The organism is Sphingopyxis sp. GW821-FHT12C06, assembly GCF_058807415.1.
In genome coordinates this window covers 92,038-149,708 of the sequence record NZ_JBXAQR010000007.1, presented here as the reverse complement: position 1 = coordinate 149,708, position 57,671 = coordinate 92,038, and the positions used below count along the sequence as shown (strand labels likewise).

The following is a 57,671-nucleotide window of genomic DNA, read 5'->3' as shown; positions in this document are numbered from 1 at the left end:
CTCAACGACATCAGCATATGCACAGGCACAGCCTTCAGCTCACACGAGCGCGGCGCGCTACGACGCTATGGGCCGGGTGACAGGAACAATCGCGCCCGACCCGGACGGCGCGGGGCCTCTCGCCTACGCAGCGACCCGGACGACCTATGATGCAGCTGGCCGACCAGTCAAGATCGAGACCGGCGAACTCGCGAGCTGGCAGCCGGAAGATGTCAAGCCAGCGAACTGGATCGGCTTCACACGGCTTTCGTCGGTAGAGACGAGCCTGGACGCGAAGGGCCGGAAGGCGAGCGAGGTTGCGAAGGGCTCGGACGATCTGCCGGTGTCCCTCCTTCAATACAGCTACGATCTTGCCGGGCGGAACGAGTGCACGGCGCAGCGGATGAACCCCGCCGCCTATGGCAGCCTCCCTGCAAGCGCTTGCACGCCAGGCGCTGAGGGGGGCTTCGGCCCCGATCGGATTACGCGCAATGTTTACGACGCCGTGGGCCAGCTGCTCAAGGTTCAGAAGGCCTATGCGACGCCGCTGCAGGAGGACTATGCGACCTACGTCTACAGCCCGAACGGCAAGCGGACCAGCCTGACCGACGCGCGCGGCTACACCGCATCGATGAGTTATGATGGATTTGACCGCCAAGTGAGATGGAACCTTCCGTCGCCGGCCACGCCGGGAATGGTGTCCATCATCGACTATGAAGAATATGGCTATGACGCCAATGGCAACCGCACGAGCCTGCGCAAACGCGACGGCAGCGTCATCACCTATCAATATGATGCGCTAAACCGCAACACGGTCAAGATCGTCCCCGAGCGGTCGGGGCTCGCGGCAACGCACACGCGCGACGTCTATTATGGATATAACCTCAAGGGGCTCCAAACCTACGCCCGGTTCGATAGTCCGTCGGGCGAAGGCCTGACTACTGATTACGATGGATTTGGGCGCCCGATCTCGTCGGCGCTGACGATGGACGGTTTGACGCGGACTCTTTCCTTTACCTGGGACAAGAACGGCAACCGCACCGGGCTGATCTGGCCCGACGGGAGGCAGGCCGGCTACGCCTATGACGGACTTGACCGGATGTCGGCGCTCTATGACGGAGCGGTTGCGTTGAATGTCAACCTTCTAGCCTATGGTTACAACCGCCGCGGACTGCGCGACCGGCAAAATGGGCGATACAGCCAGTATACGACGTTCAGTTACGATCCCGCCGGTCGCTTGAGCGGCTTGGGCCATGACTTCCCCGGCACCGCAAGCGATGCCGCGTTCACTTACGGCTATACGCCGGGAGCACAGATGGCGCAGCAGTCCCGCAACAATGACATCTATGCGTGGACCGGACACTATAATGTCGACCGCAACTATGCGGCGAACGGGCTCAATCAATATACCGCCGCGGGCGCGGCGTCGTTCGGCTATGACGCTAACGGCAATCTGACCTCGGACGGGTCGACGACCTATGTCTATGATGTCGAGAACCGGCTGGTGAATGCCAGCGGGGCAAAGAATGCCACGCTGCGCTACGATCCGCTCGGCCGACTCTACGAGACCGTCGGCGGCGGGGCGACCACCCGCCTCCTCCATGATGGTGACGAACTGGTTGCCGAATATGATGGCGCGGGCACTCTCCTGCGACGTTATGTGCACGGCAAGAATGTCGACGACCCGGTGGTCTGGTACGAAGGCAGCGGCCAGACGAACCCGCATTGGCTGCACACCGACCATCAGGGCAGCGTCATCGCGGTGACCACTCCCAGCGGGGCGGCAGCGATCAACAGCTATGACGAATATGGCATCCCGAACCCGGGCAACCTCGGGCGGTTCCAGTACACCGGTCAGGCGTGGCTCCCCGAACTCGGCATCTATTACTACAAGGCCCGCATCTACTCGCCGACGCTCGGGCGCTTCCTCCAGGCCGACCCCATCGGATATAAGGATCAAGTCAACCTCTACGCATATGCCGGGACGGATCCGGTAAACGGGCGGGATCCCTCCGGGCTCTTTGGCGAACAGACTACCCAAAACACTTGTTCGCGTGTTGGCAGCGTGTCTTGCTCCGGCTCATATGGCGGCGACGGCATTTCGCCTAGGGCCGAGGTTGCACTGGGCGCGGGTGATGCATCAGGGTACTGGGAGGCCTCACCCAACAATCCGCTCCAAGAGATTGGGGAGCAAATGGATCTGGATGTGGAATCGACCGGGATAAACGTCGTGGCGAAGAGTCGCCTCCTTGGCGCGCTCATGAAGAAACATGGAGTTGTCCCTGGTTACAATGAACACGGTGTAAATATACCGCCAAAAGGAGACATGGAACGCGTGTACCGGGAGTATCAAGAGGTCAGACTTGCGATAGCGAAAGCCGATGCTGCTGCTGTCCGCGCCGATCGCATCGGAACTCCACACCTCCTGTCCGTGCGGCAGATAACATATTATCATTGGCGTGTTTTTGAGAAATTCGGACTCCCAAATACTGTTTTCGGTGGAACTCCAATTTTTGGTAGCGTTATTGAGGCAAATTCGCTGAATTCAATAACGGGATGGTGCGGAGGATGTGACAGTGTTCCATAGTAAATATCGAATATTATCGATATCCATATCCGGGATTGGGATTCTACTTTCCCTGATTTCTGGTCTATATATTTCTTTGTCTATATTGTCCGGTTTTGCGAATTTTTCATATCCCAATATATATATCAGCATTGTTGTAGTTTCTATTGCGATATATGTAAATTTGTATATCTTGGTCAGGGGAAGCGACTTGTCCGGACGATTACTGTTCCGGCTCCTCATTTTGTCACTCGCATCTTCTGCAGCAATTTTGGCACCCGTTCTATATTCTGCAGCCATCTCCGGTGGCTAGGGTCAGGACTCATTGATCAGAGCCAGAAGATGACGGTTGCGGCGAGGGCTACGGCGGAGAAGAAGGTGTTCGGGCACCGATCATAGCGTGTTGCGACGCGACGCCAGTCTTTCGGCCGACCGAACATGATCTCGATGCGGTTGCGGCGTTTGTAGCGGCGTTTGTAGCGGCGCTTGTCGTATTTGACGGCCCTGTTCCGTATTTTCCGGCCAGGGATGCACGGCGTGATCCCCTTCTCCTGCAAGGCGTCGCGGAACCAGTCGGCGTCATAGCCTCGGTCGGCAAGCATCCATTGCGCTTTGGGCAGACTGTCGAGCAATGCGGCCGGCGCCCGTGTAATCGCTGACCTGCCCGGCGGTCATGAAGAAGCTGATCGGGCGACCATTCGCATCGGTCACGGCATGCAGCTTGGTGTTCATGCCGCCTTTCGTGCGTCCGATCAGACGTCCCGGACCCCCTTTTTTACCCCAAGACTAGACGCCGTGCGGTGGGCTTTCAGATAGGTAGCGTCGATCATGATCGTTTTGCGCTCTGGCGCTTGCGGTGTGGCCAAGCCTTCCATCATGGGGATGAAGATGCCTTTGTCACTCCGCCGCTTCCAGCGATTATAGAGCGTCTTTGCCGGGCCATATTCCCTCGGCGCATCCCGCCATCTTAGCCCATTGCGGTTCACGAAGATGATCCCACTCAAAACCCGCCGGTCGTCAACGCGATCGCGGCCGTGGCTCTTCGGAAAATAGGGCCGAAGACGCGCCATCTGCTCGTCCGTCAGCCAGAATAAATCGCTCAAATTCAGGCCCTTCGTAGCCGCCTGAATCACAGCCATCCCCGCAAATCAATGGGTCCTGACCCTAGTTAATATTTTTGAGCGCAACTTCATCCGGCGCGATGCTGAAAAGGCTGTGCAATACTCTGGAAACCGCGCCACGCGGTTGACTGAGTGCGCCAATCTAGCCGCGTCACGGGCAGATCAGCTTCATCGCCCGCTTCGACAGCGGGAGGCGCGCGCATCATCAGACAGAGAGGCAAGCCGACGAACGTGCATAGGCTCATCTGGGGAGTGCGTGATTGCCGCCTCTGAAAACTGAAGGGGAAGCTGGGGGCGCCTGATAGGTGAGGCGCATGTATATCCAAATTGGCCGCTCGATGCGAAGTATCCTGCCTTACAACGATGCGGTTTTGACGCAGCCCTCCCTCCCCGACGAGCCCCTGCATGCCACGCATGGCGCGGCGCAGAGCTTAAATGGCGGCTTCCCAGTGAGTGATAACATCGATGCCCCCGCGAAGGCGGGGCATCGCAATTGGTAGCGACATAAACGGCATCCCCGGGTTCCCGGGAATGACGTAATTGACCTACTGCTACTTTCACGGTCCGATGGGGAGCCATCTTCCCAATCTCGCGGTCAAGGCGAAGCCGATTTTGCGAGGGGCGCCGTCGGGCATTGTGTTTCAACGTACAAAAGTCACTGCTGGCCGCATATCCCAAGTTAGCTCAAATTTGCTCTCTGAAGCTCACGAAAATGATCATGAATTGGCGGGTAAACGCTGCGGATCATGAAATTTAGTCATTATAAATCATGTGCATAAGTTGAGGTGTAAACACCTGCCGCCCCAGCCAGCCGGTGCAGGAATCACAGCCGATCTGGGCTTGGGCCATGATATTCCTGACCAATGATTCATCGGTCGGCGAGGCGTCTGTTCATTGTACATCGGAGTGTGCCAGCGCGCTGATCTGAAAGATCTCGCTGGTCTACCTTCCCGCACATCTTCCGTCGCGGTCATATTTTCTGGCGGCGCCGGATTCACCAACTCTCCGATGCTCAGGCTCTTGATCTCGGGTTGTCCTTGAGACTTTATGAGCAATCGCAAGCGAATGGGACGCAATTGCGCTCGCGTCGATGCGATCGTCGCCGATCCGGCCGCCGCAGCCCTCTTATGACCAGATGTGCAAGCAGCCGTGCTCCGGCGACGGCTATCTGGAAACCTTCAATCGTTCCAATGTGCCGCTGATCGCTCCGCGTTGGGTGCCGTGTCCCGATCCTTGATGACGGTCGATTGCGCAGATGAGAATGCCCCCGAGGAAGAGCGTAGCTTCTCCGAGGGCATTAGTGTCGATTCGGTGAGAGGCTTTCACCCGACAGGAGGCGCGCCCCTTTAGGGTTGACCCTTGCAGCTCAAATAATCGAATCCGATCCGCGCCGATTTCACGGCATCGGACGGAAAATCGAATTCATACACATAGTAGGCGACCTGCGGCCCTGCAGCTTCGACCACGCGCCGCCAGTCGGTGGTGCCAGCGCCCATGTCGGTGACCGCGCCGTTCGGGGCGAGGTCCTTCATGTGCAGCAGGGCGATGCGGCTGCGGTATTTTTTCAGGAAATCGAGCAGTTCCTCCACCTGGTCGGGCTTGAAGGCGAGGCGCGCCCAGAAAATATCGACCTCGAACTGGACGAAACGGGGGTCGGTGTTGGCGGCGACGATTTCCCACGCGCTCGTCATCACCGGCTTGCCGTCGCCGCTGTCATAAAGATAGCGGGCGTCGAACTCGCCGGTGTGGTTGTGGACGTAAAGGGTCAGCCCCTCGGCCGCCGCGGCCTTGCCCAGCTCGTTCAGGTTGCGCGCGGTTTCCAGTGTCTGGTCAAGGGTAGCCAGACCCGGCTGGCCAAAGCCGCCCGAACCGATGAAGCGCTGACCGAGCGCCTTGGCCTCGGCCAGCTGCGCCGGCCATTTGCTCTTGTCGAGCGAGACGTGGCTGGCGACCGATTGCAGGCCCGCATCCTTCAGCAGGCCGGCATAAGCCTCGGGGCTGCCGCCCGAAATCAGGCTCATGCTTTCGACATTGCGATAGCCCATTGCCGAAATTTCCTTCAGCACCGCCGCCAGTTTCGCGGGGTCGGGCTTCGCCCCGGCGAGCTTCATGAAGGACGGCTTCAGCCGTTCGAATTTTTCCGCGACGGGCAGCGTGTCCCATTCGGCCGGGATCGGAATATCAGCCAGGGTGCTGGCAAAGACATAGGTCTGGATGGCAATTTTATCGACCGGCAGGCCTAGGCATTGCGTCGGAGCGCTCGCGGGCTTGGGCGTGTGGTCGTGCGCCGCGGTGGCACCGGCGCACATGGCCGATGACAGCAGCAAAAGCGAAGCGATGTGGCGACCCGTCATATTCAATATCCTCTCGGCACGTCGCGCCCTCTTGGGGGCGGTCATTGGGTGGGGTTTCGGGGGTGGGCTTTGGCGACCTGTCAGCGCAGGCTTTGCATATAATCGATGATGGCGGCGCGCTTCGCCGGGTCGGTGACGCCGGGATAGGTCATCCGGTTTCCGGGTACGACGACCTTGGGCCTGGCGATGAACGCATCGAGCGTCTTGCGGTCCCAGCGCAGCTTCGCCTTGGCCAGCGCCGGCGAATAGTTAAAGCCATGCACCTGCGCGGCGGGTTTGCCGAAAACGCCGGCGAGGCTCGGGCCGATCCGCTTCACGCCGGGCTTGTCCGAATGGCACGCCGCGCAGGCCTGGAACGCCGTCCGTCCCTTGGCCAGGTCGGGCGTCCCCGTCTGGGCGGTGGCCGCATAGGACAAGGCAAGCACGAGCAAGGCCGCTGCCCCCGAAACAGGCGTGATTATTTTTGGCATAGCATCCTCTTCAGTCGCATCCTCTGGCGAGGCGATGGCCGGTCGTTGCGGTGCGGTTTCTCTCCGCACTCGGTTCGGGCCATCGACTCGTGTAATTGATTGCATAGCCTGGACTATGATTTGCCGGTTTGGCAATGAATCCCGGCGATTTTATGCCCTTGCACCGGCATTTGAAATCGATTACTTTTCGAAGAATAACATAAAGACGGGAGAGGTCAATGGCATCTGATCGGTCCGCTATGGACGGCACAAGCCGCAGGAATCTGCTTAAACTGGGGGCCTTTCTGGGCGTGGCGCTGGTTGCGCCGACCGCTCGTGCGGTTGCGGCCATATCCGCGCCCTGGGACGCTGCCAACCGGGCGCTGGTCGCCGAGGTGGCCGAAATCATCCTTCCGGCGACCGATACCGGCGGGGCCAAGGCCGCCGGGGTTCCGGCTTTCGTGGAAATGATGGTGTCGGACTGGTTCGACGCCGGCGAGCGGGCCCACTTCATGGATGGGATTGCGGCGTTCGCCGGCCGTGCGCAGGCGCGTTACGCCAAGCCCTTCGTCGCGCTGGGCGACGCCGAAAAAATCGCCTTTTACGGCGAGGAATTGAACGCCGCTGCGGCCGCTGCGCCGTCGGCGGGTGGCCGGCCGCGGACCCCGTTTGCGGTGCTGATGAAGCGCCTGACGATCTACGGCTATTATACCAGCGAGCTTGGCGCGACGGTCGAACTGTCGTCCAACATGGTCCCGAACGAATATCTTCCCGACGCGCCGTTCAGGCCGGGCGACCGGGCCGATTCTTTCATCCTCTACTCGCTGTCGCCTTTCAGCGCCTTCTGACCGGGAGCATCACCATGTCAAATCAGGATTTCGATGCGATCGTCGTCGGCTCGGGCATTTCGGGCGGCTGGGCGGCGAAAGAGCTGACCGAAAAGGGGTTGAAAGTCCTGCTCATCGAGCGCGGGCGATCGATCACGCCCGAGGACTATGTCGGCGAGCACAAGGCTGACTGGGAATTCCCCTTCCACAATCTGGGCGACCGGCATCGCTACGAGCGCGACTATCCGATTCAGCGCAGCTGCTACGCCTTTGGCGAGGCGACCGATCAGTTCTTCGTCAAGGACAGCGCGCATCCCTATGGTCAGGACGCCGAGTATCCGTTCAACTGGATTCGCGGCTATCATCTCGGCGGTCGCTCGCTCACCTGGGGCCGTGTGACGCCGCGGCTGGGCCCGATTAACTTCACCGAAAATGCCGAGGACGGCCATGGCGTCGACTGGCCGATCCGCTACGAGGATATCCGGCCCTGGTACGATTATGTCGAACGCTTCATAGGCGTGTCGGGCCAGTCCGAATATGACGCGCCCACCGCGCCGGTGGGCCGCTTTCAGCCGGGGATGCCGCTCAACCGCTGCGAGGCGCATGTCGCCGAGGGGATTGCGAAAACCTATGCCGACCGGCGGCTGATGATCGCGCCGTCGGCGATTCTTACGCAGGATCTGGGCGACCGCGCGGCGTGCCACTATTGCGGGCCGTGCCAGCGCGGTTGTTCGACCGGATCCTATTTCAGCTCGATCAGTTCGACGCTCCCTGCCGCCGAGGCGACCGGCAATCTGACCATCGTCACCGACGCGATCGTCGAGGGGCTCGATCACGATCCGAAGACGGGCAAGGTGTCGGGCGTCCGTGTCATCGACTCCGCCAAGGGTTCGCGCACCACCTATCGCGGGCGGATCGTCTTCCTCAACGCCTCGACGCTCGGGTCCACCCAAATCCTCCTCAATTCGACGAGCGAACAATATCCGGCCGGCATCGGCAACACGAGCGGGGTGCTCGGCCATTATCTGATGGATCATCTGATGACTGGCGGTGCCTTCGGCATCGTGCCGGGAATGCTCGACAGTCAGCCGATCGGCAATCGTCCCGCCGGCCTTTACATGCCGCGCTTCCGTAACGTCGGGAAAAAGGATGCGCCCTTCCTGCGCGGCTATGGCCTGCAGGGTGCCGCCGCGCGCTCCAACTGGACGCGCGGAGCGATGGCGCCGGGTTTCGGGGCGCCCTTGAAGCAGTCGCTGCGTGAGCCCGGGCCGTGGTTCATCTACATCGCCGGCTTCGGTGAATGCCTGCCCTATTATGACAACCGGCTGAGCCTTGACGCGCAAAAGAAGGACAAGTGGGGCATTCCCATTCTCAACGCGCGGTTCGAGTGGGGCGCGAACGAGAAATTGATGGCCGAGGATATTTCGAAGGAAGCGGTGGCGATGCTCACCGCGGGAGGGGCGGTCGGGGTTCAGTCGATCCGGACGGCGATCCCGCCCGGCGGCCTCGCGATCCACGAAATGGGCACGGCGCGCATGGGGCGTGATCCGAAAACCTCGTACCTCAACGGCTTCAACCAGTCGCATGAGGTTTCCAACCTGTTCGTCACCGACGGCGCGTGCATGACCTCGACCGCGGCGCAAAACCCGTCGCTCACCTATATGGCGCTGACGGCGCGTGCGGCCAATCATGCGGTCGAGCGCATGAAGGCCAATCAGCTCTGATGCCGGCTCTTGCCGCGCGGGGTCATCCGGCCTTGCGCGGCGGAGCAGTGCTTTCGCGAACGATCAGTTCGTGCGGCAGCGTGACCGAATCGACGCCGCCGGCCTTTTTGCTCAATATCGCCAGCAGCATTTCGACCGCCTTGCGCCCGATCGCTTCCTTGGGTTGCGAAACGGTCGTGAGTGCGGGGTGAAAAGCGCGCGCATAGCGAATGTCGTCGAAGCCGATGACCGACACGTCGCCGGGGCAATCGAGCCCGCGCTGGCGAAGCGCCGCCATCGCACCGATCGCCATCTCGTCGCTGAAGCAGAAAATCGCGGTGGGTGGATTGTCCCCGGCGAGCAGCGCATGGGTTTGCTCTTCGCCTGCGTCGACCGAAAAATCTCCGGTCCGCACGATCACCTCATCCCACAATCGCTGGCCGGCGGCGGCGCCCTGGACGCCGCTCAACCGGTCGCGGCTCAGCGGGCTGAGGAGCGGGCCGGTGATGACGCCGATGCGGCGATGGCCAAGGTCATAAAGGTGCTGCATCGCCTCGGCCGCCGCGACCGCATTCGCGATATGGACGCTCGAGACGTTGAGGCCGGGTTCGAATTCGCAGCCGTTCACGATCGGTGCGTCGGCCCCTTGATTGGCGATCATCGCCACTGCGGTGGGGGCGAGGCGATGGCCCAGAAAGATCATGCCGTCGGCTTCGCGCCGGGTCAGCATCGCGGCGTAATATTCCTCGCGCTCGCTGTCATGATGGGTATCGCCGATCAGCAGCGAATAGCGCGCGGCGAGCGCGGCTTCCTCGGCGCCGCGGATTACTGCGGAGAAGAAGGGGTTGGAAATATCGGGCACGGTCAGGATGATGCGCTGCGACCGGGTCGTGCGCAGGCTCTGTGCCGCATAATTCGGGGTATAGCCGAGAACTTTCGCCGCGCGGAGGACATGGCTGCGCTTTGGTTCGTTGACCGATTCGGGGTTGCTGAGTGCGCGGGACACCGTTGCTGTCGAAACGCCCGCTGCCCGTGCCACATCCGCAATCGTCGTCATCCGGTAATCGTTCTCTCATTCTGAGGTTTCGTGCGAAGGCTTATATTATTCCCCTTGCGATTCAACCAGCCTGTTCATAATGTAATCCATTACATAAAAATAGGGAGGGTCGATATGGACGGGTCCGTTGCGCCGCGAGGGCAGCTTTTCAGAATTTCCTTTGCCGCGATCACCGCGACCTCCTTCTGCTTTGTCCTGCGCGCGATGGTCATCGACGACTGGGGCGTCGCCTTCGGCTTGTCCGAAACGCAAAAGGGCGAATTGCTGGGTGTCGGGCTTTGGCCTTTCGCGATCACCATCGTCCTGCTCAGCCTGGTGATCGACCGGATCGGCTTTCGCCGCACCTTCGGCTTCGCCGCCGCCTGCCACATTATCGGGCTGGCGATATTGGTGACCGCCAATGGCTATTGGTCGCTCTATATCGGCACCCTCATCATGGCGCTGGGCAATGGCGCGGTCGAGGCCGCGGCCAACCCGCTGGTCGCGACGCTGTACAATGACGACAAGCCGCGATGGCTCAACCGGCTGCACGCGGCGTGGCCACTTGGGCTGATGCTGGGCGGTGCGCTGGCCATCGCGCTCGACGGTCTGGTCGACTGGCGCATCAAGGCCGCGATGATGGCGGTCCCCGTGCTGATCTATGCGCTCGCGCTTCTGCGGCTGAAGTTCCCGGTCAGCGAGCGCGTCGCTGCGGGCATTTCCTATCGCGAGATGCTGGCGGAGGCGGGCTATATTAGCGCGTTCGTGATCCTTTCGCTGATGTGCCTCGAGATCGGCCGCGTCGCCGACCTGCCGGGTATCGTCACGGTCGCGGCGGTCGCGACGCTAACCGCAGCCTACGCCTTTTACGCGCGGTCGGCGGGGCATCCGCTTTATATTATCCTCGTGCTCGTGATGATCCCGCTGGCGATCACCGAATTGAGCACCGACAGCTGGATCGTCTCGCTGATGGAGCCCGAACTGGCGCGTTGGGGGATCGAGGCGGGCTGGGTGCTCGTTTACACCTCGGCGATCGTGTTCGTCGTTCGGCTTTTCGCCGGTTCGATCGTGCGCGTCGCGACGCCCTTTGGCACGCTTGCCGCGGCGTCGGCGATGGCGGCGGTCGGTCTGTTCTGGATGGCCGGGGCCACGGGCACCGCGCTACTCGCGGCTGCGACGCTTTACGGGATCGGCAAAAGCTTCTTCTGGGGCACCAGCCTCGCCGTGGCATCGGAGCGCTTCCCCAAGGGCGGCGCAGTGACGGTGAACGTCATGGCGGGTGCCGGGATGCTCGCGGCCGGCATTGTGGGTGCCAGTCTGCTCGGGACGATCCAGGATCGCTCGACCGCCGACGGGCTCGCGCGCTACGACCGGACCAACGGGACCGAACTGGTCGCGGCCTATGTGGCGGCACCGAAGCAGGGCGCGTTCGGTTCCTATCGGGCGCTCGATTCTGCCGCGCTGGCGCAGGCGCCCGCGGCCGAACGCCGCGCGGTCGATCAGGTGGTCGTCGAGGCCAAAAAGGGTGCGCTGCGCGATATCGCGCTGCTTCCGGCTTTGATGCTGGTCATCTATCTCACGCTGGTCTTTTTCTTCCGGTCGCGGGGCGGATACAGGCCTGTCACGCTTGCCGCCGCGCGGGCGGAGGCATGACCGGCATGCGTGTCCCGCCGCTTGGCATGGGGATGGCGGGCGGCGGCCCCGGGTCGTTCATTGGCCCGATCCACCGCATGGCAGCCGAACTCGACGGCCGCGCGCGGCTCGTTGCGGGGGTGTTCAGCCGCGATCATGCGCGCTCGCTGGAGACGGGGGTAGGCTTCGGCATTGCGCCCGACCGTATCTATCCCGATGTCGAGGCGATGTTCGCGGCCGAGCGGCGGCGTTCCGACGGCATTTCGTTCGTCACCGTCGCGACCCCCAATGACACCCATCTGCCGATCGCCGCCGCGGCGCTCGCCGCGGGCATCCATGTCATCAGCGACAAGCCGGCGACTGCTACGTTAGACGAAGCGCTGGCGCTGCGTGGGCATGTCGATGCGTCGGCGGCGCTCTATGCGATCACTTACACCTACACCGGTTATTCACTGATCCGCGAGGCGCGCGCGCGCGTTGCGCGCGGCGATCTGGGCAGTTTGCGCCGCATCCATGTCGAATATCCGCAAGGCTGGCTTGCCGATCCGGTCGAGCGGTCGGCGAACAAGCAGGCCGCCTGGCGCACCGCGCCCGCGGCGGCGGGCGTCGGGGGCTGCATTTCCGATATTGGCGTCCATGCGCTGAACCTCGCCGAATATGTCGCGGGGGATCATATTGTCGAACTCCTTGCCGATCTCGCCAGCGTCGTCCCCGGCCGCAGCCTCGATGACGATGCGACCTTGCTCGTCCGCTTCGCCAGCGGTGCGCGCGGGCTGGTCGCCGCGACGCAGGTTGCGGCGGGTGCGCGCAACGACCTGCGCCTGCGTCTCTGGGGCGATCGCGGCGGGCTCGAATGGTCGCATGAAGACAGTCAGCATCTCTATCTGCGCTGGCCCGACCGGCCCGACGAGATTTTGAGCGCCGGTGCGCCCTATCTCGGCGCTGCTGCGACCGCTGCGACCCGGCTGCCCGCCGGCCATCCCGAAGGTTTCATCGAGGCTTTCGCCAATATCTACCGCGATTTCGTCGACGCGATCCTGTTTGAAACGCCCATTTCCGATACGCCTTTGTGCGGCATCGAGGATGGCGTTCGGGGATTGCGCTTCGTTGACGCCGCGCTCCGCTCATCCGTTCAGGGCGCAACCTGGCAGCCGGTCGAAGACACCGGCGCCCGCGCCTGACACTTCTCCCCCGAAAGGATTTTCATGCGAACGATCAAGGGCCCTGCCATTTTCCTGGCGCAGTTTGAAGGCGCCGAACCGCCGTTCGACACGCTCGCCGGAATGGCGCGCTGGGCGGCGGGGCTGGGCTATAAGGGGTTGCAGATCCCGACCGGCGAAAGGCTGATCGATCTCAAGCTCGCGGCCGAAAGCACGACCTATTGCGACGAGCTCGTCGGCATGCTGGCCGACCAGGGGCTCAGCATCACCGAGCTGTCGACGCATTTGCAGGGGCAACTGATCGCCGTCGATCCGGCGCAGGACAGGCTGTTCGACGCCTTTGCTCCCGTGCATCTTCGCGGCAATCCCGAGGCGCGCCGGCTTTGGGCGCATGATCAGTTGCTGCTGGCGGCAAAGGCCAGCCGCAACCTGGGCCTCGACACGCATGTCACTTTCTCGGGCGCGCTGGCCTGGGCGAATTTTTACCCGTGGCCGCAGCGCCCCGCGGGAATGATCGACGACGCCTTTGCCGAACTGGCGCGGCGCTGGCGCCCGATCCTCGACGCGTTTGACGAGGTCGGTGTGGATCTGGCCTATGAAATCCATCCGGGAGAGGATTTGCACGACGGCGCGACCTTCGAGCGTTTTCTCGATACCGTCGATCATCATCCGCGCGCGACCATCCTTTATGACCCGAGTCATCTGCTGCTGCAGCAGCTCGACTATCTGGCGTTCATCGACATTTATCATCCGCGCATCCGCGCCTTCCATGTGAAGGATGCCGAATTCCGGCCCAACGGCCGGTCGGGGGTCTACGGGGGCTATCAGGACTGGATCGACCGCCCCGGTCGCTTCCGCTCGCTCGGCGACGGGCAGATCGATTTCCGCGCCATTTTTTCCAAATTTGCCCAATATGATTTCGCCGGATGGGCGGTGCTCGAATGGGAATGTTGCCTCAAGCATCCGGTCGACGGCGCCCGCGAAGGCGCGCAGTTCATCGCTGATCGCATCATCCGGGTCACCGACCGCGCCTTTGACGATTTTGCTGGATCGAGCGGGGCGGACTGAGCTTTCTCGCGCTCGCGCCCAACAGCGTTGGTGTAAACGATATTCTGCCGAAAATTGGCTCGAAAAGTCGAAGGTTGGTTAGTTTAACGAGCACTGTCGTCCAAAAGACCAATTTGAAATGTAATCGATTACTTGACTCCAAAAATGGGCAGGGATACGTTCGAGAATGAGAGCTGTAGTCGAGCTCAAAACAGAAAAAACAGGGAGAGGGATCATCATGCGTCATTTGCGAGTATATCTGTGCGCCACGGCCACGCTGATCGCGTCGCCGGCCTTTGCTCAGGACCAGGCTGCGGCCTCTGACGGTGACATCGTCGTGACGGCGACGCGCACCGAATCGCTGGCCTCGAAAACCCCGATTGCGCTGACGGCGATCGGATCGGAAGGGCTTCGCGACGCGGGCATCACCAACCCGACCGCGCTTGCCGATATGGTGCCCAACCTGTCGATCGACCGCGCCAACGGCCTCCAGATCACCATTCGCGGCGTGACCAGCACCGACGGTACCGAAAAGGGCGATCCGTCGGCGGCCTTCCTGCTCGACGGCATTTATATCGCGCGGCCCCAGGCGCAGGAGGTCAGTTTCTATGACATCGAGCGTGTCGAGGTGCTGCGTGGTCCGCAGGGGACGCTGTTCGGCCGCAACACGACCGCTGGCGTCGTGCACGTGATTTCGGCGCGGCCGGCCGACAAATTCGCGGCATCCTTCGACGCGACCTATGGCAATTTCGACACGATCCAGGCGACGGCAGTTGTCAATGTGCCCGTCGCGGCCGGGCTCGCGCTGCGCGGCGCGGTGAATTATGATCGTCGCGACAGCTATGTGATCCAGTCGGCGACATCGCCGTTCCCGCTCGACCCCGCGAAGAAGAATTTGTCGGGGCGTTTGTCGGCGTTGATCGATTTCAGCCCCGATATCAGCCTTTTGATCAAGGGCGACTATAGCAGCATTAAGGGACGGCCCACGAACACGGTCCGGCTGACCAATTTCTTTGAACGGCCGTTCGTGGCCGGTGGCCGGCCGCGTTACATCGACATGGGATCCGCGCAACGCCGCACGCGTCTGCACAATGACGGGGTCGAATCCTTCTATGACAATGAAACATGGGGTGTGTCGGCCGAACTCAACTGGGCGCTCGGCCCGGTCGATATGACCTATCTCGGCAGCTACCGCGAGCTGACCCGCCACGAAGGCGGCCCGCAGGACTTTGGCGGGCCGATCGCCTTCCCCGGGGTGTTCGACGGCAATTACTGGCAGAATTCGCAGGAACTGCGCTTCGCCTATAATGATGGCGGACCCTTCACCGGGCAGGTCGGCGGCTATTATTTCAAGGAGAAGTCGGGGATCGGCGCGTTCATCCTCAATCCGCCCTTCATCCCCGGCGCGCTGGCCTATGGTTTCCCGCAAGACCCGACGATTTCGGAATCCAAGGGGGTGTTCGGGCAGGTCAGCTATGAAATCATCCCCGACCTCAAGCTGACGGGGGGGATCCGCTATTCGCACGACCTGAAGTCGCGCGTCGGTCAGACCGTGATCGTCTTTCCCGCCCCGGTCGGAACGATCCCGACCCAGAAAAACACGGCCCGCCGCAATTTCAGCAAGGTGACCTGGCGCGCCGGTCTCGACTATAATATCGGCAATACGCTTCTATATGCGACGGTTTCCACCGGCTACAAGGCGGGCGGTTTCAACGACGGCTGCGAAAAGCAGGGCCCCGCCGACAATGTGTGCGCCCTGTCCGCCGACGATCTCTATTATGATCCCGAAACGCTTACCGCCTATGAAGCGGGTGTGAAGACGCGATTTGCCGACGGCGCGGTCCGCGTCAACGCATCGGTCTTCCATTATGATTACAAAGGATTGCAGCTGAGCTTCCAGTCGAACAGCTGCGGGGGTCCTTGCCAGATGACCACCAACGCCGGCGCCGCCAAGGTCGACGGGGTCGAACTCGAAACGATCATCCAGCCGCACCCCGCGCATCGCTTTGATTTCGGGGTCAATTATCTGAACGCTCGCTACAAGCGCTTCATGCCGCACCCGACGATCGATTATGCCGGCTTCAGTCTCGATCGTTCGCCATCGCTCACCGCGTCGGCGGGCTATAGCTTCACCTATGAAATGGCGAACGGCGGTACGATCGAAGCCGGCGCGCGAATCCGGTTGAACGATGCCTATGTCATCACCGACTTTGCGGTCCCGCTTCCCGGCAAGCCGACCGAGAAGGGGCCGGTCCAGTTTCGCCAGCCGAGCTTTCACAAGACCGACCTGACACTGACCTATACCGCGCCCGATGACCGCTTCTATCTTCAGGCCTATCTGAAAAATCTGGAGAATGAGATCACGCTGTCGACCGCCTCGGCGCAGAATGGCACGAGCGCGGCCTTTGCCGATCCGCGGACCTATGGCGTGCGCGCGGGCGTCAAATTCTAGGCGTCCAGCCTCGTCCTGTGCAGGGCGCAGCCGGAGCTATGCCATGAAATCTGGCCTGCTGTGCGGCTGTCGCCGCACAGCAGGCTCCCATTGTCCCGGAAACGTCAGTTTTTGACACGTTGCACCCGAAAACGGGCAGCCCGAAATGTCGCAACAAGGGGTGGACAGGTATGTTGGATGGAACCCGGAAGACGGCTTCTTAGATCATCCTTTCGATCTGGCTGCGGTGCTGATCAGACCAGGGACTTCAACCGGTCGATCCCCGTTGCCTCTCGCATGATCCGGGCCGCGAGCGCATTTCCGTTTGCGGCATTGGTGAAGACGACGATCGCTCGCCCGCTCCGGGCATCACCGACGCCCAGAGTTTTGAAGATCCCGTAGTTGCTGCCGCTGTGCTGGAACAGCGGACCCGCTTGGGATTGCTCGAGTTCCCAACCCAGTCCCCGCGAAATGTCGCGTCCGCGCACGTCGATGTGGGGGGTGAGCATTGCCTGCCGGGTCGCATCGCTAATTTCCCAGGCCGCCCGCTCTGGCCGGTCCATCATGAGCACCATGAACTTGGCATAGTCGGAAGCGGTCATGAGGAGCCCACCCGCCGAATTGACGAGGAGGTCGTGCGTCGTCGGCAGTGTCTCCGGATTCGTCTCTCGCATCGCTTCCACAGAATCTTCGTACGTCCAGGATCCGATCGGCTTGCGCCGCCTCACAGCGACCCGAAGCAGGCGGTCGCCCAGCTCGCGCGTAGGCTGGAGAGGAAGCGTCTGCTCACCTTCCGGAGGTTCTGAATGGCCGAAAACCACCGACTTTGCGATCTCCTCGTCCCAGCCGAAGCTGCTGCGGGACATTCCGGCCGGGCCGAACAGCTTGGCCTGCATCACGCTGCCGAGGCCCATTCCCATGATCTTCTCGACAACCAACTGGAGCCAGATGAAGGCTTCACCGGAATAGGTGTAGCTCGAACCCGGCGCCCGACTTGTGACGAGCGGCTCGGAAGCCCAGTTGGGCAAGCCGGTCGAATGCTCCAGCACGTGCCGGGCCGTGATGAGCTCGAGATTCGGGTCGCTACCCAAATTCGCCGGCCGGCGATACGCGACGAGCGGCTTGTCGAGGTCGATGAGCTTTTCGTCGACCAGCCGCATCACGACATAGGCGAACACCGGCTTGGTCATCGATGCGGCTTCGAACAACGTGTCCTCCCGCACCGGGTCGCGGGTGACAACGTTTTTCACGCCGAAGCTCCGGCTCCAGGCGAGCCTCCCGCGGTCCACGACCGCGATGGCAGCGCCGGGCACCCCGGCGATTTGCATGAGGCGCGGAAGCTCCCGAACCAGTTCCTCGGACGGGATCCAGGCGGCCTTGCCGTCCGGGCACCGGGCTCGCGGAGTGGCGCGGGCTGAAGCCGCGCCGCCGACGACCAGCGCCGCGGATCCGACCAGCAAGGCCCGCCGCCCGAGCATCGTTCCGGAAGCGCTCATCGTCGATCGCCGCCCAGCCAGCGCATCAGGAGAGCCGCCCGCTTCGCCGGTCGCTCGATGCATTGCTTCCGCTGATGCTCCACGGTCTGTGTACCCGCCTTGCTGCCGAACTGAAACGCGCCTGCGTGGCGCTGGAGCAGGTGAACGGCACGGCGAACAGGTAGGACAAGAGTTTCATTGGCTTCCATTTCCAATCGGTCATCTCGCCTTCGCCGATGAGCGAAACTGGCGACGAAATACTTGCTAGCCAAAACAGCTAACGCTGCAAAGCCGTCCAGGATCAGACGGTTGGCGATGAGAGGGGCGCCGACGTGGACTATCTTGATCAGTTCGCCCCAATGAGTCGAGACGGTCGCAAACCGCAGGTGCCAGTTTTGATGACAAATAGCTGGTTGGGCGGCGCCTGCTCCTCGAATCCCGCCGAAAAGGCGACTGACGGCTGGCGGCCAAAACCGAAACTTCGGTGCCAGCTTGCTTAAACCGGCCAATTGCCCTTACCAACAAGCGGAGTTGCTGCTCTCGGCCCATTAGGGGAATAGATGATGCGTCTGGTTCTGATCGCCGCCTTGCTGGCCTCTGCCGCTTCCGGCCCCGCCTGTGCGCACGAGGAACCGGCACCGGTCGTGCAATCGAAGCCGGTCCCGAAAGAGGAGCTGCTGAAGCCGCCCGTCGACGCGGTTCACTATGTCGTCGTGTCCGAAGCCGGCAAACACGGCAATCAGTGGCGTTGGCAACTTCCCGATGGCCGCACGGCCTATCGCTGGTCGCAGGAACTGCGCGGCTGGATTACCGAGATGGATCAGGTGACGAGCTTCGGGTCCGGCGGTGGGATCACCGCCTTGACCGTCCGCGGCGTAACCATGTCGGGCGACGCCGCCGAGGAGTTTCGCGTCGCAAACGGCCGTGCGACATGGAAAACGGCCACCGATTCCGGCGAAGCTGCGGCCGGAGGCTGGTACATACCGGCGGGCGGCGTTGGAATAGCTGGCGCACCCATGATCGACGCGCTCGCTGCGGCGGGGGATGCCGGCGTCGATTTCCTGCCGAGCGGCAAGGGACGGATGACCTTCGGTCCGACGCAGACTATCCAGGGGCCGAGTGGCCCGAGGAAGGTCCAGCTTGCTTTCATCAGCGGCATATTGCCGTCGCCGCTTCCCGTGTGGCTCGATGAAGACAAGCATTATTTCGCCGACATCAGTTTTATCTCGGTGATGCCGGCGGGCTATGAAGGCGCGCTCAAGCAGCTTCGCGATGCGCAGGATGCTGCAACTGCGGAAGCCGTCGCGGGCATCGCGAAACGATTTCTGTCGCCGGCTGCAAGGGCGCCGGTTCTGTTCGACAATGTCCGCCTGTTCGATGCCGACAAGGGGGCGTTTCTCGCCAATCGGGCGGTGCTCGCACGCGATGGCAAGGTCGCCGCAATCGGTGCGGCCGGATCGCTGAAGGCGCCCGCCGGAACGCGGGTCATCGATGGTAGCGGCAAAACCCTGGTCCCGGGCATCTGGGATAGTCACCTGCATATCGGTGACGATTGGGACGTGCTCTCGAACGTCGCCAACGGCATCACCAGCTTTCGCAGTCCCGGAACGACCCTCGATCGCGCGGTCGAGGCGACGAAGCGCCGGGCTGCTGGCGAACTGCTGATGGGGGAGCCATTTATCTCCGCCATCATCGACAAGAAGGATCCGCTCGCCGCGCAGGGGGCCGAGGTGGTCAGCAGTGCCGAGGAAGCCGTGGCCGCGGTGCGCCGGATCAAGGCCGCCGGTCTATGGGGCGTCAAATTCTACACGTCGATGGATCCGGCGTGGATTGCTCCCGCTGCCGCCGAGGCGCACCGGCTCGGCCTTCATGTCCACGGCCATGTGCCCGCCAGGATGAAACCGAGCGAAGCTGTTGCAGCAGGTTATGATGAGCTCACGCACCTCAATTTCGTTGTGATGGAAGCAATGCCGCGGGAGGTGATCGACAAGGCGAACACGCGGCAGCGGGTCGAGGGGCCGGCGCGCTATTTCAAGGATGTCGATCTCGACGGGCCCGTCATGTCGGGCTTCGTCGCTGACCTCGCCCGGCGCAAGACCCTCGTGGACCCGACGATCGTCATCTTCGAAGGCATGCTGACACAGGATGGCGGAAAGCCCCAGCCGGCTTACGCGCCCTATATGGGTATCATTTCGCCCGTCATCGAACGCTCCGTCTTCACCAGCGGTGGCTATCCGCTCGTCGAGGGGCTGACGCGCGACGATTATCGCAAGAGCTATGCGAAGATGGTCGAACTGGTCGGCCGCCTGCACAAGGCGGGTGTTCCGATCGTTGCCGGCACCGACGGCTGGGGGATTGAACTGGTCCGCGAACTGGAAATCTACCAGCAGGCCGGTTTCAGTGCTGCCGAGGCGTTGCAGAGTGCGACCATTGTCCCGGCGCGGGTGGTTGGCGCGGACAAACGCACCGGTTCGATCGCGGTCGGCAAGGAGGCCGATATGGTCCTGGTGAACGGTGATCCGTCGACCGAGCTCGGAGCGCTGCGCCGCGTCGCGATCGTCGTCAGTGACGGCTATGTCATGGACGCTGCCGAGCTTCGAAAAGCCGCCGGATATAGCGGGTCTCCCAAATAAATAGCCTTCGCCAGCGTTGCGATCAACCTTGGCGGCATCGCCGGGGCGCGAGAATATTCAGCCTCAATCGCTCCGTTGATTTGCAAAAAACACCAACCTGGTGCCGGGATTGAACTGGCGCGCAACAGGGTCGCGGGGCTGATCGGCCCCGGGCCTCATGGCAGGCGGTTTCGTCCCGGAAACCGGACGGGCTGCCGTGGGTCAACAGGATCTCAGTTGCCTACGGCCACCACGGCCTCGATTTCGATCAGCGCGCCGAAGTGGAGCGGGCGACAGGGAACAATGGACCGGGCCGGGCGATGCGTGCCAAAAAATGCTGCATAGGCCCGGTTCGCTTCGTTCCAATGAGCGATGTCGGTCACATAGACGGTGCACCGGATGATATCGTCGACGTTCGCGCCCACCACACGACCAATGGCCGCGATGTTTGTGAGCGCGAAGGTCACCTGGTCCGCGATGGGAACGTTCGCGGCATCCGGGGTCTCGCCGGTCACCCCGAGCTGGCCTGAAACATAGAGCGTGTCGCCGTGCAGGACGGCCTGTGCGTAGTGCCCTCCGGGCGGAGGCGCTTCCGCGCAGCGTATTTCAGTTGTCTTCGGGGTTTTCATCTTGATCTCCGACATAATTACCATCCACCGACGCGCGGCCATTGCCCGGCCATTGTTCCGGAGCGCAGCACATCATAGGAATCATAGGCTGCACAAGTCAGGCACGCATGATTGGGCAGGACGCGAACGAGCCTGCCGATCGGCAGGCGAGCAAACCAGCTTTCGTCGGGCACTGGTACATTGCCATGTTCCTGATGCACGGTTGTAACAGCCAGCGAGCCGAGCGGTTCCAGCGTTGCTGCATCGCAGACCCGGCCATAGCCGGCATCGGGCATGAAGCGGTTGGCGCCGATGTCCTTGGACAGCGCGAGGGCTCCGGCATCAAGGATGAGGCTCGGACCGCGGCGCTGGTGGCCGATGACGGTGGCGAGCACCGAGATGGCCAGATCGTCCGCGGCGCAGATGCTGCGCGACAGCTGGGAAAGGTCGCAGAACAGGTAGATGCCTGCGCGCACCTCGGTGACGCCTTGCAAATGCTCGGCAAAGAGAGCCGTCGGTGTCGAACCGACGCTGACGACGGGGCAGGGGTGACCGTGCACACGCAGCAATTCGGCGGATGAAACCGCTGCAAGCCGCTCGACTTCCGCCAGCGCCCGGATCGGTGCGGGGGCGTCGAAAGCGTAGCTATGTCCGGCATGGGCCATCACGCCCTTCAACTCCAGTTGCGGCGCGCAGGCGGCGATAGCGTCGGCGATAGCGAGAAGCTCCTGCGATGCCGGTTCGACGCCGCTGCGGTGCTCGCCGCAGTCGATCTCGATCAGGACACCAAAGCGCGCGTCCAGCGATGCTGCCTCTTTCCCGATCGCCGCAGCCGCCTCGCTGTTGTCAACGACGAACAGCAGCCGCGCACGATGGTCGCGCTGGATCCGGTCGGCGCGGGCCAGCTTTGCCGTTGAGATAGCGGTCGAATAGAGGATGTCGCGCCAGCCTGCTGCGGCGAAATATTCGGCTTCGGCGAGGGTCGAGACGGTGATCGGACCTTGCCCCCCGTTCGCAGCGACGCGGGCGACGTCGACCGACTTGGCGGTCTTGAGGTGCGGGCGGAGCGTGACGCCCAGATCGTCGCAACGGGCGCGCATGCGCGCAGCGTTGCGTTCCAGCCGGTCGGCGTCGAGCAGCAGGCGCGGCGTGGTCAATCCGCCGAACATCGTGGCGGGGTTCATCGCACCAGCTCCCCGAGCGGATCGAGCGTATCGGCGATCAGAAGCGGCCGCGCCGTGTCGGCGACGAAAGGCAGCCCTGCGCGGTTGTGCCAGAAAACCGGCATGCCGACGCCGGCCGCGCCGGGAATGTCGGCGGGCGATCCCGCGACGAAGAGCGTCCGGGCGGGGTCGGTGCCGAGCCGGTCGAGCGCCGCGCAGTATGGCTCCGGCCGCGGTTTGTAATAGCCTGTATCTTCGGAGGTCACGACGGCTGCAAAAGGCACGCCGACGCGCTCGGCGGCCTGTCGTCCCAAGCGGGTGGAACAGTTCGTGACGACGCTGAGCCGGACTCCGCGATCGACCAGATCGCCCAGCACGCGCGATGCCTCGGGCCACGGCTGGAGCGTGTGCCATCGGGCGGTTAACGCGTCGGCAGCCGATACCGGGACGCCGGCTTGGGCTGCCGCCTCGCGAACGAGGTCCTCATAGGGGCGGTAGGCACCGCATCCATAGGTCAGTTCGAGATAGGAGCGGCGCCAGCGCAGCCCGTCGGTCCCGGATCCGGCCGCAGCGTTCCAGAGTGACCATGAGTCGAGGAGCGCGGTAAGCAGGTCGAAGACGACGGCTTCGACCGGAGCGATTTGTTTCATATTCTGACGTCCAACTTCCGCAATGGCAGCGAGACTGGCGCGGACACCAGCTTCAGCTCTTGCCGTTTCGAGGTTGGTAGCGATTAACAAGGACCCGGTTGCGTCGGCCAATGCCTGTTGCGGATGGTTTCATGCCGTCCCGTACGCATGATGCAGGACTAAACTGCGGCGAGCTTCCAGAAGGCTTCGGCCGACTGCGATTGGCGCGCGCGCGGCCGGTACAGCCGGACATCGACGGGAATATCCCAGCGCGCATCGCCCGCGCGGACCAGCGCACCCTTTACCAGATCATCTGCGACGATGCTGAGCGGAAGCCAGGCCAGCCCTTTTCCGTCTTTCGCCATGCGCGCGAGCACGAGGGTGTGCGATGTGAACACCGGCGTGAAGCTGGTCGGCATCGCATTGGCCTCGAACATCGCGGACACGATGCGGCCCATGCCCGATTCGGCGCCATAGGCGAGCAGGTTGACGGTGCCGCCCGGGTCATCCGTGAGCGGGTGGAGCGGCGCCTGATCGATCCCGTCCGGAGCGCTGACGGGCACCAGCGCGTCGGCGCCGAGCGACAGCGACTGGAAGCCCGCGCCGTCGAGGATGGATGTGGCGCCGGGATAGAAATAACACAGGCAGAAATGAGCCTTGCCATTCTGCATGATCTTCTCGGAAGCGCCCATATTGTCGGCGGTCAGCTGGATCGGGATCTCCGTATCCGTCATTGCTTGCAGCTTCGCGAGCCACTGCGGGAAGAAGTTCAGAGCCAAAGCGTGGGTAACCAGCATCTTGATTGTAGACGCCGAGGTGCCGGCGATTTCCTGAACTTCGCGCCGTCCATGCTCGATGTCGCGCAGGACAGTCTCGGCGATCACAGCGAAGCGCTTGCCCGCGGGGGTCAGCGCCATTTGGTGCGTGCTGCGATCGACGAGTTCGACGGCGAGCCATTCCTCAAGCGCCCGAATGCGACGGCTGAAAGCCGGCTGGGTGACACAGCGCGCCGATGCGGCGCGCGAAAAGTTTCCCGCGCGGATCAGGGCACCGAAGTCTTCAAGCCACGCCATTTCCATCGTTCATGCCCATCATTCTGCGTTGGACGACCGTCGTAACCTTTGCGGAACTGATCGCAACATCCGACTGCAAACTATGCCCCCGCGTATGAAATGATCCGATTTCGGCATTGGCGCTGCGACCTCCCGGTTGCCAAGGTTCGGCTATTCACAGGGGAAGGACCAGATTGACATGATCAAGAGCGCCGTTTCGACGACAAGTTCCGCCGGGCCTCGTTCAGCGCGGCGCGCGCAGACCTCCCTGGTCACGGCTTTGCTGTTTGGCGCCTGCATGTTTCCGGCGGGGGTGAATACGGCACGGGCCACATCGCCGGCATCCCCGTCCACAGACGCACTCATCCCGCGCAGCGTTCTTTTCAAAGCGCCAACTTATTCGGAAGTGCAGATTAGCCCCGACGGCCGGCAGCTTGCCTATCTTCATCCGCTCGGCGGCGTCCTCAATGTGTGGATCGCACCGATCGACGATCCGGCGGCAGGGGTCCCGCTGACGCGGTTCGACAGGCGGCCGCCCGACAGCTTTCAATGGAGCCCCGACGGGCGCTTCATCCTCGTGATGAAAGATATCGCCGGTGAGGAACATAGCCAGCTCTGGGTCGCGAGCATTGCGAAAGGCACCGTCGTCAATGTGACAGGAGACCCGGCGGTCCAGACAAAGATCGTTAAAGCCTCGGCGCGCCGTCCCGGAGAAGTGCTGGTGGGGCTCAATCTTCGCGATCGGCGTTATCGCGATATCTACCGGATTGATCTCGAGACCGGTGCACGTACCGAAGTTTACCGCAACGCCGACAACTACATCGATGTTATTGCCGATCCCGATTTCAACATCCGCCTGGGGGTGCGCGGCAACGCCGATGGTTCGTCGACCTATTTTCGGCTCGACCCCGGCGGCCGCAGCGAGCTGATGACCATCCCGCTGGTATCGCTGCGCAACTCGCGCCCGCTGGGGCTCGACGGCAAGGGGCGGCTGCTGATGTTCGACAGCCGGCAATCGGACAAGGCCGGCCTTGTTTCGCTGGATGTCGCTACGGGCGTGCGAACGCCAATGGCCGAAGCGAAGCGCGCCGACATCGTCGAGGCGATTTTCGACGAGAAGACCGACGCGTTGCTGGCGACGCGCGAAGATCCGCTGGTCGGTGAATGGACGGTGCGATCACCCGAGGTGAGCGGCGAATTCGCCGCGCTCGATGCGGCGCTCGAGGGTGCGTTCAGGATCGTCGGGCAGACCCCTGACAACGAACGCTGGCTGCTGCTCGAAACCGCGCCGGGTCATGCCGACCGCTATTTGTGGTGGGACCGGAAGAGCCGCGCGGCCACCGAACTTTTTTCGACCCGGCCCGACCTTGCGAAGAATGCGCTCGCGCGGCGGATTCCGGTGGCGATCGCGTCGCGCGACGGATTGAGCCTGCCCAGCTACCTGACTCTGCCGACACACGCCAAGCTGGGCCCCGACGGGTTGCCGGCGGCGCCCGTTCCTCTCGTCCTCGTCGTCCATGGCGGGCCATGGCTGCGCGACGACCTCGCCTTCGATAACCAGCACGCCTGGCTCGCCGACCGCGGCTATGCCGCGCTGTCGGTGAATTTTCGGGGGTCGGGTGGCTTTGGCAGCGCCTTCATGGCGGCGGGCGACAAGAAGTGGTCGGAAACGATGCACAATGATCTGCTCGATGCGGTCAATTGGGCGATCGACAAGGGCGTGACGTCGAAGGATCGCGTCGCGGTGATGGGATTGTCCTACGGCGGCTATGCGACGCAGGTGTCGCTCAGCTTCACCCCCGACACGTTCCAGTGCGGCGTCAGTCTTGCCGGCCCGAGCAACTTGCCCCGGCTGATCGCGGGAATGCCTGCGTGGTGGAACTGGCAGCGTCCGCAGTTCGAAAATCGTGTCGGTAATCCGGCCACCCCGGAGGGGGCGGCGGATCTGATGCGGCGGTCGCCGATCGCCCGCGTCGATGCGATCACCAAACCGCTGCTGGTGACGATCGGCGCCGACGATCCACGCATTTTTCCCGATCAGGCCGATGAGATCGTCGATGCGCTTGTCGCGCGCGGCAAGCCGGTGACCTATGCTTTCTACCCTGATGAAGGCCATGTATATGCGAAGGATGCGACCAACATTTCTTTCGCGGCGGTCGCAGAGCATTTTCTGTCAAAATGCCTGGGCGGGCGTGCTGAACCCTATGGCCGCGATCTTGCGAAATCCGGGATCGAGCTCCGGACCGGCGCAGCTCTGGTGCCGGGGCTGGAGCGGGCGCTCAAGGATGGCGAAATCGCATCGCACGCCGCGAAATAAAAGCCGGGCCGAACCCCTTGCTTCCCGGGCCGGCAGGCACCGGCCATGCCCGGGCAGGTGCTAGCTTCCGTCGTTGCCGAGGAAATCGTCCAGCGCCGACAAGAGGGCGTCGGGCGCCTCTTCTTGCGGGCTATGCCCGCAAGCGACGGCATGTCCGCTGACGCTTCGTGCTTTGGGGCGCCAGGTTTCGAGAACGTCGAACAATGCGCCGACGGTTCCGAACGCACCCCACAGGACGAGCAGCGGTGCCTCGATGACGCGGTCAGCATCGGCCGCGTCATGGTCGAGGTCGATGCTCGCGGCGGCACGATAATCCTCGCAGATGGCGTGACGCGTCGCCGGATCGCGGTAACAGCGGCGATATTCGGCGAGCACGCGTGGATCGAGCGACCCCGCAATCTTGGTCTGGCCGGTGATATGGCGGTCGAGGAAAAAATCGGGATCGGCGGCGATCAAACGCTCGGGCAGGTCGAACGGCTGGATCAGGAAGAACCACCAGAAATAGCGCGTGGCGAACTCGCGGCTCGTCTGTGCATACATCGTCGCGGTCGGCGCGATGTCGAGCAGCACCAGGCGTGTGACGCAATCGGGATGGTCGAGCGCCATGCGATGCGCGACGCGGGCGCCGCGATCATGTGCGACAACGGCGAAGCGGTCGAAGCCGAGCGATGCCATCACCGCGACCTGGTCGGCCGCCATTGCGCGCTTCGAATAATTCCAATGCCCGGCATCGCCCGCCGGCTTGTCGCTGTCGCCATAGCCGCGCAGGTCGGTGGCGACGACGGTGAAGCGTTTCGCGAGTTCGGGTGCGACCTTGTACCAGCTGAGATGCGTCTGGGGATGCCCGTGAAGCAGCAACAGCGGCGGTCCTGAGCCGCCGACTGCGGCGCGAATATTAATTCCGTCGACGTCGATGTCCTGCCAGCGAAAGTCCGGCATCAGGTCGGGATATTCGGGCGCGGTCATGGCGCTGCCCTGTCCGCCAGCCAAGGGTTGTTTGCGAGATAGGCGTCCTCGAACGCGCGGATGCGTTCGGCATGGGTCAGCGTTTCGCCGATCCGGTCGAGGCCGAGCATCAACGCGCGCCGGATCGCGGGGTCGACGTCGAAGGCGAGGATATGGTCTGCAATCTCGATTTTCTGCATGTCCAGGTCTATGGTCATATCCCCCGCGCCATCGTCGAGCAAAGCGGCTAGCATGGCAACATCGGAGAGAGGCAGGGCGAGGAGGAGGAGCCCGTTGTTCGCGGCATTGTCGGCAAAGATCGCGCCGAAGGACGAACCGATGATCGCGCGAACGCCATATTGCAACATGCCCCAGACAGCATGTTCGCGTGATGATCCGCAGCCGAAATTCGGGCCCGCGAGCAGGAAACGCGCATCCGCCATGTCCGGGCGGTTCAGGATGAAACCGGAGCGGCGCACGCCTTCGGCATCGAAACGCAGATCGTGAAAAAGCCCGGCTGCCAGTCCCGAACGGTCGATACCTTTCAGATAGGCTTTTGGCATGATGACATCGGTATCGATATTGGCCCCGGGCATCGCGGCGATACGGCCCGAGAGGCGAAGAAAGCGTTCCATTACGGGCATTGTAGCGGCTCCAGCATGGCGAGTGCGCGAACGTCGGTCAGCTTTCCCGACACGGCTGCGGCGGCGACCATCGCCGGGCTCATCAGATGCGTGCGCCCGCCGACACCTTGCCGCCCCTCGAAATTGCGGTTGGTGCTCGATGCGCAGCGTTCGCCGGGCGCGAGCATATCGTCGTTCATCGCGAGGCAGAGCGAACAGCCCGACTGGCGCCATTCGAAGCCGGCATCGAGGAATATCTGCGCCAGTCCTTCCTCTTCGGCGGCGCGACGGACGCTGCTGCTCCCGGGCGAGATCATCGCGCGGACACCGGGCGCAACCTTGCGTCCTTTCAGGATCCGGGCGGCGTCGCGAATGTCCGACAGGCGGGCGTTGGTGCATGAACCGATGAAGGCGCGGTCGATCGCAATGTCCTGAAGCGGCATGTCGGGCGCGAGACCCATATAGGCGATCGCCCGCGCTGCGTCGTCGCGCGCGCCTTCGGGCATGTCGGCGGGATCGGGAACGCGGTCGGTGATCGCGAGCGTCTGGTCGGGGCTGGTGCCCCAACTCACGAGCGGCGGCACGTCGGCGGCGTCGAGATGCAATTCGGTATCAAAACGCGCGCCCGGGTCGCTGTGCAGGTTCCGCCAGCTTTCGCGGGCGCGTTCCAGCATCACCGGTGACGGCGCGCGCGGGCAGGGGGAGATATAGTCGATGACCTTGTCGTCGGGTGCCATCAGCGCGACGCGCGCGCCGCATTCGACCGCCATGTTGCAGATCGTCATGCGTGCCTCGACCCCCATCGCGTCAATCGCGGCCCCGGCGAACTCGACCGCATGGCCTGCCGCGCCGGCAGCGCCGATCCGGCGGATCACTTCCATGATGACATCCTTTGCCGTTACCCCCGGCGCGAGCATTCCGTCGACGGTGATCCGCATCGTCTTGAGCCGGCGGTAAACGAGCGTCTGGCTCGCCAGCAGATGTTCGATGTCCGACGTGCCGATGCCGAAACCGACGACGCCAAAGGCGCCATAGGTGGATGAATGGCTGTCGCCGGCGGCGATGACGGTCCCCGGCAGCACCAGCCCCAGTTCGGGCAGCACGACATGCTCGATGCCCTGGCGCGGATCGAGCACATCGAAAATTTCGATGCCGAAATCGCGGCCATTCTCCGACAGATATGCGATCTGACGCCGCGCGCCTTCGTCGACCTTGCCTTCGCCATGGACGGGGGCGGTCGAATTGACATGGTCGACGACGCCGAGCGAAGCGGCGGGTCGCCACAGTTTGCGGCCGGCGTCGCGCAAACCGCTGAAGGCTTGGGGGCTTGTATATTCGTTGAGCACCGTTCTATCGATATAGAGCAACAAGCGCTCGCCGGCGCCTTCGGGACCGTCGAACGACAATATCCGGTGTTGATCGATGATCTTGTCGTAGAGCGTCTTTGGCGACGACATATTTTCTGCCCTTCCTGCGAATTCGCAAGGCTGGGCTTAGCTTGCCGCGTTCGGGCGAAGCCAATGCCGGGACAGTATCAATTGATGCGACAGATGGATTCTTATGGATATCATGTGGCTAGAGGACTTCATCAAGCTTGCTGATGAAGGCAATTTCTCCCGCGCCGCCGAGGCGCGCAACCTGACTCAGCCGGCGTTCAGCCGGCGAATCCGCGCGCTCGAGGACTGGGTCGGCGCGACCCTGGTCGACCGCGACACCCACCGGATCGCGCTGACCGAAGCGGGCCTCGCCTTTCGTGTGTTGGCCGAGGACATATTACGGCGGCTCGCGCTGGGGCGCGATCATGTTCGGGAAATCGGCGGTACGCTGAGCAACGAAATTCGTTTCGCATCGACGCATGCGCTGTCGACGACTTTCTTCCCGGCGTGGCTGCGGAGCCTCGACAATGGCAAGGAGGCGGGCACGATCACGCTGATCGCCGACCATATGGTTGCCTGCGAACGCTTCATGCTGGAGGGCAAGGCCGATTTCCTGCTTTGCCATCATCATGCTGCCGCGGCGCACCGGCTCGATCCCGCGGGCTTCGCGTCGCTCCCGCTCGGCAACGATGTCCTGCTGCCGGTCGCGGCGCCGCTTGCCGATGGTACGCCGATGTATCAGCTCCCCGGATCGGGCGAACATCCTCTGCCCTATCTGGAGTTTGAGGAGCGTTCGGGGATGGGGCGCATCCTTCAGGCGGCGCAAGTCATCGCGGCGGGCTCGGCCGTTCTGCGGGCGGTCTTTCGGTCGCATATGGCGTCCGCGCTCCTCTCGATGGCGCGCGACGGGCGCGGTGTCTGCTGGGCACCGCTCAGTCTTGCCGAAGCCGACCTCGAGAGCGGCCGGCTTGTGCCCGCCGGGGACACGCGCTGGCATGTTCCGATCGAAATCCGGATATACAAGCCGATCGCGCGCCGCAGCCCCAGCGTCGAGGCCTTTTGGAGCAGTCTCAAGAAGCGCCCGGACGAACCGGCATTCTAACCCGCGCGTTCCGACTTTAGTGCTATATCCATTTGATATTTATATAAAAACAGGAAGTGAATGATTCTATGTCGAACCGGCATTGGGATCATGCTTCGCCCCGACCTAGACAGGCTCGACCCTCGCACCGCCCGACCAACGGGCGCTTTGACAGAGGGGTAAGGGCGGAGAAAAAACATGATCCAGGGGCCGGCTGCACATTCCAACTTCGATAAAAAGTTCAGGATTTCTACTTCACTGCTTGCGATAGCATTGATGACCGGGCTCACCGGCCCAGCCTATGCACAGGCCGCGCCCGAAGATGGCGCCGCCGCGGAAGCCAGCGATATCGTTGTGACGGGCTCGCGTATCGGCCGCCCGGTGCTCGACCTGCCGACCCCGGTCGGCGTCGTCAGTTCCGAATCCCTCGAAGCGAACAATGCGCAGTTCGACATCGGCCGCGCGCTCGCGCAGCAGCCGGCGATCGGTTTTTCGGGTAGCATGCAACAGAGCCAGCAGAGTGGTGCGTCGGGCTCGCGCGGTGAAAACAGCGGCGGCCTTGCCGTCGTCGATCTGCGCAACCTCGGTTCGAACCGCACGCTGGTGCTGGTCAACGGCAAGCGCCGCGTCGCCGGCGCCACCGACAGCGCCGCTGTCGATCTCAATGCGATCAACCCCAATCTGATCGAGCGCGTCGAAATCATCACCGGTGGCGCATCGGCAATCTACGGCTCGGATGCCGTATCGGGCGTTGTGAACATCCTCCTCAAGGAGGATTTCGACGGCGTTCGCCTGTCGTTCAGCGGGTCGCAGCCGGCGCGCGGCCCCGAAGGCTTTACTTACGGCGGCAGCATCCTCGCGGGACATAATTTCGCCGACGGGCGCGGCAACATCACCGTCGCGGCCGACTATACGAAGGTGCAGGAAATCACCCCGCGTCAGGCCGACATGAAAAACAATGTCGCGATGGTCAATCCGGCCGATACCGGTCCGAACGACGGTATTCCCGACTATATCATCGTTTCCGGCGGCGAAGCCTTTCAATATTCGGGTTATGGCGCCGTGGGCCTGCGCGGTGACACGGGAGGGCTCGGCGCGTTCGTCTTCAACGATGACGGCACGCCGCGCCGTGCGCCGACGCCGCTGTTCACCGATGGCAGCCTGTTCGGGAAATTCGACAATTGCGGGCCGGCCTGCTTCCGCTTCGACGATTCGATTTCGATCGTTCCCGATATCGAGCGCTACAACCTCAACCTCAGCACCCATTTCGATTTCAGCGACAATGTGCGGGCCTATTTCGGCGCCGACTATAACAACACGTCGAGCTATGGCCGCGGGCAGCCCGTCCTCCGCGCGGCACAGCCGATCAACATCGCGCAGAACGCGTTCCTCAACGAGCCCTTCCGCCAGCAACTACTGGGGGCCGGCGCGACGACGCTGCAGCTCGATCGCCTCTATACCGACGTCGGGCTGCGCTACAGCCAGGTCGATCGTAACAGCCTCTCCTTTGTCGGCGGTCTGAAGGGCGAGTTCGAGACCGGCTTCTCCGATCTCCGCTATGATATCTATGGCACCTATGGCCGCACCAAGGCGAAGTTCATCGGTTACAACCGCATGCTCCTGCCCAATCTGCGCGCCGCCCTCGACGCCGTGGTCGATCCCGGTTCGGGGCAGATACGTTGCCGCATGGATGTGCCGGCGCTTCAACCCGTCGGCTATGTCCGGCCCAATATTGTCGGTGGCGGCGCTTGCGTGCCTTTCAATCCGTTCGGTTCGACCGCCAGCTCGCAGGAAGCGCGCGATTTTGTCAGCACGACCACGGTGTCCAACGCCTTTGTTCGGCAGACCACCGCCGGCTTCTCGCTCTCGGGCGATTCGAGCAAGTTCCTGACCATGCCCGGCGGCGGGTCGATCGGCATCGCGCTCGGCGCCGAATATCGCAAGGAACGCAACGGCCGGACTACCGATCCGCTGATCAAGGCCGGGGTGACTAATCAGGCGTCGTCGCAGGATTATTCGGGTGGCTATCATGTCACCGAATTCTTCGGCGAATTGAGCGTACCCATTTTGACCGACATGCCTTTTGCCAAGCTGCTGTCGGTCGAAGGCGCGGTGCGCCACGCCGATTATAGCCACGCCGGGAAAGCGACATCGTGGAAAGCCGGCGCGATCTGGGAGCCCGTCGACGGGTTCCGCCTGCGCGCAACGCTCAGCCGCGCCATTCGCGCACCGAACATCTTCGAAGCCTTCCGCCCGAGCGAGGGCCAGACGACCAACGTCAACGACCCCTGTTCGCAAAACAACCTCGGCCAGAATCCCAATCGCCCCGAAAACTGCCGGTTGTTGGGTCGCCCCGCGGGCTTCGTCCCGGTCAGCGGGGGGATCGGCGTGCCGTTCATCGTATCGGGCAATCAGGATCTGCGCCCCGAAGTTTCAGACAGCTGGACGGCCGGCTTCGTCCTGACGCCGAATTTCCTGCCCGGCCTTCAGATTTCGGCCGACTGGTTCGACATCAAGATTGAAGATGCGATCAGCTTTCTCAGTCCGCAAGCGATCGCCGAAAATTGCGTCGACCGCGCTGGCGGCCCCGATCCGGACCTGTGTGCGCTGATCACCCGCGACACGACCCCCGGCGCGAACTTCTTCAGCATCACCGGCGGCAGAAGCACCTATGTCAACACGTCGAAGCTAGAGACCTCGGGCCTCGATACGCAGATATTCTATGCCCGTCCGTTGGGGGAGGGGCGCATCTCGGCTAACCTCGCCTTTACCTATCTGCACCGCCTGCGGACCTTCACTTTCCAGGCGCGGCCGGACCTCTACACCGTGCTCGAGGGCTACTACGGCTACCCCAAATACAAGGGCGTCGTCGGGCTCAACTATTCGACCGGCGGCCTGACGGTCGGCTGGCAGGGCCGATATCAGTCGAATCAGGCGCTGACCGATATTTCGCCGGGCATCAGCCGCGAACTCCTGTCGCCTGACCGGACGGGGTCGAAGTTCTACAACGACATTTCAGCGTCTTACACGCTGCCGATCCGGGGCGAGCAGGAAGCCAAATTCTCCTTTGGCGTCACCAACCTGTTCAACGTACGTTTGCCGGTAATGGAGTCGGTTCAGGTCATCGATCCGTCGGGGGGCGGCTTTGACCAGTTCGGCCCTGTGATCCGGGCAGGCCTCGAAGTGAATTTCTGATCCCAAACCGGCAAGGATGGGACTCGCGGCGCGCTCGGGCTCGCGGGTCCCATTCCTTCATCTAACGAAAACCGGTTTGCTTGCAGAAAGTGCGATCATGAGTTCTGAAACGGTTCGCCCCGCCCGGCAAAAGGGTTTTCTCGGCTTCGTCGAGCGTGTGGGCAATCTGCTGCCCGACCCGACGATCATCTTCATCTATCTCATCATCGTGCTGATGCTGGTTTCGGCGCTCGGCGCAGCCCTCGGCTGGAGCGCCTCGCTTCCCTACACGGGCAAGGAAGCACCGGCGAACGCCGAGCTTGCGGGCGGCGTCCTGACCTATCGCGCGTCGAGCCTCTTCTCCGCCGGGAATATCACGCGCCTGTTCACCGAGATGCCGCGCACCTATTCCAGCTTCACGCCGCTGGGCATCGTCCTGACCATCATGATGGGCGCCGCGGTTGCCGAGCGATCGGGCATGTTTTTCGCGCTGATCCGGGGTTCGCTGCGCAACACACCGCGCCGCTACATGACCCCGCTGATCGCGGTCATCGGCATGGTGTCGCACCACGCCGCCGACGCCGCCTATGTCGTGCTGATCCCGCTTTCCGCGGTGCTGTTCGCATCGGTGGGGCGCCATCCGCTTGCCGGTATTGCCGCCGCGCTCGCCGCCGTGTCGGGCGGCTATGCGGGCAACATCATGCCCGGCCAGCTCGACGTCCTGCTGTTCGGCTTTACGCAGGAGGCGGCACGCATCGTCGATCCGGGCTGGACGATGAACCCGCTCGGCAACTGGTATTTCATCCTCGGTATCGTCGTCTTCTTCACGCCGATCGTCTGGTTCGTCACCGACCGGATCGTCGAGCCGCGGTTGGGCAAGTGGAACGAGGAAGTCGACGAACAGCTGCGCGCCGATCTTGAAAAAGGCGAACTCAGCGCCGACGAGCGCCGCGGGCTTCGTCACGCCGGCATTGTCGCGCTGCTCGTCGTGGCCGCATTCGCCGCGCTGTGCCTCTGGCCCGGCTACACGCCGTTCATCGATCAGGAAGCGCAGGGTCCGATCCGGCTGCAACCGCTCTACGCCTCGATCATTGCGGCGCTGTTCCTTCTCTTCCTGTTCACCGGGACGGTCTTCGGGCGCGCGACGGGCGTGATCAAAAGCTCGTCGGACGTGATCGGCATGATGCGCGAAGGCGTAAGGACCCTCGCACCCTATGTTGTCTTCGTCTTCTTCGCCGCGCATTTCGTGGCGATGTTCAACTGGTCGGGCATCGGTCCGATCATCGCGATCAGCGGCGCCGAGAAATTGCAGGGCATGGGGCTTCCCGCCCCGCTGCTCCTCGTCTGTGTGCTACTTCTGTCCTCTCTGCTCGATCTGTTCATCGGATCGGCGACTGCGAAATGGAGCGTGTTGTCGTCGGTGGTCGTGCCGATGTTCATGCTGCTCGGCATCAGCCCCGAAATGACGACCGCCGCCTATCGCATGGGCGACAGCTACACCAACATCATGACGCCGCTGATGAGTTATTTCCCGCTGGTCCTTGTCTTCTGCCAGCGCTGGGACAAGAGCATGGGGGTCGGCTCATTGCTCGCGCTGATGCTGCCCTATGCGCTCTGCTTCATGGCGATGGGGATCATGATGACGGTCGCGTGGGTCGGTTTCGACCTGCCGCTCGGTCCCGGCGCCCAGGTCTTTTATCAACTGCCCGGGCATGTCCGCCCATGAGGAACAACGCCATGCCCGTCGATCTCTCGCACCTCGAAGCCGACATGACCGGCTGGCGCCGGCACATCCACCAGCATCCCGAGCTCGGCTTTCACGAGCACGGCACCAGCGCCTTCATCATCGGCCTGCTGCGCGAGTTCGGGATCGAGGAGATAGAGACCGGGATCGGCGGAACCGGGATCGTCGCAACGATCCGCGCCGGGCAGTCGGACCGCGCCATCGGCATCCGCGCCGACATCGACGCGCTGCCGATGACCGAGGCGCGCGCGTCGGACCATAGCTCGGCCAATCCCGGCGTGATGCACGCATGCGGTCACGACGGGCACACCGCGATGCTGCTCGGCGCCGCCAAACATCTCGCCGCAACGCGCAATTTCGACGGCGCAGTGCATCTGATCTTCCAGCCCGCCGAGGAATCGCTCGGCTATAGCGGTGCCGACGGGCATCCCGAGGGCGGCGCCAGCGCGATGATCCGCGACGGGTTGTTCGAACGTTTCCCGATGCAGGCGATCTTCGGCGTTCACAATCGCCCCGGCCTCCCCGCCGGAAAGCTCGCCGGGCGCGTCGGGCCGCTCTATGCCGCCGCCGACCTGTTCAAGATCAGCGTGAAGGGCAAGGGCGGCCACGCCGCGCGCCCGCATCTCGCCATCGACCCGATCCTCGTTGCGTCACACATCGTCGTCGCGGTGCAGAGCATCGTCGCGCGCAATATCGATCCGATGGATGCCGCGGTCGTGTCGATCTGCAAGATGGAAGCGGGCACCGCGTTCAACATCATCGCCGACGAAGCGCATCTCGCGGGCACCGTCCGCACCCTGTCGCGGCAGAGCCAGGATCTGGTCGAGCAGCGACTGCGCGACGTAGTCGAAAGCGTCGCGCGCTCCTTCGGTGCCGAGGCCGAGCTGCATTATGAGCGCGGCTATCCCGCCCTCCACAATCCCGCCGACGTCTATGGCCGTGTACGCGACATCGCCATCGGGCTGATCGGCGCCGATCGCTTCATCGATCTCGAAGCCCCGGCGATGGGGGGCGAGGATTTCGCGCGCTACCTTGACGTCGTGCCGGGCTGCTTCCTGCTGCTCGGCAATGGCGACACCGGCCCCGGCGCGGTGATGCTGCACAACAATCATTATGAATATGACGACGCCATCTCGCCCACCGGGGCGGCGCTGTGGGTCGCACTGGCCGAAGATTTTCTCCCTTCATCAAGCTCGTAGAGAGGTCGCCCCCTATGTCGAACCGTCGTTCGTCGCTGCTCCGCAAGGCAAGCTGCCTCGTGCTCCTGTCCGCAACGCTGACGGCAGCGCAGGCACAAGAGAAGGTCACCATCTATCGCGGCGAATATGGCGTGCCGCATGTGGTGGCCGACACCTCCGACGCGGTGATGTTCGGTGCGGGCTATGCGATCGCGCACGACCGCCTCGCCGCGATGGAACTCGCGCGGCACAACACACAGGGTCGCCGCGCCGAGCTGGTCGGGAAATCGGCGATCGAAAGTGACAAGATGATGCGCGGGCGCCGGCTGTCCGATGCGCAGTTGCTGCAACGCTATCGCGCGCTGGCCCCCGAACATCAGAAGATGATCCAGGCGATGGTCGATGGCATCAACAAGCGCATCGACGAAGTGAACGCCGATCCCGAGACCAAGACCCCGCTCGAGTTCATCCGCTGGGGCATCCGTCCGACGCGCTGGAGTCTCGCCGAATATCTCGCGCTGATCAGCGCCGCGCCGCTGGGGCGCGACACCTATGAAATCCGCAATCTCGAATTTCTGAAGGCGATGACGGCGCGCTACGGTCAGGACAAGGCATGGCAGATCTTCAATGATGTCGTGCCGATCTCCGATCCCGATTCCCCGACCACCATCCCCGCCGGAGACGATCTCGCCCCCGCCCGGCCGATGCCCAGGCCGGTCCTTTCGCCAGCGCAGCTGGCTCCAAATCGAAATCTCGCCTCCGCCTCAGCACAGACGAAGCCGACCGAAGCCGTGAAGGGCGCGAGCCGCTGCATGGTCATCGGACCCGCCAAGACGGCGAGCGGCAAGGTGCTGATGCTGGAGGCCACCGCCGACGGCCCCGAAATTCACCTGAAGGGCGGCGGTTTCGACAATAGCGGCTTCGGATCGACCGGCTGGGGCGTCCCGACGATGGGCCGCGGCGCGCAGCACGGCTGGCTGCTGGTGTCGGGCAGCAGCGAAGCCGGCACGACCTTCGCCGAAAAGCTGAACCCCAAGAACCCGTATGAATATTGGTACAAGGGCGCGTGGAAGAAAATGGAGCATCGCACCGAGGCCTTCAAGGTCAAGGACGGCGAGCCCTTCACGCACGAAGTCGCGTGGACGATCCACGGCCCGGTGATCGCGTGGGATATCGAAAACGGCACCGCTTACGCGCAGCAAATGGGCGTACACGGCCGCGAGCTCGACACATGGGTCGCCTTTGCTGAAATGGGCCGCGCGAAGAGCCTGACCGAATTCAGGGAAAAGGGCGTCGACCGGCTTGGCTGGAATCTTGGCGCCTGCTATGGCGGCGAAGACGGCACAATCGCCTATTTCGAGGCGGGCGCACTTCCCAAAAAGGCCGCCGGGGTCGATCCGCGGCTGCCGACGCCGGGCACCGGCGAATATGAGTGGACGGGCTTCCTGACTCCGGCGGAAAAGCCACACATGATCAACCCGAAACAGGGTTATTTCATGTCGTGGAACAGCAAGGCGACCGGCTGGTCGCAAGAGGGCGACAATGCGCGGATCGGTGCGACCTTCCGCACATGGCTTGGCGACCGGCTTGCCAAGGCGGGCCAGTCGCTGACCCTGCTCGACATGCGCGACTTCAATGGCAAGATCTTCAACGCGCTCGGCGCGGTCGACCGCAATCAGGCGGCGCCCGACTTTTTCGCGCCCTATATCCGGGCTGCGATCACGGCGAGCGACGATCCCGAGGTCAAACAGGCCGGCGAGTTGATGCTCAGCTTCAACGGTCTGTATCAGGACCGCGACGCCGACCAGAAATACGACAATCCGGGACTGACTCTCTATCGCAGCTGGCTGCAGGTGGCGCCTAAAACGCTGTTTGGCGACGATATGGGCGACTGGTGGAAAGCGATCGATGCCGACCGCTACCTGACCTACCAGTCGAGCCTGCTCCTGCGCGCCTTTCAGGGCGACAAGGCCGGTGCGCCGCTGGGCGTCGACTATTTCAACGGGCGCGATCGCACCGCGATGATGATCGACACGATCAAGGCAACGATCGCCGACGTCAAACCGCGCTTCCCCGGCAAGGACATGGCCGACTGGAAGCAGCCGATTTACTGGAAATATTTCGACGCCTCGCTCGAAACCCCCGACCGTCCGCAGATGGCCGAGGATTATCCCGAGCATCGCCTGTCGGCGGTCTTGCGCCTCGGCCCGACGATGGCGCCGCACAATGGCGGCGAAAGCTGGGTCGGGCTGATGGAGATCGCGCGCGACCGGCGCGCGCTCTATTCGGTGATCGATGCGGGCGGCCAGAATCTGTTCGTCGATCCCAAGGGCAAGGGTAATCCCCATCTCGCCGACCAGACGATGATGCACGAAACCAACGAGCTGAAAAAGATTCCGCTCACGGACGACGAAATCCGCGCGACGTCGACCTCGACCGACATCCTTGAATATCGACCCGCGCGCAAATAGCCGCCCGCGCGGCGTGTTCTGCCGACCACAGCCGAAAATTCGAATGGCGTCCACATGCGGGGATGTGGAGCCCGACGATCGACCTCACACCGGGCGGCGCGCGGTTCGGGGATGACATGCGGCTTTACCGCATTCGCCTTCGTGGTAAACAGGGCCTTGAAAACAAGCTGGTATTTGTAAAGTGTCGCGGCGCCTGACTGGCGGCGAACGGGAGTTGGATTTGGATTCGCCGCAGCAATTCGTTGTTCAACGGTTTTCGGACGCCGACTTCGCGCCGGGTGAGCGTTATGATGCGTTTCTCAGTCGCAGCATCCCGAAACTATACGAACTCTCGCCGCTAACGCCCTTTTTTATCGATAGCACGATGGTGCAAATCGGCCGGTTGACGATTGTCTATACCAACATCGCCGGCCAGCGCTGGCTCCGTGGAAGTGCGCAACTCCGCTCCGCGCCGGGAGATGAGCTGTGCATCAACGCCAGTCTGGAAATCGAGGCGCAGGGGATTGCGGGTGAGCGAACCTTTCACCAGACACCGGGCAGCGCTGCGCTCACCGATGTGTCGCAAGCATCGGTGCATGAATCGACGGGTGGTCACTCGATTCAACTCGTCGTTCCGCGCGCTCTGGCCACGAGTGCGGGTCTGGATGTCGCTGAATTGCATGGGCTTGTCCTGCCGCGCGGCATCGCCCGGATGCTGACCTCACACCTGCTCCATCTGCGCGATGGGCTTCATTATCTTGGTGTGGATGATAGTCCGCAGCTTGAACGGACGATCATGGATATGCTCTGCCTCGCCATCGGTGCGACTGGCCGCGCGGACCAGTTGAATGCGGGCGCTTTATCGTCGACCGCGCTTGAGCGCGCGCGGCACGAGATTCGCCAGAATCTTGGCTCGTCACGACTGACCGCGACCAATTTGTGCCGAACACTGGGCGTTTCACGTAGTTCGTTGCACCGGATGTTCGAAGCCGATGGCGGTGTGCAGGCCTATATCCGCAATGCCCGGCTCGACGCCGCCCGGCTGACGCTGGTCGGGGCAGGCGAAAGCTCCCGGATCATCGATGTGGCCGAACGGCTGGGCTTTGCCGATGCGGCGCATTTCAGTCGCTCCTTCCGCGAGAGATTTGGCGAGACCCCAACCGAATTCCGAAGAAAGATCGACGGCGGATCAAAGGCGTAGCCAAGCCGGAAGGAATATCAAGCTTGTGCCAATCTGGCGCATAGGTTCAAGTGCGCGGGACATGGGTTCAACGACCAGAGCGACCTGATCGATTAAGGAAATGCCGTCGGATGAGGGGGGACCTCAAAGCACCGGCGCGTTTTGATCGAGGGTATTTTCATGGTTTCCGGTAGCAACGGCGCGGGCGAAGTCGCACGCGCAAATGATGTTTCGCGCAATTCTTCCTTCAAGATGCGCGGATTGCTGCTCGGTTCGACTGCGCTGATCGGTGTCGCGCTCGCGGTGCCAGCGATGGCGCAGACCAGTGTGAACAACGGCCATGTCACCTCGCCGAACAGCGGCGTAGTGACCGGTGACGGCGTGGACGGAGGCGCGTCGGTTGTCTTTGTGGGCGCAGGCTCGGTCTTTCTCGACGGCGCGTCGGTCAACAACAGCACTGGCACCCCCAATGCCAATGGCCTGTCGCTCATAAATACCGGTGGCGGCGGCTTCGGTGTCGCACTCGTGAACAACGCCAACACGTTCACGACCGATCAGAGCGGCGGCGCGGCGGTCTATATTTCGCAAACGGGCGCCAATCTGGGTATCGGGCACGAGGTGTCGGGGAATGTTTTTACCGGCAGCTATGGCGAACGCTATGTTTCGAGCGGCGCAATTTTTTACGAACGTAGCGGTTCCGGCGGTTCGGATATTTATGTCGCCAACGGCGCCGCGATCGCGGGCGTCCACCTGACGGGCAGGAGCGTCGGCGCCGACTTCGATGCGCCTTCCATCACGGGCTTTGCCACCGGGATTTTCGCCGACACGATCAATGGCGCGTCGGTTACGACCCTGGGCGGCGACATCACAACTTCTTCGGGCGGTACCGGCATCGTCGCGGTGGCCAGCAATGGCGGCGTCAATATCTCATCGCAGTCGGCGATCGTCGCAGAGACGGGGATTTCTGCGACCGCGGCGGGCGGGGTCAACATCACCACCAGCGGCACCGGTACGATCAATGCGGTTGGCACGGGCATCTATGCGTCGAGCGCCGGGCTCAGCGGCAATCAAGTCGTCGTTGGCGCGGATGTTACCGGCCAGCTTGGCGTCCACACAGTGGGAGCCAACTTCACGACCACCATTGGGGCCGGCGTCACCGTGACCGGCGCAGGCACCGACAGCCAAGGTATCTATGCCGAGGGTGGCAAAGCCAACGTCATCAACAACGGCATTGTGATCAACACCGCCACCGACGGGATTGCGGCGATCGCATTCGCGCAGGGCGGCCATGTGACCAATGTGGGTCTGATTGAATCCGCCGGCACCGGGGTCGGCATACAAGCCCTCAACGGGCTGGAACTCCTCAATACCGGCATCATCGCCGGCGGCGGCAATGGTGTGCAGGTCGATAGCGGCAGCGCTTTGATCACGAACTATGATGGCGGTTCGATCACCGGTGGCAATGGCGAACCTGCCGGGCCGGCCTTTGGCCCGCTCAATGCCGGCGGCAATGGCGCCGCTGCGATCGCCCTGCTCAACGGCGGCGCCAATATTCTCGACCTGCAACATGGTTCGATGACCGGCGCGATCTATTCGCTGGCGAGCGGCACGACCGGTGTGACGCTCGGCGGCACGATGACCGGCGATTATGATGGCAGGGGTGCGACCGGGGCGGTCAATTGGACGCTGGGCGCGCTGGCTTCGATGCAGGGCGCGACCTTCGGCAGCGGGAATGACAGCTTCACCTTCAATGGCGGAGCGATTGAGGGCGTCGTTGATGCGGGCGCCGGCACCGATAGCTTTTTCAGCGTGCTGGGCGCGGGCAATAGCGCGTCGCTCGACATGTCGAACCTGATCGGGTTCGCAAGCTATGACCATCAGTCGGGCAATCTGACGCTGACCGGTGCGCGGACCGACAATAGTTCTGGCATTGGCGCCTGGAATCTGTCGGGAGGGACCACCACGAATATTGCCGGCGCGCTTGCTGCGCCGAACAAGAATGTGGTGCTCGATGCCAGGATGACTGCGTCCACGACGGTGAATATCCTGAGTGGTGGCAGCGTGTCGGGATATGTCGGGGTCCAATTCAATGGCCCGGCAACCGGTACATTCAACAATGCGGGCACGCTGACAGCGGCCGGATATGGCGTGCACGGCGTCTCCGGTCCCATCCTTGCGACCAATAGCGGAACGCTGAGTGCGGGCATTGGTTCAGGCATCAGCTTTGCGTCAGGTGCTTCGACGCTCACCAACTCCGGAACGATCACCGGGGGGAATAGCGCGACGTCGGGCTATGGTGCCTCGGCGAAGTACGGCAACCTTGTCGTCACCAACCAGGCTCTCGGTCAGATCAAGGGTGGGGCCGGCGGGCTGCTCTTGGGCAGACAGGCGACAGTCGACAATGCGGCGACCGGCGCCATTTCGGGTCCGATCGCGATCAAGACCGAGGGCACGGGCGCGCTGACCCTGACCAACCGTGGCAATGTCGCCGGCAGCACCAGCGCGATCCACGCGACGGGCAGCGGCGCGGTATCGATCACGAATGCGGTCGGCGGCCTGATCGGAACCGGTGTGCTGTCGGCGAACGGGCAGAATTTCACCTCGGGCGGCACGAGCTATGCCATCGATCTCGCCAATGGCGGCACCGTCAACAACGCCGGCACCATCACCGGAAGCAATTCGGGCGTCTTTTCCACCGGCGCGCTTTCGCTGACTAACACCGGCACCATCTCGGTCACCGGAACGGGTTTGGGGGGCGTCTTTCGGGACGGTGTTGCGGCGACCGGCGGCCTCGCAACGATCGTCAATGCGGGTGTCATCAGCTCGACGGAATATTCGGGCATACTCTTTCAGGGCGGCACCATCACCAACGCCGCCGCTGGCTTATTGTCCGGCGGGACCAACTTCGGCTTCGGCGCGGGGGTGCAATTCTCCGGCAGCGCTGGCGGGACATTCAACAATTATGGTGTGGCGACGGGCACGGCTGGCGGCGTGATCACCGGCAGCGGTGTCAATCAGATCAACCTGTTCGCCGGGTCGACCACCGGCAATATCAGCGCCCTTAGCGCCGGCACCAACACGCTAGCGATCTATAACGGCCGCGGCACCGCAAGCGGCGCGCTTGTGAGCAATGGCATCACCTTGCAGAATGCCGGGACGCTCGCGGCTGCGAGCTATGGCACCATCCAGCTCGGCGGCGGCAACAATACGCTGATGCTGCGCGGCTCCGGCGACGGCACCGCTGCGAACGGCGCGGCGGGTTCTTTCAGTCTCTCGACCAGCACTGGCGCCAACACGCTGACCAAGGCCGATGGCGGCATCTGGACGCTCAGCGGCGCGGCGCTCACGCCTGGCATGACGATAAACGCCGGCACCGGCGGCGGGCCGGGTTCGGGCGGCGTGCTGATTTTCGACGGCGCGACGGGCCTGACCGGCACGATCAACGTCAATGGCGCGGCGATCCGGGCGAACAGCGCGGGCGCCTTTGGAACGGGGACCATCTACACGATCGATCCGACGATCCAATATGCCGCCACCGGCAGCTATGCGAACCCGATCATCCTGTCGTCGGTGGACCCTGTCGGCGATCCGACGCGGATCGAAGTCGGCAATGGTGTCACCGCAACGCTGACCGGCCAGATCAGCGAGAATGCGACGCCGCAGCCGCTGGTGTTCGGCCTGATTAACGGCGCGACGTCGGGCACGACCGTGCTGACGAACGGGGCGAATGACTGGACCGGGCAGACGCGGGTCGAGGCTGGCGTAACCCTGCGCGGCACCGCCCAGACGATCTCGGGCAGCGACGTCGACAACGCGGGCGTGCTCGAATTCAACCAGAGCGTGGCGGGCAGCTTTGACAAGGCGATCAGCGGGACGGGGGCGCTCAGCAAGACGGGCGCCGGGAACCTCAACCTGAGTGCGACCAACATCTACACCGGCGCCACGACCATCACCACCGGCACACTGGGGCTGACCGGCACGGGATCGATCGCCAATTCGGTGCGCGTGAACAACAGCGGCCATTTCACGATCGCGGGTCATGTCGGCGGCGCGACCGTCAACAATCTGAACGGCACCGGCACGGTCGCGCTTGGCCTCAATACGCTGACCGCGGTCTATGATACGGCGGCGACGATTTCGGGCACCATCTCGGGCACCGGTGCCTTCGTGAAATCGGGTTCGGGCGCGCTGACCGTCACCGGCAACAATGTCTTTGCCGGCGGGACGACGGTGACGGCGGGGATGATGACCGCGTTGAACAACGGCAATGGTTTCGGGACCGGCGGAATCACCATCACTTCGGGCGCCACCGCCGAATATAGTCATCAGAACCCCGGCAACCTGTTTGTCCGCGGTGGCACGATCGGCGGCGCGGGCAGGCTGTTGCTCACCACCACGGCGGGGAACACCCTCGCCCTCGGCAACAACGGCGGCAATGTGAATATCGCCCTGGCACAGGGCGGGGTGATCGACATCCAGGGCACGGGGGCTACAGCCGGAAGCACCAGCGACCAAGGCTTCTGGACCAATAACAAGGGCAGCCTGAATATAGGATCCGGCGCGACATTCGACGGCGTGGAAGGCGACATCCTCGTCGACGCCCTCACCGGCACCGGCCTGTACCGGGGTGGATATCAGGGCCGGGGCAGCACGACGATCGGCGTTGCCGGTGGTTCCGGCAGTTTTTCGGGCACGCTGACCGACAGCCTCGGCTTCAATGCGCGTCTCCACATTACCAAAGCGGGAACGGGAACCCAGACCCTCTCGGGCATCAACACCTATACCGGATCGACGGTGATTTCGGGTGGCACGCTGGCGCTCAGCGGCAATGGCTCGATCGCCAGTTCGTCGAGCGTCACCAACAATGCGACCTTTGATATTTCGGGCCGCACGGGTGCGACCAGCGTCAATCAGTTGACCGGAACCGGCGCCATCCTGCTCGGCGCGAACAGGCTGACCGCGGTCAACAACGCCAGCGGCACCATCTCCGGGAACATCAGCGGCAGCAGCGGCGGTTTCACCAAGTCGGGGTTCGGCAATCTGACGCTGAGCGGCGCGAACAATTATGCCGGTTCGACCATCGTCAATCAGGGAACGCTGACAGGCACGACCAACAGCATTTCCGGATCGAACATCGCGCTGAATGGCACCAGCCAGCTTCGCTATAATCAGAATTTTGCCGGAACGGCGGCACAGAATATCAGCGGCACCGGCAGCGTGGAGATCAATAATAATAGCGGCCCCGTTACCTTCACGGGAAATCTGACCCACAGTGGCGGTCTGACGGCGCGGTCGGGCGCGCGGTTGGTGATCTCGGGCACGCGCAGCGGCGCGGCGGGCGTGGGCGTCGACCTTTTGGGTACGGGGGGAGGCTTGACCGTCAATGCCACCGGATCGGTTGTCGGCGGACAATTTGCCGCGGTTCAGGTGGGAGTCGGGACCGACGTCACCAATCTGGGCACGATCACGAACGCCGGGACGCTCGGTGACGGCTTCGGATCGGCGATCCGTTCGACTGTCACCAGCGGCCTCAGCTCCATCACCAACGGCAGCGCGACGAACAGCAGCGCGACCATCAGCGGCTTCAATTCGGCCATCAGCCACGGCGTGGGCGCGTCCGGGATTCTGGCCGTCAGCAACTATGGCACGATCACCGGCCGGAACGGGATTGAAAGCCTGGCCGGTAGCGGCGAGTTGGCCGTCACCAACCAGCTTGGCGGGTCGATTTCTGCTACCAACGGCGCTGGCATATTCGGCAACGCCACCACAACCATCGTCAATGACGGAACGATCAGTGGCACGACCGCGGCGATTGACCTCGTTGGCGATTTTGCTGACGACGTTACGCTGGGCGCGGCATCGATCACCAACGGCACGATCGGCTTGGGTGCTGGAGATGACGCGTTCACCTTCACTACCGGCGCGACCGTCAATGGCGCGATCGATGGCGGGGCCGGAACCGACAGCTTCGTCGTGGACGGTACGGGCGCCAGCAATATCGCAGGCAGTATCTCCGGCTTCGAAAGCCTGACGAAGGAAGGCAGCGGAAGCCTGACGCTGTCAGGGACCAATGGCGCCTTCGGAACGGTCGCGATCAATGCCGGGACGCTAAACATCGCGCACGGCAATGCGATCGCGTTCGGCGACACCGTCTCCGTTGCGGCCGGGGCGAATTTCGGCCTCCTCGGCGACGCGGCGATCGCCAAGCTCGGCGGCGCAGGCAATGTCCTGCTCGGCGCGAACACGCTGACGCTGGGCGGTGATGATAGCGATTCGGATTTCGACGGCATCGTGTCGGGCACCGGTGGTCTCACCAAGACCGGCACCGGGGTCCTCACGATCGGCGGCGCGAACGCTTACACTGGCATGACCTTGGTCGAGGCGGGGACGCTGCGCTTTGGCGCCGATGATGTGTTGTCGGACTCGACCTATTTGCGCGTCCTTGGCGGCGCGACGCTCGACCTCAACGGCTTTAGCGACACCGTCGGCAGCTTTGATCTGCTCGGCGACCTGATCGGCGGCGGCACGCTGACCGCCAATGCCTATAATCTTTATGGCGGCACGCTCGGCATGGCGCTGGGAGGCGGCACCGTGAACCAGATGTCGGGAACGACGCTGGTCAATGGTACGATCGACGCCAATATGATCGCGATCGTCGGCGGGACGTTGCTGCTTGGCGACGCCGACCGGTTGAGCGACAATAGCGCGGTTACCGTCAACCCGGGCGCAACGCTGGATATTCAGGGCTTTGACGACAGTATCGGCAGTCTGGTCTTGGCCGGAACGCTTGACGGCACCGGCACGCTGACCGCCGCGACCTATGAGCTTCAGGGTGCGACGGTGAACGCCAATCTGGGCACCGGCACGCTGAACCAGACCAGCGGCACTTCGACGCTGAACGGCGTTTCGGGCGCCGAAACGGTCAATGTCATCGGCGGGACACTGGTGCTGGGCGCGGCCGAGCGGTTGGACGACGGCGCAGTGCTGGCGATTGGCAGCGACGGCGTGCTCGATCTCGGCGCTTTTGCCGAGACGGTGGGGACGGCAAACCTCAGCGGCACGCTGAACGGCAGCGGCACCTTGACCGCCACGGCCTATGGCGTGGCCGGCGCGACGGTGAACGCGAACCTCGGGGGTGGCGTGCTGCTGGTGGGAGCAGGCAACAGCCAGCTGAACGGCACCGCGGCGGCATCGACCGTTCTGGTCGCTGGAACGCTTGAGCTTGGCGCTGCCGAGCGGCTGAACGATGCGGCGTTGCTGACGATCGACACGGGCGGTGTCCTTGATCTCGGCGCCTTCGCGGAAACCGTCGACAGCACGCTGATCGGCGGTACGCTGAATGGCACGGGCACGTTGACGGCGCGCATCTATAATCTGGCCGGCGCGACAGTGAACGCGAACCTTGGCGCCGGCGCGTTGCTGGTGGGTCCGGGTAGTAGCACGCTGCAGGGGACATCGGCGGCGAACGTCGTACTGCTTGCCGGAACGCTGACGTTGGGCGCCAGTGAGCGGCTCAGCGATGCGGCGATGCTGCAGATCGATGCGGGGGCTGCGCTTGATCTGGGGGTTGCCGTCGAGACGGTCGACAGTACGCTGATCAGTGGCACGTTGAACGGCACGGGCACGCTGACGGCGCGCACCTACGGCCTGACCGGCGCGACGGTGAATGCGAACCTTGGCACGGGCACTTTGCTCGTCGGGGCGGGGACCAGTACGCTGACCGGCACGGCCGCAGCATCGACCGTGCAGGTTGCCGGAACGCTGGTGTTGGGCGCGGCCGAACGGTTGAACGATGGCGCGATGTTGCAGGTTGAGGCCGATGGCGTGCTGGACCTCGGCGCCTTCGCCGAGACCGTCGGCGGCCTGTACGGCAGTGGCGCCGTCAACCTCGCTGGCGGCAGCCTGACGACGAACCAGGCGGTCCATTCGACCTTTGGCGGCAGTATTGGCGGCAACGGCGGTCTGGTGAAAGCCGGCAACGGCACGCTCACCCTCACGGGCGAGAACAGTTTCACCGGCACGACCAGCGTCACCGGCGGCATGTTGGTGGTGAATGGCAGCATGGCGTCATCCGTCACCACGTCCAACGGCGGCCGGATCGGCGGCACTGGCACGGTCGGCGGGCTGACCGTCGCGGCCACGGGCAGTCTGGCGCCGGGCAACAGTATAGGTCTGCTCAAGGTGGCGGGTAATCTGACCTTTGAAGCAGGCTCTTTCTATGACGTCGAAGTGACCCCGACGACGAGCGATCTGACCCTGGTAACGGGATCGACCACGCTTCGGGGCGGGACGGTTCGCGTGACCGCGGACGGCACCGCCTACAACCCGCGGACCGACCATATAATCATCAATTCGGCCGGGGGCGTGAGTGGCGAATTTGCCGGTGTGACCTCCAACCTCGCCTTCCTGACGCCCGTTCTCGAATATACGCCGACGCTGGTGAAGCTGGTCCTGCGCCGCAACGACATCTCTTTTACCGAGGTTGCGCAAAATCGGAACCAGCTGGCAGTCGCGAATGCCGTGGAGGGGCAGGGGCTGGGCAGTATCCTCAGCGACGCCTTGCTTTCCCTGTCCGCGGACGGCGCGCGCGCGGCGTTCAACACGCTGTCGGGCGAGATTTACGGCTCGACCGGGACATCGGTGATCGCGCAGGGGCACGCTTCGCGCCGTACGCTGATCGACGCCGGAAAATCGGCCGCCGACGGTCTCGCAATCTGGGGGGCCGGAACCATCGGGCGCAGCGTCCATGATTCGAACGCGCGCCTTGGGCACGAGAAATATGTCGCCGAACGGTCGGGCTATTTCACCGGCTTCAGCTTTGCCGCGAAGGGCTTCCATGCCGGGGTGGCGGCGGGCCAGTCGGATTCGGACAGCCGGGTCCGCTCGCGGACCAGCGGCGCGGCGGTGAGGACCGACTATGTCGGCGGCGACATCGGCTATGCCACGGACGACGGCCTCCATGTACAAGCGGGCGTCCTGTTCGGATGGCATGATATCGAGACCAGCCGTCAGGTCACCTTCGCCGGCTTCAACGAAGTCGAGCGGTCGAAGCGGGGCGGACGGACTGGGCAATATTTTGCCGAGCTTGGCTATGCCTTCGTCGACAGTGACGCGCTGAAACTCGAAAGCTTCTTTGGTTATTCGAATATCCGGAGCAAGACTGGCGCGGCGACCGAAGTCGGCGGTGCTGCCGCGCTCTCGGTCGCGCGATCGACGCGTGAGGTGAATTACCTCGATTTCGGCCTGCGCGCGCAGTCGAACCATGATGTGCTCGGCGCGACGCTATCGCCCAATGTGTCGGTGACATGGGAGCGTGCGTGGGGCGATGTGTCAGGCCTGTCGATTGCGGGCTTTGTCAACGGAACACCCTTCGCCATTCAGGGCGCCGGTATATCGAAGGACGCGCTGCAGATCAGCGGCGGACTGAACGTCGCTCCGAGTGACGGCGTCAGCTTTGGCATCGGCTATGACGGCACGGTCGCGCGCAGGCAGGTCGAGCATGCCGCTAGGGTGAATATCAGCATCAAATTCTAGGTGGCGGATCGGCGACCGGCCCATATTGAAATGAGCCGGTCGCGTGTGTTTCGCCGCCTTTGCCAATAAACGGGCTTGCTAGGCATCAATCAAACCTCTCTGGCCGAACCGCTTCGAACGTCGCATCGGGGCCATCCGACACCGGAGGGTTTATGTTGTTTCGATCGAAAGCGGCTGCGCGCCTTTTGTTTGTGCCGTTGCTGGCGGGCGCCAGCCTGCGCGATCGGGTGCTGGCCTGCCTGGGCGCGCTGATCGGCATCTCGGTCGTCGGTGTGGCGGGTATCGCCTTGTTCCCGGCATCGATCCCGTGGATCGTCGCGCCGATCGGGGCCTCGACCGTGCTGCTCTTCGCTGTTCCCGCCAGTCCGCTGGCGCAGCCCTGGTCGATTATTGGCGGCAACAGCATTTCCGCCGTTGTTGGCGTGCTGGTGGTGCATTATGTCCATGATCCGGTGACTGCGGCGACATTGGCGGTGGCGGCAGCGATCCTGGTGATGTCGTTGCTGCGCTGTCTCCATCCTCCCGGCGGCGCGGCGGCGCTCAGCGCCGTACTCGCTTCGTCGCTGATCGAGGCAGGCGGCCCGGCCGCATTCCTGATCCCGGTGGTGGTCAACTCGCTGTTGCTTACCTCCATCGGCTGGCTGTTTCACCGCTATTCGGGCCACTCCTATCCGCACCGTCCCGCGCCGGTCGAAGGTCGGGTGCTGCCGCCCGGCTCGGTGTCCGGCCTGCTCATGGAAGATATCGACAGCGCGCTCGCTGACCTTGGTGAAACCTTCGACATCAGCCGCGAAGACCTGGCGCTGTTACTGGCGCGGGCCGAGGTGCACGCCGCAGAGCGCGCCAGCAAGGGATAGCTATGCGCCCAAGGCGCGCGCTCATCATGTAGCTTGCTAAGCATAGGGCGATTGGTCCACAGGCCTGATCGAAACATGCTGTCAGGAGGTACTTTTGAGCAAGATTGATGAAAAATTGCAGCCAGTTCTTGATGAAGTATTGCGCCGGAACGCCGGCGAGGCCGAATTTCACCAGGCCGTTCGCGAGGTGCTCGAAAGCCTTGGCCGCGTCGTTGCCAAGCATCCCGATTACGCCAATCATGCGCTGATCGAACGGATTTGTGAGCCCGAACGCCAGATCATTTTCCGCGTACCATGGGTCGACGATGCCGGGCAGGTTCAGATCAACCGCGGCTTTCGCGTCCAGTTCAATTCGGCGCTCGGCCCCTATAAGGGCGGCATCCGTTTCCACCCGTCGGTCAACCTGGGGATCGTCAAATTCCTGGGCTTTGAACAGATTTTCAAAAACGCGCTGACCGGGATGCCGATCGGCGGCGGCAAGGGCGGTTCGGATTTCAATCCGCGCGGGCGCTCGGACGGCGAGATCATGCGCTTCTGCCAGGCGTTCATGACCGAGCTTCAGCGTCATCTTGGCGAATATACTGACGTGCCCGCGGGCGATATCGGCGTCGGCGGGCGCGAGATCGGCTATATGTTCGGCCAGTATAAGCGTCTCAACAACCGCTATGAAGCCGGCGTACTTACCGGCAAGGGGCTCGTCTATGGCGGCTCGCGCGCACGGACCGAGGCGACCGGCTATGGCCTCGTCTATTTCGTCCAGCGCATGCTCGCGACGAAGGATATGGCGATGGAGGGCCAGCGCGTCGTCGTTTCGGGTTCGGGCAATGTCGCCATCTATGCGATCGATAAGGTGCAGCAGTTTGGCGGCAAGGTCATGGCTTGCTCGGACTCCAATGGATATATCCTCGACGAGAATGGGATCGATCTCGACCTGCTCAAGGAAATCAAGGAAGTCCGCCGCGAACGCCTGTCCGAATATGCCCGGGTTAAGGGCGTGGGCGCGCATTATATCGAGAATGGGTCGATCTGGGACGTGCCATGCGACATCGCGCTGCCGTGCGCAACGCAGAACGAACTGACGCTGAAGGACGCGGGCACGCTGATCAAAAATGGCGTGATCGTGGTTGGCGAGGGCGCGAACATGCCTTCGACCCCCGAAGCGGTCGAGCTGTTCCAGAGTTCGGGGGTGATGTTCGCACCAGGCAAGGCGGCCAATGCCGGCGGCGTTGCGACCTCGGCGCTGGAAATGCAGCAGAACGCCTCGCGCGACAGCTGGTCGTTCGAGCAGACCGAAGAGCGGCTCGCCCAGATCATGCGCAATATCCATGACAATTGTGCGGCGACCGCGGAGGAATATAGCGCGCCCGGCAATTATGTACTCGGCGCCAATATCGCGGGCTTTGTTCGGGTTGCAGAGGCGATGCGCTCGCTCGGTGTGATTTGATCCCGGCTCCCGGCCGGTGCGCGCTTGCGTGTCGGCCGGGGTCACAATGTGGAGCGACAGGCGCCCCTTTATACTAACGTTACCTGCCCGGTTTTCAGCTCATAGGCCGTGCTCGGGATTGCGGGTTCGCGTTCTGACAGGATTGGCGGCGAATGGGCAAGCCGACCGACATTGTCGCGGACGTTGGCGACTGCAGCGTGCATTCTCGGATCGAGCGTATCGCTCATCAGGTTGCCGGCGTGCCGGAGCGGTCTGGCAGTGATATACGGGCATTGTGCCGATGCCGAGCTTTTATGGAATATGGGCCGGACTGAATGAGCCGATTTTCTCGGCCTGGGATGAAACTTGCTCCGGAATTGGACGTTTTGGAGCAATGGTGGAGCCTGGTTTCGTCAGGAGATGCTCATTTTCCAGCAAGGGCTTTCGAAGTTCAGAAAACTATGGCTTAATGAAGTTGTGGTCGAGTCGCATATAGCTAATGAGTAGGTAGAATACTCAGGAATATGGAGTGAGGGGCCATTTATGGAAAGGGTGGAGACGGCAAAGAGCCGCCAACACTACTTGGCATTGAATGCCTATTTGTCCTGCCAATATTCTGGCATTATTGGATATTATTCGCTTGATATTGCGGACGCTCGCAAGGGGCATGACATGCCCGGTCGGGCCCGTCGTGACCAATGCCGATGATCGAGCCAGCGGTTCAAGCTGAAATCGTGGCCGGACTGATTATGGATTAGTGGGGAGCGCCTGATGGTCGTCGCCGCGCATATCGAGACCTTCCCGGGCGAGCCGGAGCACGGCGGTCGCGTCAGGCTGGGGCTGAGCACGGCGGCCACCGCGTCTGACGCAGAGGTGCTCGTGCATAATATATCGGCAACCGGGCTCGTTCTTGAAGGCGATATGGGGCTTTCGTTAAGCGATGACTTCGAAGTCGCGTTTCCGCATGGCGAAACCGTCGCTGCGACGGTGAGTTGGGTCAGTCAGCGATTGCGGGGCTGCATGTTCCGGACGCCGGTTTCGGATGCGACGCTTGAGGCTGCGATGCTGCGCAACGCGGTCGCTACGGACCGGGTCAATGGCCAGCCGGGGAGTGAAAGCTTTGGCCTTCGCCTTCATCAATTCCGGCTGGCGAAAGGGCTGACGCAATCCCAGCTGGCCCGGCAGCTCAAAGTCAGCGAGCCATCGATCTCGCACTGGGAGACGGACAAGTCGCGGCCAAAGGCCGGGCGGATGCAGATGCTGGCAGTCATCCTGGGCGTCCCAATGCCCGAACTGCTCGGCTATGACGACGCTGAAACACTGCGCAAGCTGGTCGACAAGGCCAAGGAGGAGATAGCCAGGGCCGCGGGCGCCGACGTGAACAATGTCAGGATTACGATCGACATGTAGCTCGTCCGCCGCCCGGAACAGGGCGGATCAGGAAAAGTTCAGCGAGACGAGGGCGAAAACGAAGAGAATGGCCGCGACGGTAAACAAGCCCGTCAGCACGGTGAAGAGGAGGGCGCTTGCAGGCCGCCTGAAGCCGTCCTCGTCGTCCTCGCTTTGGATCGCTGGCTCGGCAATCTCGCCTGCTTCTCCGCTGGGTGGCGCTTTGAGCAGCGCAGCGCTGATCGCGCTCGCCGGGACGGGCGACAGAAATTCGCACCCGAAGCGCTTGCCATCGGCGCGAATAATCCGTGCCGGAGTGGCTCCAAGTTCGGGGAGGACCAGAAGGAAAGTCTCGCCGACGGCAAAACTGGTGTCGGTTTCGATCAACAGGCCTGTCCGCGACAAATCACGGATGATGACAGCCGATTCCTCGGTTGAGGACTGTGCGGCGACGTCGAGCCGGAGGGTGCGTCGCTCCGTCCTTCTGCGATCGGTCGCTTCGACCGGGTCGGCAATATGCGCCAGCAATGACCTCACAACCATCTCCTTTGCGGACCGTCATCGCTCAACAATCTTAATATTGCATTGCCGTCGCGACCGCTCCGGTCAACAGCGCGGGGTCGGATCGAGTTCACAGGACGATCCTGCTGGTGATCCAGTGCGTGTGGCGCGCGCGCAAAAGGGTGCCTGGTCGGTGCCGTGGCGGGGAGTTTCTCTTCAGGGCTCGTAATATTATTACAGTAGTGAATGCGATTGTTACTGCCGCGCCTTATGGCGATTCTGTCGCGCGACATTAAGATTCGCGTCGCCTCCTGCTTTTTGAGCGGAGGAAAATGCGATGAACCGTAACATTTTATGGCTCGGATCGGGACAGTTTTGCATCGTGGACGCAGTCTCGGCCTTCGATTTCTGTCAATCCATCCATTTGAATATTCTAAATATTATCTCTGGCGGAAAGGGAGTGGTGGGCCGGCATTCAGAGTAAGTTTCGTGCCGGTAAAAATGTATTAACGCGCTTGCGGAGTCCGGGAAAAGCATGTTTTTCTAGTGGATGGGGATGTCCGAGTCGTCGGACAATGGGTCGCACCGAATTGTTGTGGATTTTACTGTGCCGTTTGGGCGCAAGTTGCGACGTATGCGAGGGAAACAGACATGGACGCTTTTGACAACCCGGCCCGCGACGGAATGGCTGGCCCGCAGCGCGATGGCGTGTCAACCGAACAGGCGAACCAGGCAGTAGGGGGGAGCGAACTACTCGCCGCATCGGCGAGTGTTACAGCGACGGCATCGGCCATAACGCTGGCGATCCAGGCAATCCTTGTTCCTGATGCGAGCGGACGTATTGTCCTGCCCGCCGGCGTGTCGATCGACGACATCACGGTTTCCGGTACGGACCTGATCATAACCTTGCCGAACGGCCAGGTTATGATCATTCCCAATGGCGCGATCGACATTCCCTCGATCGTCGTCGATGGTGACACGGTGCCCGCGAGCACGGTTGCGCAGCTGCTGGAAAATCTGGGCGATCTGAATCCCGAAGCGGGCGTCCGCAGCTCGGGCGGCAATTTTGCGGACCCCGAAGGCGCGATCCAGGATCCCTATGCGCTCGGCGACCTGTTGCCGTACACCGAGCTCGCTTTCCCGCAGCCCGAAGACCGGGAACTCCTCCCGGCTGTCCCTGAGGAAGAAGATCCGACAGTCGTTATCGTAACACCCGACCAGCCGGCGGGATCGGTCAATGCAACGGCCAGCGTGAACGAGGCGGGTCTCCCCGCGCGGGGCGAGGAACCGGCGGGCAGCAACAGTGCGGCCAACAGCGAGACGGTGACGGGTTCGATCCGGTTCGACACGCCTGACGGTGCGGGATCGGTCACGCTGAACGGCACCGCGATTACTGCGGTCGGGCAGGTCATCACGACGCCGATCGGCCAATTGACCATCACCAGCATTGAAGCGGGTAATATCGGCTACAGCTACACGCTGGCCGACAATACCAATGCCAACAATAATGTGACCGACGTGTTTGCCGTCGTGGTGACCGATATTGACGGCGACACCGCGACTGCCGACCTGACCATCTCGGTCATCGACGATGTGCCGACTGCGCGCGCTGATACCGATACGGTCGCCGCCGGAACCTTCGCGCCCGAAACGGGCAATGTTCTGTCGGGTGCTGGCACCACCAGCGGTGCCGCTGGCGCCGATACGCAAGGCGCCGATGGCGCCTCTTTGACCGGAATCCGCGCGGGCGCGACCGGCAGTGAATTCACGGCACCCGGCAGTGTGATCCAGGGCCAATATGGCACGCTGACGATCGATGGGCAGGGCAATTACAGCTATGTCCGCAGCCCAGGCACCCCGGGCGGTGTCAACGATGTCTTTACCTATCGCTTGACCGACGGCGATGGCGATACGTCGACCGCGACGCTCACGATCGCAATCGCCGACAGTTCCACCGTGATCACATCGATCCTGGCGGAGAATGTTGTCGAGGAATCTCAACTCGGGCCGCGCGGCGGTGAAACGCCGGGCTCCGAGTTCGATGGCAATGGCGAAACAACGACCGGCACGATGGGCTTTACGGCGCGCGACGGCGTTGGCAGCGTAACTATTGAAGGCGTTGCGATCACGCCGGGAGCCCTGCCACAAACGATTTTCAGCGATGCAACCGGGACATTGGTGATCAACGCCTATGTCTATGATCCGGCGACCGGCAACGGGTCGATCATCTATACCTACACGCTGACCGACAATACGCTCAACACTAACGGCACCACCGTGCCTTTCGATATCGTCGTGACCGACAGCGATGGCGACAGCGCCAGCGGAATATTGAATATCCGGATCATCGATGATGCTCCGACCGCGGTGAACGACGTCGACAGCGTGACCGAAGACAGTGGAAGCGGAGAGAATCCGCCGACCGCCGATGGCAATGTCCTGACCGGCGTGGGCGGCAGCGATGCGAACGGCACCGATGGTGCGAAGGACGTGCAGGGCGCCGATGGCGCGACCGTCACGGCCGTGGCGGGCGGCACGATCGGCGAAGGTTTCCCGACCGCTTATGGTACGCTGACCCTGAACGCCGATGGCAGCTACAGCTATGTTCTGAACAACGCCGCGCAGCCGGTGCAGGGCTTGTCGGCCGGCGAGACGCTGACCGAAGTCTTCACCTACACGATCACTGATGGCGACGGCGATACCAGCACGGCGACGCTGACGATCACGATCAACGGCGCCAACGACGGGGTTACGATCAACGGCCTGAACGTCGAAGGCGGCGAGGTCATCGTCGACGAAGATAATCTGATCGACGGTTCGTCGCCCGATAATGCGGCGCTGACCCAGCCAGGCAGCTTCACCGTGTCGACCCCCGACGGGCTCGGCAATGTGACGATCGGTGGCACGCAGGTCGTGACGAACGGCGTCTTCACGGCGGGCACGGCCACAAGTCCGCTCGGCGTGGTCAACATCACCGGCTTCACGCCGGTGGTTGGTGCTGACGGATCGGTGATCGGCGGGACCTTCACCTATGAATACGTCCTGTCCGACAATACGCTGACGCATGGCGTACAGGGGCAGGACAATGTCACCGACAGCTTTGCGGTAATCGTCACCGATAGCGATGGTTCAACCGGCAATGCCAGCCTCGACGTTGTCATCATCGACGACGTCCCGACGGCGGCGAATGATGTCGACAGCGTGACCGAAGACAGCGGAAACGGCGACAACCCGCCGACCGCTGACGGCAATGTGCTGACCGGCGTGGGCGGCACCGACGCCAATGCGACTGACGGCGCGAAAGACATCCAGGGCGCTGATGGTGCAACCGTCACGGCCGTGGCGGGCGGTACGATCGGCGAAGGTTTCCCGACCGCCTATGGCACGCTGACGCTGAATAGCGACGGCAGCTATACCTATGTGCTCAACAATCAGGCGCAGCCGGTGCAGGGGCTGTCGGCGGGCGAGACGCTGACCGAGACCTTTACATACACGATCACCGACGGCGATGGCGACACGTCGCCCGCGACGTTGACGATCACAATTAACGGCGCCGACGATGGCGTGACGATCCGGGGCCTGGATATCGAGGGCGGCGAACTCATCGTCGACGAAGATGATCTGATCGACGGTTCGTCGCCTGACGAAGGGGCGCTGACCCAGCCGGGCAGCTTCACCGTGTCGACCCCTGACGGGCTCGGCAATGTGACGATCGGTGGCACGCAGGTCGTGACGAACGGCGTCTTCACGGCGGGCACGGCCACGAGTCCGCTTGGCGTGGTCAACATCACCGGCTTCACGCCGGTGATTGGCGCCGACGGTTCGGTGATCGGCGGGACCTTCACCTATGAATACGTCCTGTCCGACAATACGCTGACGCATGGCGTACAGGGGCAGGACAATGTCACCGACAGCTTCGCCGTGATCGTCACCGACAGCGACGGTTCAACCGGTAACGCCAGCCTTGATGTCGTTATCGTCGACGATGTGCCGACGGCGCGTCCGGATGTGGACAGCGTGACCGAAGATGGTCCGCTGGTGGCGAACGGCAATGT

The 57,671-nt window shown here is 62.8% G+C and carries 34 protein-coding genes and 1 pseudogene; 20 read left to right on the top strand and 15 right to left on the bottom strand.

Annotated features, from left to right (window positions below; genetic code table 11):
* Positions 1 to 67 precede the first annotated feature (67 nt).
* Positions 68 to 2,566: an RHS repeat domain-containing protein gene (locus AC1RRJ_RS19960; RefSeq protein WP_493125968.1), complete on the top strand. Its 2,499-nt coding sequence runs from the start codon at positions 68 to 70 to the stop codon at positions 2,564 to 2,566.
* 308 nt (positions 2,567 to 2,874) lie between these two features.
* Here the strand turns inward: AC1RRJ_RS19960 and AC1RRJ_RS19955 are convergent.
* The 3 genes and pseudogenes from AC1RRJ_RS19955 to AC1RRJ_RS19945 all read right to left on the bottom strand — a co-directional run bounded on the left by AC1RRJ_RS19955 (position 2,875) and on the right by AC1RRJ_RS19945 (position 6,490).
* Positions 2,875 to 3,648 (bottom strand): annotated as a pseudogene (locus tag AC1RRJ_RS19955) (IS5 family transposase).
* Between the two features lie 1,364 nt (positions 3,649 to 5,012).
* Complete coding sequence (locus AC1RRJ_RS19950) at positions 5,013 to 6,020, bottom strand: sugar phosphate isomerase/epimerase family protein (protein WP_493125966.1); 1,008 nt, start codon at positions 6,018 to 6,020, stop codon at positions 5,013 to 5,015.
* Between the two features lie 80 nt (positions 6,021 to 6,100).
* A complete protein-coding gene (locus AC1RRJ_RS19945) occupies positions 6,101 to 6,490 on the bottom strand; it encodes a c-type cytochrome (protein WP_493125964.1) in 390 nt (129 codons plus the stop codon).
* Positions 6,491 to 6,708: 218 nt separating this feature from the next.
* Between AC1RRJ_RS19945 and AC1RRJ_RS19940 the strand changes: the two genes are divergently transcribed.
* Both AC1RRJ_RS19940 and AC1RRJ_RS19935 read left to right on the top strand, forming a co-directional pair.
* Positions 6,709 to 7,317 (top strand): gluconate 2-dehydrogenase subunit 3 family protein, encoded by a 609-nt coding sequence (locus AC1RRJ_RS19940; RefSeq protein ID WP_493125962.1) that lies wholly within the window; start codon positions 6,709 to 6,711, stop codon positions 7,315 to 7,317.
* Positions 7,318 to 7,331: 14 nt separating this feature from the next.
* Entirely contained in the window at positions 7,332 to 9,020 is a 1,689-nt protein-coding gene (locus AC1RRJ_RS19935) for a GMC oxidoreductase (RefSeq protein ID WP_493125960.1), read from the top strand.
* Positions 9,021 to 9,042: 22 nt separating this feature from the next.
* On the opposite strand, the gene AC1RRJ_RS19930 is transcribed toward AC1RRJ_RS19935, so the two are convergent.
* Entirely contained in the window at positions 9,043 to 10,056 is a 1,014-nt protein-coding gene (locus tag AC1RRJ_RS19930; RefSeq protein WP_493125958.1) for a LacI family DNA-binding transcriptional regulator, read from the bottom strand.
* 114 nt (positions 10,057 to 10,170) lie between these two features.
* On the opposite strand from AC1RRJ_RS19930, the gene AC1RRJ_RS19925 reads away from it, so the two are divergent.
* The 4 genes from AC1RRJ_RS19925 (at position 10,171) to AC1RRJ_RS19910 (ending at position 16,326) form a co-directional block, all read left to right on the top strand.
* Positions 10,171 to 11,688 (top strand): MFS transporter, encoded by a 1,518-nt coding sequence (locus AC1RRJ_RS19925; protein ID WP_493125956.1) that lies wholly within the window; start codon positions 10,171 to 10,173, stop codon positions 11,686 to 11,688.
* Positions 11,685 to 12,848, top strand: a complete 1,164-nt coding sequence (locus AC1RRJ_RS19920) for a Gfo/Idh/MocA family protein (RefSeq protein WP_493125954.1) — start codon at positions 11,685 to 11,687, stop codon at positions 12,846 to 12,848. Before AC1RRJ_RS19925 ends, AC1RRJ_RS19920 begins: the two co-directional genes overlap by 4 nt.
* A 24-nt stretch (positions 12,849 to 12,872) precedes the next feature.
* Entirely contained in the window at positions 12,873 to 13,895 is a 1,023-nt protein-coding gene (locus AC1RRJ_RS19915; RefSeq protein ID WP_493125952.1) for a sugar phosphate isomerase/epimerase family protein, read from the top strand.
* Between the two features lie 217 nt (positions 13,896 to 14,112).
* Entirely contained in the window at positions 14,113 to 16,326 is a 2,214-nt protein-coding gene (locus tag AC1RRJ_RS19910; protein ID WP_493125950.1) for a TonB-dependent receptor, read from the top strand.
* Positions 16,327 to 16,559: 233 nt separating this feature from the next.
* On the opposite strand, the gene AC1RRJ_RS19905 is transcribed toward AC1RRJ_RS19910, so the two are convergent.
* Positions 16,560 to 17,801 carry a serine hydrolase domain-containing protein gene (locus AC1RRJ_RS19905; RefSeq protein ID WP_493125948.1) on the bottom strand — a complete coding sequence of 414 codons (1,242 nt, stop codon included), beginning with the start codon at positions 17,799 to 17,801 and terminating at the stop codon, positions 16,560 to 16,562.
* The gene (locus AC1RRJ_RS19900; protein WP_493125946.1) at positions 17,798 to 18,289 is read right to left on the bottom strand and encodes a hypothetical protein; all 492 of its coding nucleotides are present in this window, start codon (positions 18,287 to 18,289) and stop codon (positions 17,798 to 17,800) included. Before AC1RRJ_RS19900 ends, AC1RRJ_RS19905 begins: the two co-directional genes overlap by 4 nt.
* Positions 18,290 to 18,340: 51 nt before the next feature.
* Here AC1RRJ_RS19900 and AC1RRJ_RS19895 point away from each other — a divergent pair, with 51 nt between their 5' ends.
* A complete protein-coding gene (locus AC1RRJ_RS19895; RefSeq protein ID WP_493125944.1) occupies positions 18,341 to 20,413 on the top strand; it encodes an amidohydrolase family protein in 2,073 nt (690 codons plus the stop codon).
* A 212-nt stretch (positions 20,414 to 20,625) separates the two neighbouring features.
* Here the strand turns inward: AC1RRJ_RS19895 and AC1RRJ_RS19890 are convergent, their stop codons facing one another.
* The 4 genes from AC1RRJ_RS19890 to AC1RRJ_RS19875 all read right to left on the bottom strand — a co-directional run bounded on the left by AC1RRJ_RS19890 (position 20,626) and on the right by AC1RRJ_RS19875 (position 23,865).
* Positions 20,626 to 21,036 carry a RidA family protein gene (locus AC1RRJ_RS19890; RefSeq protein WP_493125942.1) on the bottom strand — a complete coding sequence of 137 codons (411 nt, stop codon included), beginning with the start codon at positions 21,034 to 21,036 and terminating at the stop codon, positions 20,626 to 20,628.
* Between the two features lie 2 nt (positions 21,037 to 21,038).
* Positions 21,039 to 22,184, bottom strand: a complete 1,146-nt coding sequence (locus AC1RRJ_RS19885; RefSeq protein ID WP_493125940.1) for an alanine racemase — start codon at positions 22,182 to 22,184, stop codon at positions 21,039 to 21,041.
* Positions 22,181 to 22,813, bottom strand: a complete 633-nt coding sequence (locus AC1RRJ_RS19880) for an HAD family hydrolase (RefSeq protein WP_493125938.1) — start codon at positions 22,811 to 22,813, stop codon at positions 22,181 to 22,183. The genes AC1RRJ_RS19885 and AC1RRJ_RS19880 overlap by 4 nt, the downstream gene beginning before the upstream one ends.
* 158 nt (positions 22,814 to 22,971) lie before the next feature.
* The gene (locus AC1RRJ_RS19875) at positions 22,972 to 23,865 is read right to left on the bottom strand and encodes a LysR family transcriptional regulator (RefSeq protein ID WP_493125936.1); all 894 of its coding nucleotides are present in this window, start codon (positions 23,863 to 23,865) and stop codon (positions 22,972 to 22,974) included.
* Between the two features lie 385 nt (positions 23,866 to 24,250).
* On the opposite strand from AC1RRJ_RS19875, the gene AC1RRJ_RS19870 reads away from it, so the two are divergent.
* Positions 24,251 to 26,161 (top strand): S9 family peptidase, encoded by a 1,911-nt coding sequence (locus tag AC1RRJ_RS19870; protein ID WP_493125934.1) that lies wholly within the window; start codon positions 24,251 to 24,253, stop codon positions 26,159 to 26,161.
* Between the two features lie 60 nt (positions 26,162 to 26,221).
* On the opposite strand, the gene AC1RRJ_RS19865 is transcribed toward AC1RRJ_RS19870, so the two are convergent.
* Genes AC1RRJ_RS19865 through leuC form a run of 3 tightly spaced genes read right to left on the bottom strand, consistent with a single transcriptional unit; the run spans position 26,222 to position 29,186 of the window.
* A complete protein-coding gene (locus AC1RRJ_RS19865; RefSeq protein WP_493125932.1) occupies positions 26,222 to 27,127 on the bottom strand; it encodes an alpha/beta fold hydrolase in 906 nt (301 codons plus the stop codon).
* Complete coding sequence (gene leuD / locus AC1RRJ_RS19860) at positions 27,124 to 27,741, bottom strand: 3-isopropylmalate dehydratase small subunit (RefSeq protein WP_493125930.1); 618 nt, start codon at positions 27,739 to 27,741, stop codon at positions 27,124 to 27,126. Before leuD ends, AC1RRJ_RS19865 begins: the two co-directional genes overlap by 4 nt.
* Positions 27,741 to 29,186: a 3-isopropylmalate dehydratase large subunit gene (leuC, locus tag AC1RRJ_RS19855; protein ID WP_493125928.1), complete on the bottom strand. Its 1,446-nt coding sequence runs from the start codon at positions 29,184 to 29,186 to the stop codon at positions 27,741 to 27,743. The genes leuD and leuC overlap by 1 nt, the downstream gene beginning before the upstream one ends.
* A 103-nt stretch (positions 29,187 to 29,289) precedes the next feature.
* Here leuC and AC1RRJ_RS19850 point away from each other — a divergent pair, with 103 nt between their 5' ends.
* The 9 genes from AC1RRJ_RS19850 to gdhA all read left to right on the top strand — a co-directional run bounded on the left by AC1RRJ_RS19850 (position 29,290) and on the right by gdhA (position 51,747).
* Positions 29,290 to 30,207 (top strand): LysR family transcriptional regulator, encoded by a 918-nt coding sequence (locus AC1RRJ_RS19850; protein ID WP_493125926.1) that lies wholly within the window; start codon positions 29,290 to 29,292, stop codon positions 30,205 to 30,207.
* 255 nt (positions 30,208 to 30,462) lie between these two features.
* Positions 30,463 to 33,381, top strand: a complete 2,919-nt coding sequence (locus AC1RRJ_RS19845; RefSeq protein WP_493125924.1) for a TonB-dependent receptor plug domain-containing protein — start codon at positions 30,463 to 30,465, stop codon at positions 33,379 to 33,381.
* 97 nt (positions 33,382 to 33,478) lie between these two features.
* Positions 33,479 to 35,086 (top strand): AbgT family transporter, encoded by a 1,608-nt coding sequence (locus tag AC1RRJ_RS19840; RefSeq protein ID WP_493125922.1) that lies wholly within the window; start codon positions 33,479 to 33,481, stop codon positions 35,084 to 35,086.
* Positions 35,087 to 35,097: 11 nt separating this feature from the next.
* Positions 35,098 to 36,303, top strand: a complete 1,206-nt coding sequence (locus AC1RRJ_RS19835) for a M20 aminoacylase family protein (RefSeq protein ID WP_493125920.1) — start codon at positions 35,098 to 35,100, stop codon at positions 36,301 to 36,303.
* Positions 36,304 to 36,317: 14 nt separating this feature from the next.
* Positions 36,318 to 38,753, top strand: coding sequence for a penicillin acylase family protein (locus AC1RRJ_RS19830; RefSeq protein WP_493125918.1), 2,436 nt, complete (start codon positions 36,318 to 36,320; stop codon positions 38,751 to 38,753).
* Positions 38,754 to 38,973: 220 nt separating this feature from the next.
* Entirely contained in the window at positions 38,974 to 39,933 is a 960-nt protein-coding gene (locus AC1RRJ_RS19825) for a helix-turn-helix transcriptional regulator (RefSeq protein WP_493125916.1), read from the top strand.
* A gap of 159 nt (positions 39,934 to 40,092) precedes the next feature.
* The gene (locus AC1RRJ_RS19820; protein WP_493125914.1) at positions 40,093 to 49,446 is read left to right on the top strand and encodes an autotransporter-associated beta strand repeat-containing protein; all 9,354 of its coding nucleotides are present in this window, start codon (positions 40,093 to 40,095) and stop codon (positions 49,444 to 49,446) included.
* 152 nt (positions 49,447 to 49,598) lie between these two features.
* The gene (locus AC1RRJ_RS19815) at positions 49,599 to 50,303 is read left to right on the top strand and encodes an HPP family protein (protein WP_493125912.1); all 705 of its coding nucleotides are present in this window, start codon (positions 49,599 to 49,601) and stop codon (positions 50,301 to 50,303) included.
* A 94-nt stretch (positions 50,304 to 50,397) separates the two neighbouring features.
* Positions 50,398 to 51,747, top strand: a complete 1,350-nt coding sequence (gene gdhA / locus AC1RRJ_RS19810; RefSeq protein WP_088473939.1) for an NADP-specific glutamate dehydrogenase — start codon at positions 50,398 to 50,400, stop codon at positions 51,745 to 51,747.
* Positions 51,748 to 51,815: 68 nt separating this feature from the next.
* Here gdhA and AC1RRJ_RS19805 read toward each other — a convergent pair whose 3' ends face one another.
* Positions 51,816 to 51,974: a hypothetical protein gene (locus AC1RRJ_RS19805; protein WP_493125910.1), complete on the bottom strand. Its 159-nt coding sequence runs from the start codon at positions 51,972 to 51,974 to the stop codon at positions 51,816 to 51,818.
* A 523-nt stretch (positions 51,975 to 52,497) separates the two neighbouring features.
* On the opposite strand from AC1RRJ_RS19805, the gene AC1RRJ_RS19800 reads away from it, so the two are divergent.
* Complete coding sequence (locus AC1RRJ_RS19800; RefSeq protein WP_493125908.1) at positions 52,498 to 53,136, top strand: helix-turn-helix domain-containing protein; 639 nt, start codon at positions 52,498 to 52,500, stop codon at positions 53,134 to 53,136.
* 27 nt (positions 53,137 to 53,163) lie between these two features.
* On the opposite strand, the gene AC1RRJ_RS19795 is transcribed toward AC1RRJ_RS19800, so the two are convergent.
* Positions 53,164 to 53,643 (bottom strand): PilZ domain-containing protein, encoded by a 480-nt coding sequence (locus AC1RRJ_RS19795; protein WP_493125906.1) that lies wholly within the window; start codon positions 53,641 to 53,643, stop codon positions 53,164 to 53,166.
* 624 nt (positions 53,644 to 54,267) lie between these two features.
* On the opposite strand from AC1RRJ_RS19795, the gene AC1RRJ_RS19790 reads away from it, so the two are divergent.
* Positions 54,268 to 57,671, top strand: a 3,404-nt coding sequence (locus tag AC1RRJ_RS19790; RefSeq protein ID WP_493125904.1) for a beta strand repeat-containing protein, incomplete at its 3' end; no start/stop codon positions are given.

Bases quoted from the DNA above. Each gene is read 5' to 3' on its own strand.
- AC1RRJ_RS19950 (WP_493125966.1), bottom strand. From the start codon at position 6,020: ATGACGGGTCGCCACATCGCTTCGCTTTTGCTGCTGTCATCGGCCATG.
- AC1RRJ_RS19865 (WP_493125932.1), bottom strand. From the start codon at position 27,127: ATGACCGCGCCCGAATATCCCGACCTGATGCCGGACTTTCGCTGGCAG.
- AC1RRJ_RS19875 (WP_493125936.1), bottom strand. From the start codon at position 23,865: ATGGCGTGGCTTGAAGACTTCGGTGCCCTGATCCGCGCGGGAAACTTT.
- AC1RRJ_RS19850 (WP_493125926.1), top strand. From the start codon at position 29,290: ATGGATATCATGTGGCTAGAGGACTTCATCAAGCTTGCTGATGAAGGC.
- AC1RRJ_RS19890 (WP_493125942.1), bottom strand. From the start codon at position 21,036: ATGTCGGAGATCAAGATGAAAACCCCGAAGACAACTGAAATACGCTGC.
- AC1RRJ_RS19960 (WP_493125968.1), top strand. From the start codon at position 68: ATGGGCCGGGTGACAGGAACAATCGCGCCCGACCCGGACGGCGCGGGG.
- AC1RRJ_RS19835 (WP_493125920.1), top strand. From the start codon at position 35,098: ATGCCCGTCGATCTCTCGCACCTCGAAGCCGACATGACCGGCTGGCGC.
- AC1RRJ_RS19815 (WP_493125912.1), top strand. From the start codon at position 49,599: ATGTTGTTTCGATCGAAAGCGGCTGCGCGCCTTTTGTTTGTGCCGTTG.
- leuD (WP_493125930.1), bottom strand. From the start codon at position 27,741: ATGGAACGCTTTCTTCGCCTCTCGGGCCGTATCGCCGCGATGCCCGGG.
- AC1RRJ_RS19925 (WP_493125956.1), top strand. From the start codon at position 10,171: ATGGACGGGTCCGTTGCGCCGCGAGGGCAGCTTTTCAGAATTTCCTTT.
- AC1RRJ_RS19895 (WP_493125944.1), top strand. From the start codon at position 18,341: ATGATGCGTCTGGTTCTGATCGCCGCCTTGCTGGCCTCTGCCGCTTCC.
- AC1RRJ_RS19880 (WP_493125938.1), bottom strand. From the start codon at position 22,813: ATGAAACAAATCGCTCCGGTCGAAGCCGTCGTCTTCGACCTGCTTACC.
- AC1RRJ_RS19915 (WP_493125952.1), top strand. From the start codon at position 12,873: ATGCGAACGATCAAGGGCCCTGCCATTTTCCTGGCGCAGTTTGAAGGC.
- AC1RRJ_RS19920 (WP_493125954.1), top strand. From the start codon at position 11,685: ATGACCGGCATGCGTGTCCCGCCGCTTGGCATGGGGATGGCGGGCGGC.
- AC1RRJ_RS19930 (WP_493125958.1), bottom strand. From the start codon at position 10,056: ATGACGACGATTGCGGATGTGGCACGGGCAGCGGGCGTTTCGACAGCA.
- AC1RRJ_RS19940 (WP_493125962.1), top strand. From the start codon at position 6,709: ATGGCATCTGATCGGTCCGCTATGGACGGCACAAGCCGCAGGAATCTG.
- AC1RRJ_RS19910 (WP_493125950.1), top strand. From the start codon at position 14,113: ATGCGTCATTTGCGAGTATATCTGTGCGCCACGGCCACGCTGATCGCG.
- AC1RRJ_RS19820 (WP_493125914.1), top strand. From the start codon at position 40,093: ATGGTTTCCGGTAGCAACGGCGCGGGCGAAGTCGCACGCGCAAATGAT.
- AC1RRJ_RS19840 (WP_493125922.1), top strand. From the start codon at position 33,479: ATGAGTTCTGAAACGGTTCGCCCCGCCCGGCAAAAGGGTTTTCTCGGC.
- leuC (WP_493125928.1), bottom strand. From the start codon at position 29,186: ATGTCGTCGCCAAAGACGCTCTACGACAAGATCATCGATCAACACCGG.
- AC1RRJ_RS19805 (WP_493125910.1), bottom strand. From the start codon at position 51,974: ATGAGCGATACGCTCGATCCGAGAATGCACGCTGCAGTCGCCAACGTC.
- AC1RRJ_RS19800 (WP_493125908.1), top strand. From the start codon at position 52,498: ATGGTCGTCGCCGCGCATATCGAGACCTTCCCGGGCGAGCCGGAGCAC.
- AC1RRJ_RS19885 (WP_493125940.1), bottom strand. From the start codon at position 22,184: ATGAACCCCGCCACGATGTTCGGCGGATTGACCACGCCGCGCCTGCTG.
- AC1RRJ_RS19845 (WP_493125924.1), top strand. From the start codon at position 30,463: ATGACCGGGCTCACCGGCCCAGCCTATGCACAGGCCGCGCCCGAAGAT.
- AC1RRJ_RS19905 (WP_493125948.1), bottom strand. From the start codon at position 17,801: ATGAGCGCTTCCGGAACGATGCTCGGGCGGCGGGCCTTGCTGGTCGGA.
- AC1RRJ_RS19935 (WP_493125960.1), top strand. From the start codon at position 7,332: ATGTCAAATCAGGATTTCGATGCGATCGTCGTCGGCTCGGGCATTTCG.
- AC1RRJ_RS19945 (WP_493125964.1), bottom strand. From the start codon at position 6,490: ATGCCAAAAATAATCACGCCTGTTTCGGGGGCAGCGGCCTTGCTCGTG.
- AC1RRJ_RS19830 (WP_493125918.1), top strand. From the start codon at position 36,318: ATGTCGAACCGTCGTTCGTCGCTGCTCCGCAAGGCAAGCTGCCTCGTG.